Raw genomic sequence first — 55,321 nt, forward strand, 5'->3', positions numbered from 1 at the left:
TTCTGGCACATCGCGCCAAGGGCAACCGACCCGCATCCGATACAAAATGCCTTCGAAAGTATTTCTGTGTTCGGGCTTGTCATATACGCGGCCCGTTTTAAGCATCAATCTGATTAGCTTTGACCAGTACTCGTCTGTTAACATTGTTCTTGGCATGATGGGTTGTCATGGTTAGTTTTTGGCGAAAGTAATTATACCAGCCCATCATGCTGTCTAATAATCCATCACGAAAGATCAACAAGCCCTAGTTTTAAATGATTAGACTGATATTTCACCGAAAAAATACACTCTGTATCCCACCTGTTACTTCCTTCACTGCCTATTTTTTCCTTTGCGGGTCATTTCTTCGTTAGCTGTAATACACCTCGGGCTCGATACGACGTTGCCGCTCTTCATTTTTCTCCGATGATTCTTTAATCAGATCCAATTTTTGCGCTTGCAGTAATTCTAGTTGCTTGGCTTTTTGTTCTTCAGATAGATTTTTATCGGCGGCAACCTTCGCCATTTCTTCATCTATCTTATTAATTTTATCCCTATCGACTCCTGTACGGTTATCTAAAATAGCCTGCATGGCTTTGTCCAACCTGTTGATGCTTTTGTCTGGTTCAGGCGTGCCTGCAATGGCTTGCACATTACCCGTGTAGCCTTGTTTAGCGTTAGGGGCCAGATGGCTATAGGTATCGGCAGTCGTTACCGATGCTGCAGAGGAGAGCGTTACAGTATCTTGGCTTATTGATGACGTTAGATTCGCAGCCGTCATTGAATTTGCACGAGTTCCTAGGCCATTTGTGCTCGGCTCGATTTGCTTGAGTGGCACATTGGCATAACTTTTCGCAAAGGTATTGGTATAACTATTAGGGTTAATTGTGCTCATATCCGACTCCTTTATATATGAATCTGTCCCTTGGTCACTTGCGGTTTAAAATGTTGAGCGGTTAACTAATGGGTGTTGCTGGACGTTTCAATATTATCTGATGACAACTTTGCAATTTGAATTAGCAAGTTATAGGCCAAGTTAGGTTTATTTGTGGTTGATTTATCAGGAGTCACTGTTAAACGATACTTTTAAAAAATATTTATACAAAAACTTGATCCTTGTACAACTATGGTCCGTAATTAAAGACATAGTGATACAAGGAGCCTACTTATGTACAAGTTTAACCCGCAGCGAATTCAGATTGGGATCAGCGCTTGTCTATTGGGGGAGAAAGTTCGTTTTGATGGCGGACATAAAAATTCGACCTATTGTAATCAAGAGATTAAGCAATTTTTCGATTATGTGCCCATCTGTCCTGAAATGGCGATTGGCTTAGGTGCCCCCCGGAAAAGTATCCGACTAGTCCGTGATGGGGAAACCATCTTAGTTCAGAGTGGTGACGGTAGCTTAGATGTGACCGATAAGCTCAATGAATACAGCGAAAACAAGGTTGAAGAGCTCGATTTCCTTGGCGGATACTTGCTTTGCGCTAAGTCGCCAACCTGCGGCATGGAGCGGGTAACAGAGTATAAAATTGGCACTAACAATGGTTCTAAGTCTGGCATTGGTGTATTTGCTCGCAAGTTGATGGAACGATATCCACTATTGCCCGTGGAAGAAGAAGGCCGCTTGCATGACATGGTGCTGCGGGAGAACTTTTTCACCCGCGTTTATGCCTATCACGATTGGCACCTGATGAAACATGAAGGGCTGACTAAGCATAAGTTAGTGAAGTTTCATTCCCGCTATAAATACCTATTAATGGCACACAGCCCGACATGGTATCGCGAGCTTGGGCCGATAGTGGCCAATATTGAGGATCTTGAGCAAAGCGCGACCCGCTACTTTGAAGGCTTTATGACGGCGCTGAAAATTAATGCGACCCGTAAAAATCATACTAGTACGCTGCAGCATATTCAGGGTTACTTTAAAAAGCATTTGAGCAAAGAGCAAAAGATAGAACTGTCTGAAACGATTATGAAATATCGCCAAGGTCTATTGCCGTTATTAGTACCTATCACGCTCATTAACCATTATTTACGCGAATTTCCAACACCTTATATTGAAGAGCAAGTGTACTTAAACCCTCATCCTGAGGCGTTAAAGCTGCGCTATGCCTATTAACGTTTACCTAATCGCATTCAGTTGATTTTAGCTTTTGATTTAGTGAGTTATTACTGAAATATGAAACAAACTATAGAGAACACGGCCCACACAGAACCCAATGGTGAGATATTACTCCCCATCGGTGAAGTGTCGGCCTTAACGGGCGTGAATGCCGTGACCTTAAGGGCATGGCAGCGCCGTTTTGGCTTAGTGATCCCTGCACGTACACCCAAGGGACACAGATTATATACGAGCGAAAATATCCAAGAAATCCATGAGATTAATGCATGGCTAGCTAAAGGTGTTGCGATCAGTAAGGTTAAACCTTTGCTGATGAGTGCTGCTAAATCTTCATTTACAGAAATAGTTCAAACTCAAGCCATTGATTTATGGTGCGAGCAAGTCACTGCGCTCAATACGGCATTATTCGATTTCAATCAGCACAAATTACAGCAGATATTAGATGATGCATTTGGCTTATATCCTTTCCAATTGGTGAAAGAAAAGTTGCTACAACCTTGGCTTAATCAACTCGAGGACTTAGTGAATGAGCGGCTTGATGCCGAGTTAATTATTGCTTGGTTAAAGAGCGAGTTACTTAACCGAGTGGGTGGACGTCATGCCTTTAATGGACAGGCCGTGACGGCGAGAATCGCTGTGGTGAGTCTATCCCGTGGGGTACATACCTCGCTTAATTCCACCCGCACTAACATTTTGTTTTCTCTACTTCTATCGCTCGAGTTAGCGTCGCTGCGGGTATCGGTTATTGATCTTGGCGAGCAAGCCATGGGCAGTTTACCTTTGCTGCGAGGCAGGCTTAACGTCGATGCACTTTTGCTTATTCCCGACTCAAATCATTCGGGTTCTGAACAGACTGAAATGCTGACTGTATTGGAACAAATGACTTTCCCATGCTGGTTTATGGGGCCTTTTGCGCCAACGTTAAGCTTTTTATCTGCTTTTTTGGCGTCTTCGACGACGGACTTGATTGGGAAAATGCCATCTCGTTTAGCGGGGAAGGTGAATAGAAGTCGTAAGCACAGTGGAAAGATGAATACCGTGAATCAAAGCGAGCAGATAAATAGCGAGAAAAACAATGACATTAGCTAACGATTCAATGCAAATAGATTCAATTCCAATAAAAGTGCAGGGCAATAATGCACTGATGTGGTTTCGCCAAGATTTACGCCTTGCCGATAATCAGGCGTTAACCGCAGCCTGTGATTGGGCGCGGGAGAATGGCGTGGCACTTAAGGCGATTTATATCGCTACACCAACCCAGTGGCAGCGCCATGACGTTGCGCCAATTCAGTTGGATTTTATCGAACGTCATATCAATTTACTTGCCCAAGGACTGGCGAGTCTTGGTATTGGATTCGAGTTAATTCAGTTAGATACCTTTGCTGATGTACCTGAGTTTATCGGTCACTATTGTCAGCAACAGGGGATTGGTAGAGTGTTTGCTGGTCGCGAGCCTGAGATTAACGAGCAACTGCGCGACCAGGCCTGTATTCAGGCGGGTATTCCTCTAGTATTAACCGAAGAACACTGTTTGCTTAAGCCGGGTACTGTGCTGAATTTGTCCGGCGACATGTACAAGGTTTTCACTCCTTTTAGCCGTAAGTGGCGAGAAATTGCCGCCCGCCATGCCATTTTGCCGCTTCCTGTTCCGGCGCCACTTGGACCTGTGTTGGCCGAGCCAAAGCCGCTTTTGTTTAACAATGTCACTAAAGTGTCGAGTGAACTTTGGGCTGCGGGAGAAGGGCAGGCAAAGCGTTTGCTCTCGGCATTTATTCAGCAGAAAGTGCAGGATTATAAGCAAGATAGGGATTTCCCCGCCATTGATGGCACTAGTTCAATTTCACCCTATCTGGCCATTGGTGTGGTTAGCCCAAGACAATGCGTTGCCGCGCTGCTGCATCAATTCCCTGAGGTGATTGTCGACGACACTAGCCCTGCTCGTACTTGGTTAAATGAGCTTACTTGGCGTGAGTTTTACCGTCATTTGCTGGTGGCATTTCCCGATTTATCTAAGAATCACAATTTCAATCGTCAAGCCGACCATGTGCTGTGGCGCAATAACCCGCAGGAGTTTGCTGCTTGGTGTGAAGGTCGTACTGGCTATCCGATTGTGGATGCGGCAATGCGCCAGCTCAATCAAACGGGTTGGATGCACAATCGGCTGCGTATGGTGGTGGCGAGTTTCCTGACTAAACATCTGCTGATTGACTGGCGCTGGGGCGAGCGCTATTTCCGCCAAAAACTGATTGATGGTGACTTAGCCGCGAATAATGGCGGCTGGCAGTGGTCTGCGGGTTGTGGCTGCGATGCTCAGCCTTATTTCCGTATTTTTAATCCTATAAGCCAGAGTGAAAAGTTTGATCCAGATGGCAGCTTTATCCGTAAGTATTTACCAGAGCTTGCATCTTGGGGAATTAAGCAATTACATCAACCCAGTACAGCGCAGACACCGTCCTTGTTTGAACCGCCGTTATTCAACACTCAAACGGCTTATCCAAGTGCGATTGTCGAGCACAGTGCAGCAAGAGCAAGGGCATTAACCGTATTAGGCGTATTGAAAAAGGCCACGGCCCAATAAATAGGATCAGGAGCAATAACAAGATGATAAACCAAGCGACTACTGAGACTAATACGCTTGTTGATGATTTTATTCAGCTTTATCAAGCTTTGAATAAAGATAATTTGCATCTGTTAGCTCAGGTTTATGACGACAATATTTGCTTTACCGACCCTATGCATCAAATCACAGGGCTAGCGGCGTTAACTCAGTACTTCGCGAAGTTATATAAGAATGTTAAGCATATTCATTTTGAGATCAAAGAAGTGCAGCAGGATGCGAATCAAGCCGCGCTGTTTTGGCAGATGGAATATAGCCACCCTAAGTTGAATAAAGGCGGACTTATCCGTGTTGATGGCATGAGCCAACTTAAATTCAACGACAAGATTTATTTTCACAGGGATTACTTCGACTTAGGGCAAATGTTGTATGAGCATTTGCCTTGCATGGGCGGGCTTATCCGCTTGCTCAAAGACAGGGCGGCAAAGTAATGGACGCTGTTAAGCCGATGAAAATAAATACAGTGCTGATTACAGGTGCAAGCTCAGGCATTGGGTTGCAACTGGCGCAGGATTATTTGTCCTTAGGTTGGCACGTCATTGCCTGTGGCCGCTCGCTGCAAAGGTTAGAGGCGTTAGCCTTGAATGAACTAGTCGGTGCTACGTTGTTTATCTTCGATATATCCCAGCGCGACCAAGTTCATCAAGCTGGCCAAAATGTAGCTGAGCTATTGGCGAAAACAGATTCTCAGCTCGATTTGGTCATTTTGAATGCGGGCAGTTGTGAATATATTGATGATGCTAAGGCTTTCGATGATGTGTTGTTCGAGCGCGTTATCCATACCAATCTAATTGCAATGGGATATTGCCTCGGGGCATTTTTACCTTTAATGCCTAGGGGTTCACGTATTGGCTTAATGAGTTCTAGTGCTATTTATTTACCTTTCCCTCGCGCTGAAGCTTACGGCGCCTCTAAAGCTGGCGTGCAGTATTTAGCCTCGAGTCTCGCGCTCGATCTTGCCAAGAACGACATAGGCGTGAGCTTGATTTGCCCTGGTTTTGTGGCGACACCATTGACCGCAAAAAATGATTTTTCTATGCCAATGCAAGTGAGTGTACAAACCGCTTCTAAGGCGATACGTAATGGGCTGAAAGGTGGCAAGCGCGAGATCCATTTTCCGCGACGCTTTACTTATCTATTGAAGTTGATGTCGTTTTTACCTGCCTTTGTGTGGCAAAAAATGATTGCAAACGATACTCAAGCCAAGCCGCTAAAGGACAAGAGTTTATGAAAAATATCGCCATCGTCGGCACCGGCATTTCTGGATTAACCTGTGGCCATCTATTAAGTGAGTCGCACAGGGTTACAGTGTTTGAGGCCAATGACTATATCGGCGGCCACACGGCGACAGTCGATGTGGAGCATCAAGGGCAAACCTACGCTATAGACACAGGTTTTATCGTGTTTAATGACAGAACATATCCACGATTTGAACGTTTATTGGCTCGCCTTAATGTCACCATATTACCGACTGAGATGAGTTTTAGCGTGCACAATGCGCTGACTGGGCTTGAATACAACGGCCACAATTTAGGTAGTTTGTTTGCCCAAAAGCGTAACCTCCTGAATCCACGCTTTTGGGCCTTTTTAAAAGAAATTTTGCGCTTCAATAAAGGCTGTAAGGCACTCTATCAACAGGATATTTATCCCGAAGGTAACTTAGGTGATTATTTAGACAATGAACACTTCTCACCATTTTTCGCTGAGCATTACATTTTGCCCATGGGCGCAGCGATTTGGTCTTCGAGCATAGAAGATATGCGCGCGTTTTCGTTGAAGTTTTTTATTCGTTTCTTCCAGCACCATGGTTTATTAAATGTCAGTGATAGACCCCAGTGGTATGTGCTAAAGGGGGGCTCGCGTAGCTATATTCCTGATCTTATTGCGCCCTTTAAAGACAATATCCGCCTTAACTCACCCGTGACAGGTATTGAGCGCCATGGCAATGGGGTGAAGTTACAAGTTCACGGTGAATGGTTGGAATTTGATGAGGTGATTTTAGCCTGTCATAGTGACCAAGCACTGCGGATGTTAAACGATCCTACGCCAACAGAACGCGCCATTTTAGGCGACCTCAGCTACCAGAATAACGATGTGGTGCTGCACATGGATACACGTATTTTACCGAAGCGAAAAGCCGCTTGGGCGAGTTGGAATTATAGGTTAGATGGTAACCTAAAACGTCCAGCGTCAGTGACTTATAACATGAACATACTGCAACAGTTGCCAGCCAATGCGCCGACCTTTTGTGTCACCTTGAATCAGTCAGAGTTGATTGATGAGGCGAAAGTGATACGCCGCTTCAATTATGCCCACCCAGTGTTTAACGAAGCCAGTCTTAAGGCTCAGGGCCGCCGTGAGGAAATATCCGGGCAAAATCATACCCATTTTGCTGGCGCCTATTGGCACAATGGTTTCCATGAAGATGGCGTTCGCAGTGCACTTGATGTGTGTGCCCATTTTGGTGTCAGCCTATGACAGGTTTAAATGTGACAGGTCTAAATATGACAGAGCTCAATAGCGGTATTTATTACGGCACTGTATCCCACAGCCGTTTTACGCCGATTAAACATAGTTTTAGTTATGCCATGGCGCTGTTGGCGATTGATTTAGATGAAGTCGATAAGATCAGTGCCATGGGGCGAGTTTTTGCCAGCCAGCGCCACGCTTTACTGAGATTCAATCCTAAAGACTATTTAACTTCTTTTACGACTACATCCAATGACAGCGGTGAAGTGGCTGTTGTCGATCCAAGCGCAGCTGCACTCAAGAGTCGCGTATTGACTCAAGTGGCAGCGTTAGGCGCAGATAAACTGTGCGATCGAGTTTTGTTTGTGGGTCAGATCCGTCATTTTGGCGTGTATTTTAGCCCAGTAAATTTCTACTTTTGTTATCAAGATCAAACGCCTTTATACATGTTGGCCGAGGTGAGTAACACGCCTTGGGATCAGCGCCATTGCTATTTAGTCGATTTAGCCGCGCCCAAACCTTCTGACAAAGTGTTTCACGTGTCTCCCTTTATGACTCTCGATATGCGTTATCTCTGGCATGTGTCTGCGCCGAGTGAAGACTTAAACATTGGTATTGAAAACAAGTCGATGCAAGAGAATGGCAAAAAACTGTTTAATGCCAATTTAGTGATGAAACGCCAACCGATAACGGCGGCCAATTTACGGACGCTTTTGTTTCGCTTCCCTTTTATGACTCTCAAGATCTTCTTCGGGATTTATTGGCAAGCGCTAAAACTCTTTTTTAAACGTGTGCCCTTTGTGCCGCATCCAGCTCAGATGGAGAAATAACATGGAAAATACGGCTTCGCAAACCTCAGTCACCACAGGGAAACTGCCCGACAGTATTGCGCGTAAAGTCTTGCTTAAGGCGCTGGAAAGTCTCCCACATGGCTGCTTGACCTTGGTTGAGGGCGACAAGAGTTATCGTTTTGGTGAGAGTCATACCGACTTGCACGCCACGCTTGTGGTTAAACACCCGAGTTTTTATCGTCAAATCATGCTTTCAGGCTCCATTGGTGCGGGTGAAGGTTATATTCAAGGCCATTGGACGAGCCCTGATCTCACCAAAGTCGTACAACTGTTTGCCCGTAATTTAGCCTTACTCGATAAGATTGAAGCCAAATTCTCTTGGTTAACTGGCTCGATAAACCGTGTGAAGCATGTGCTGAATCGCAATTCTCAAGAGGGCTCAAAGCGGAATATTCTCGCCCACTATGATTTGGGTAATGCTATGTATGAGCAATTCCTCGACCGTGAAATGTTGTATTCGAGTGCGCTTTATCCCCATGAGGAAGCCAGTTTGCAGGAAGCACAGTTGTTTAAGCTGATGACTATTTGTGAGCGGCTGGATTTACAGCCGGGTCAAACCTTGCTTGAGATTGGTACAGGTTGGGGCGCGCTGGCTATTTATGCGGCTAAGCATTATGGCGTGCACGTGACAACAACAACGATTTCAGATGCGCAATACGCCTATACCAAAGCCCGTGTCGAACGCGAAGGGCTAAGCGATAAAGTGACGCTGCTGACAGAGGACTATCGCAATCTCACTGGGGAATACGACAGGGTTGTTTCTATCGAGATGATTGAAGCGGTAGGGCATGAGTATTTGCCAGGCTTCTTTAAAAAGCTGGAAACATTGTTAAAACCCAATGGGCGCATGCTGCTACAGGCGATAACGATTGCCGATCAACGTTATGACAGCTATCGCAAAAGTGTGGATTTTATTCAGCGTTATATTTTCCCCGGAGGCTGCTTACCTTCAGTTAGCCAAATGGTCGGTCACATTGCCAAACAGACGGACATGGTGGTCTGGTCGCTCAATGATATGGGGCTCGATTACGCTAAAACCTTAAAACATTGGCATGAGAATTTTGATCATGCGATAGGCGAAATCCAAGCTTTAGGTTATGGCGATGATTTTATTCGGATGTGGAAATTTTACCTAAGTTATTGTGAAGGTGGATTTTTAGAACGTACCACAAGCACTGTGCATTTAGTGGCTGTGCGTCCGGACTATCGCATTGCTAGCCATCATCTCCCAAGCAATAGCCCTAATGCGACGTAATTTGTTTTGATTAAGCAGTCACTTTAGTGGAAATAACCATTTTCGTTGGAATGAGCCGCTTTGTTTGCAGCAAGATAAAAGTGAGGCAAAGATGAAGTTCATGTTAGCTAACTCTCGGGTTCCTTTTAAACATCAGGGCTTTATTCTCTATAACGCCTTGAGTTTTCAGGCTGTGTGGTGGTCTAGCGTACTTTGGCTTAACACCTCACTGTTGTTAACTATCCCTTTGTTATTATTTCACTTTATCCTGCTAGCTTCCTTAGGTAAGCACGAGTATCGCAAAGTGGATTTGCTATTGATGCTAAAGGTTGCAGCCTTAGGAATAGGCGTAGATACCGTACTCTCTGTTTTAGGGGTGTTTGAGTTTGCTCTTTTCCCTTGGTGGCTTGGTTGCCTGTGGCTGCATTTTGCTTTGACCCTGAATCATAGTTTGGCCTTTATGCGACCTTTACCGCTGATATTTCAGGCGTTACTCGGGGGCATATTTGGTGGGTTAAGCTATTTGGCTGGCGCACAATTTAATGCTGTGAGTTTGCCCTATGGCAATGTTATTTCTGCTGTGATGTTATTTTTGGTTTGGCTAGTCTTACTGCCATTTTTAATCCAACTTGCTAATCCCTATGGATTTAATCGAAGCACTAAAGCGCGTTCTTTTACTGTATTTGGGCGTTAATTATTGAGTTGTAGGAATTGATCGCGGTTAAGTCATTATGCCGTTTTTAGTTAAGTACCTGTTGTAAGACATCATGCAGTAAAAGGGGGATCCCATGTCGTCAGTTCGTAATCGTAGCCCAAATCTTGGTTTTTCATTTTTGAATTCAAGCTGCTTAAGTCTATTGGCCCTCAGTTTATTGGCCGCACCTTTAAAAGCGTTAGAGGCGAAAACGCCTGATTTTGAAAACATTACTATCGAACTGAATGATGCCGCCGATGTGACGCAGACTTTTCAGGAAGTGGGCCGCGGAGAAATGGATTGGCTGTGGTTTAGTTTGTATAAGGCCAGACTGATGACGGTAAATGGCCGTTATCAACAGGGGCAATATCCTCTGCTGCTAGATATTGAATATTATCGAGATATTGAGTCAGAGGATTTGCTCGAAGCGACAAAAGATCAATGGCAGCATCTAGCGTTTGCCGAAAATGATATCCAACGTTGGTTGGGTTTATTAAATGCGACTTGGCCCGATGTGAAGCAGGGCGACCATTTAAGTTTTAAGGTGATAGATGGACAAACGAGTCAGTTTTTCTTTAATCATCAACCACTCGACATTATCCATGATGCTAATTTTGCTGAGGCATTTTTAGCGATTTGGTTATCGAAAGCCACTAGTCGTCCTAGTTTGCGGGCGCAATTACTCGGAGAAAAACCATGCGATTGTTGAAACGGCTTGTCGGCCGAAAGTTATTTTTAGGTTTAATAATGATAGGGCTGTTGTCGAGTTGTTCATCGGTGGAAGTGACTGATTATAAAGATACTCATCCGACATTGGTTTTGGAGTCATTTTTTAATGGACCATTAAAAGCCTCTGGGGTCGTACAAGATTTTAGTGGCAAAGTAATCCGCAAATTCAATGTCATTATGGAAGCCAGTTGGCAGGGAAGTGAGGGGGTCATTAATGAATGGTTTGTGTATGATGATGGTGAAACTCAAACTCGTGTGTGGCGCATCAAGGCACTAGGGGAAGGGCGATACTCAGGAACTGCAGGTGACATTATCGGGACTGCCGATGGCCAATCTAGCGGCAGTGCGCTACGTTGGAAATACGATATGTTATTGCCTGTGGATGGTGAGGAATATCAAGTTCATTTCGACGATTGGATGTTCTTAGTGAATGATAATACCATTATAAATCAGAGTGATATTATTAAGTTTGGCATCACAGTTGCTAAAGTCACTTTAGTTATTCAAAAATAGTTTCAGCAATTTTTAGTTAAGTTGGCTTACCCCAGCTTGTCTTGGATTAACTCTGTTGATTAAGACTTAAATTGGCTTAAACAGTATAGCTTGGCTAATAACCCCCTTTTTTCTGCATTAAAGTGTGGAAGTCAAACCAAAGTTGCAGCTAGGCATTTTTGCTAGTGGCATAAGCGATATATGGGGGTAAGGTTATTGCAACCCATTGTTTAAATTTAATTAATTTGAGCTTAAGTCTAAATGGATAGGGGTAGTCGATGAATAAACACGTTGTTTTATGGGGAGTATTTTTTAGTCTGTCGTTAACTGCTTGTTCATCTTTTGACTTTAAGTTTGAGGATCATTCTGAGAAACAAGTCGATCCTCATCAACCCGCAAGCGATCCTATGGTGCAAGATAATGAACGTCGTATTCGAGATGCGAGAAAAGACGGGCAGTTAGAATCCGATTTTCTAAAACCTAGGTATCCAGTTAAGTTTAAATAAGAAAATGCCTTAGGAACTCACTGCAACCTCAATACTTAACTATCAATAGCAAGTATTAAGGTTGCTAGGGGAGAGGCGAAGAACTAACCCGCTTGACGACTGTTATCTATCGATTTTTTGTCATAATATTCAAACGGAAACAGATTACGAATCCTTTGCTTTACATTGTCACTCACGTTGGCAGAAATATGTAAGCGTACATCTCCTGATTTTTCAGCCCTAACAGTACAAGTCAGTTTTTCGGTTTTAGCGATTTGGCGGCATTCCCGTTCGAATCGTTCGGGGATCTTGCCCTTATGCTGAGTCATACGGCCATCTTTAAAATGCATTTCAAAAATAGTCAGACCTTTCTTGCCACCAAATATCAGTTTGTAAACGAGAAATATACCAATAGCGACAAAAATGAGTTTGAAAATATCGGCTGTCATAACGCCTCCTATCTTATGTTTATAGAACCAAGATACTCCCGAGTTAGTTGTTTTAACAGTGCGCTAACGCGCAATTTTGAATTGGCAATAAAATGATTCCAGCCTAGACTTAACTGGCTAAGGAAAAGTAACCCCTCAGTTAAGGAAAACGCCATGTACTTATCAAATGCAGATCGTTGGTCATTATTGTGTAAGAAGCAAATCGATGTTATCGAAAAACTTGCTACACATTTCCCCGAGAGAAAAGCACATCTAAGTGAGCTCACTCAAGGGTGGCGCCATGTTCAACATCAAGTTCAAGCAGGTGATAGGCCTATGCCACTCGAGCTCATCAAATAAGCACGATTGAGTCATTTGGAACTAGATAGTTTGTATAAGAACGCAAAGCCACTCAATAATGAGTGGCTTTTTTATGTGGCGAATATAAAACTATCATTTATAGGGGTAAAGGATTAAGTGATTGTCTGTTGCATGAAGTCAATACATTATCTTAACGCTCGATTTGAACGCTTATTGTGCCAGTATTGAGGGCGCTATCGTTATTACTGAGGGAAGTTCGTTGTGTTTTGCTTTGAAACACTTCAAATTTCAGATACAAAAAAGCCACTCATTGAGTGGCTTCATTGTTTATATGGTGCCGGCACCAAGAGTCGAACTCGGGACCTACTGGCGTTATCGAGAGTAAGTCAGTTGCGATTCAATATTGATGACGGGTGTTTTTATTCAAACGACAGATACAAAAAAGCCACTCAGTGAGTGGCTTTTTTGTTTATATGGTGCCGGCACCAAGAGTCGAACTCGGGACCTACTGATTACAAGTCAGTTGCTCTACCAACTGAGCTATGCCGGCTAAATTGTGGTGCCCGAACCCGGAATCGAACCAGGGACACGAGGATTTTCAATCCTCTGCTCTACCGACTGAGCTATTCGGGCAACTAACTAAGCGTTAGTTAACTACTTCAAACTAAGTCGTAAAGACCTTGTTCGTTCGAAGTGCGCGTATAATATAGTGCTCGCTTTGGCTGTGCAAGCCCTTTTTAAATGACTGATTAACTATTAAACAAAAATCGAACATTTATTTGATTCTTCCACTTTTCTCATATTGAGTCGCTGAAAGTTTCAGCACTTTAACGCCAGTAGGTGTTCCTTATGGCTGTTTATCCTAACTTCCTCATTCATTTATCTGCTATTGGGGAGATAAAAATTAAGGTTTAAGCTCATCTATTGCAAGCAAAGGGCAGTGGCACACTTTGGGTATTGTCGAGCTTTGATTGATGGCTGATATTTATGGGATGTAACTAAGCGGAGCAACTAAGAGTAAGCGAGTGGCTTCATTGTTTTATATAGTGCCGGCGGCACCAAGAGTCGAACTCGGGACTTATTGGTATTATTAAGAGTAAGTCAGTTGTGATTGACCACAGACTTTGTTGGTTATTATTCAAATTTCAGATACAAAAAAGCCACTCATTGAGTGGCTTCGTTGCTTTATATGGTGCCGGCACCAAGAGTCGAACTCGGAACCTACTGGTATTATCAAGAGTAAGTCAGTTGCGATTGACCACAGACTTTGTGAGTTATTATTCAAATTTCAGATACAAAAAAACCACTCATTGAGTGGTTTCATTGTTTTATATGGTGCCGGCACCAAGAGTCGAACTCGGGACCTACTGATTACAAGTCAGTTGCTCTACCAACTGAGCTATGCCGGCTTAAATCTTTACTGCAATTTTTAGTACAGAATAATGGTGCCCGAACCCGGAATCGAACCAGGGACACGAGGATTTTCAATCCTCTGCTCTACCGACTGAGCTATTCGGGCAACTAAACTAAGCGTTAGTTAACTACTTTGAACTCGTTGGCTAAGCCGCATCGTTCGAAGTGCGGCTATATTAGCTAGGGTGTTTGACCTCTGCAAGTGCTTTTTCCCGATAAATCACTCGTTCGGCTGTTTAATGCACATCTTGAGTGTTTTTTATCTCTTATTTTGCGAATTCAGCTCAATTTCATTCGTTGGCTGTATTTTTCAAGTCAGAGGGATACTGATGTTTACTATAGCTTTGTGCTCACAGATCATGATTTTTGGCTTACTTTCTAAAATTTAGAAAGATATAAGCGATTTTTACTGATTTTAGTTTTTAAATTTAGATTTATGATAATGAATATTATTTCATGGATAGCATGAAGAAAACGCGAGTACGGAGTCGCAGTATGTTTCGAAATAGTCAGTTTGCTTATGGAATTACCGCCATTGTGACCCATTGGTTGAGTGCGTTCGTCGTGATTGGGTTATTTGCAGTCGGTGTGTGGATGGTGGAGTTAACCTACTACAGTACTTGGTACAAGACTGCGCCGCATCTACATAAAAGTATTGGGATTTTGTTATTGGCGGCGACAATATTTCGTTTGGTATGGCGCTTAGTTAATCCCAAGCCTGTACATGAGGCGAGCCATAAACCGTGGGAAAAGACGGCCGCACATTTGGCGCATTTTATTATTTATATCTTGCTCTTTGTCATCATGACTGCTGGCATTTTAATCTCAACCGCAGATGGCCGTGGTATCTGGGTGTTTGATTGGTTTGAACTACCAGGATTGGGACTTTTGTTTGAAAACCAAGCTGATATTGCGGGTGATATTCACCAATATGCGGCTTACAGTTTGATCGCGCTGGTCGTTATTCACGCCGCGGGCGCATTAAAACATCACTTTATAGATAAAGACACCACTCTACTTAGAATGATTAAATTTAAACGAGGATAATACAATGAAAAAGCAACTGTTAAGCGCACTGATTGGTGTATCTCTATTAGCTCCTGTGGCGGCTTCAGCTGCTGACTATGTGATTGATCATGAAGGCGCTCACGCTTCTATTACATTTAAAGTGAATCACTTAGGTTATAGCTATGTGGTGGGGCGTTTTAATGATTTTAGCGGCGATTTTAGCTACGATGCGGCTAAACCAACTGCGATGAAAGTGAATGTCACAGTGAATACATTAAGTGTCGATTCAAACCATGCTGAGCGTGACAAACATATTCGCGGTGAAGATTTCCTTAATACTGGCAAATTCGCTAACGCGACCTTTGCATCTACTTCGGTGGAAGATAAAGGAAATGGCGATTTAGTGATTAACGGTAACTTAACTTTAAATGGTGTGACTAAAGCATTAGCGATCAAGGCCCATGCTGTGGGTGAAGGTCAGGATCCTTGGGGTGGCTACCGTGCCGGTTTTACGGGCACAACTACCTTTGCGATGAAAGACTTCGGTATCAAGATGGATTTAGGTCCAGCATCTAGCCATGTTGAATTAGATCTAGTGGTTGAAGGCGTGCGTAAGTAACTCTTTATTCTGTCATTTAGATGAACAAAAAGCGCCGAAAGGCGCTTTTTTGTAAGCTTTATACTTAGAGCCGACTAACGACCAGAATTAATCTTGGTCTTTTTCTGGTACAAAACCTTCAATTTCTACTTCTTTACCTTCAAATAGGAAAGAGGTCATTTGTTCTTCAAGAAATTTACGATCATCAACATTCATCATGTTGAGTTTTTTCTCGTTGATCAGCATGGTTTGCTTTTTTTGCCATAGGCCCCAAGCTTCTTTGCTGATGTTATCAAAAATGCGCTTACCTAAATCACCTGGATACAGTTGAAAGTCTAGGCCGTCGGCTTCTTTATTTAAATATACGCAATTGACTGTACGCGCCATGATTATTCCTTACTGACTGCGGATTGAACGAGTGATCCCAAATTGGCTAGCACGCGCTCGGTGGCGGCGGCGAGTCCCACTTTGGAAGGATGACTTATGTTATACCAGAGAGACTGGTTTTGTTCCATGACAGCGCCCACGCTCTCTTTATTGCCGAGGGCTTTATCTAGATTAAGCATCATGGGCTGAATATCTAAATGAAAGTGGCTAAATGTGTGCCTAAAGCTAGTTAACCATTCGAGTTGCTGCGCATCAAACCCTTGCTCTTCAAGATGAGTTTCAAGGGCGGCTTGGGTAGCGAATTCAGGGAAACACCAGAGCCCGCCCCAAATTCCCGCTGGCGGACGTTTAGCTAGAAAGACTTGGTTGTCTTGCATCATCACTAACATCCACGCCGCTTTGGTTGGTATGGTTTTTTTAGGCTTTTTGCCAGGGAAATCGGTTTGTCTGCCAATCAGTTGAGCTTTGCAATCAATCGCTACAGGGCAAGCGGCACAGTTAGGTTTGCTACGAGTGCAAATACTGGCGCCGATATCCATCATGGCTTGATTATATTTCTGAATATCTTGCTGCGGTGTGAAGGCATCCGTCAGTTGCCAAAGTTGCTCTTCAACCGTCTTTTGCCCTGGCCAACCTGCGATAGCCCCATGTCTTGCTAATACACGTTTTACGTTGCCATCGAGAATGGGGTGATGTTGCCCAAGTGACAATGACAATACTGCGCCTGCCGTCGAGCGGCCGATGCCGGGTAGGGCGAGCACTTGTTCAAAATGTGTTGGAAATAATCCCTGATAATCATCGCGGATTATTTTGGCTGCTTTATGCAGATTACGCGCCCTAGCGTAATAGCCAAGACCGGTCCAATGATGTAATACCTCATCGTCTGGCGCGTTAGCAAGTGCTAACACATCGGGGAAACGCGCCATAAATTTAAGATAATAGGGAATAACAGTCGCAACCTGAGTTTGTTGCAGCATGATTTCAGAAACCCATACGCGATATGGGGTTTTATCTTGCTGCCAAGGGAGGGTTTTACGACCGTGATTGTCGTACCAAGAGACGATACGTGTAGCGAAGGAGGCTGTAGATTTCATCGGCGCAGTGTAGCGGCAGTTATCTTCTTAGACAAGCGTCAAAGATAAGTTGGCAAGGGATCTAAAGCTAAAAATCGCTGCTAAATTCGCACTCTTAAATAATCTTGGTATACTTTCGCCCCATTAGTGCTTGCACTGTATGTTGAACTTTGGATAATGCCCTTCTTTTATGATGGTGTTGTCCACTAGACGAGGCAAAAATGAGCGAAGTCACTACCGCTGAATTTAATGAAGAAGGCAAGTATCTGCGCAAGATCAGAAGCTTTGTCCTGAGAGAAGGTCGCCTAACCAAAGGCCAAGCACACGCTATTGAAAGCCAGTGGCCAACAATGGGTTTAGATTACAGCCCAGTGCCATTGGTACTAAGCGACGTTTTTGGTCGTGAAGCTGATACTGTGCTGGAAATTGGCTTTGGCATGGGCGCCTCTTTAGTACAAATGGCTAAAGATGCACCAGAGCAAAATTTCATTGGTATTGAAGTACATAAACCGGGTGTAGGCTCTTGCCTTAGTGATGCCGCCATTGCTGGTGTGACTAATTTACGTGTGTATCATCACGATGCCATGGAAGTATTAGAACATGCGATTGCTGACGGTTCATTAGCCCGAGTGCAATTGTTCTTCCCAGATCCTTGGCATAAAAAACGTCACCATAAACGCCGCATCGTACAAGCTGAATTTGCCGAACTTATTCGTCGCAAGCTAAAAATTGGCGGTGTTTTCCATATGGCCACTGACTGGGAAGAGTACAGCGAGCATATGTTAGAGGTGATGCAAGCCGCTCCGGGTTATCAAAACCAGTCGGCCGACGGCAGTGTGGTACCACGTCCTGACCATCGCCCATTGACAAAGTTTGAAGCCCGCGGCCATAGACTGGGTCACGGTGTATGGGATCTGATGTTTGAGCGTATCGCTTAATCACGAACTCAATTTTAGCTAATTTTAAACACAAAAGGGAAAATCACTATGGCAACTAATCGTAGCCGTCGTTTACGTAAGAAAATGCGCGTTGATGAATTCCAAGAGTTAGGTTTCGATATGGCTTGGACTTTTGATGCATCAGTATCTGAAGCCGATATCGATGCAACTGTAGATAAATTCATCGATGAAGTGATCGAAACCCGTAAATTAGGTTTCCATGGCGGCGGCCACATCGAATGGGAAGGCATTATCGCCACTCAAACGATTGGGAAATGTACCGAAGAAGATATTGCTGCAGTTAAGGCATTCTGGGCGACCCAAAAAGTGTCTCAGGTTGAAGTTAGCGAACTGTACGACATTTGGTGGGGTTAATGCCCGAGTTGGCATTACTTGAGGAAGTGGTCGAGAAAGTTCGACCCTTGCTCGGCCAAGGAAAGGTTGCAAATTATATCCCCGCACTGGCCAGCGTTGATGCTGGCAAATTAGGTATTGCCGTCACGACTGTTGACGGTGAAACTTTAGGTGCGGGCGATTACCTTGAGCCGTTTTCGATTCAAAGTATCTCCAAAGTTTTCAGCTTAACCTTAGCGTTAACTTTATATGAAGAAGCCGAAATCTGGAGCCGTGTTGGCAAAGAACCTTCGGGTCATTCATTCAACTCTTTAGTACAAGTCGAGTTAGAACGTGGCAAGCCGCGCAACCCATTTATCAATGCTGGCGCGTTAGTGATTGCGGACTTATTGCAGAGTCGTTTAGGGGCACCTAAACACAGAATGCTTGAGTTAGTCAGGCAACTAAGCCAAAACGATAAAGTGTGTTTCGATAAACAAGTAGCAGATTCTGAATATCAGCATAGTGCGCGCAATGCGGCTATCGCTTATTTGATGAAGTCGTTTGGTAATTTTCAAGGCGATGTTGATACTGTGCTGCGCACCTATTTTCATTATTGCGCCTTGAAGATGAATTGTGCTGACTTGTCTAAGGCCATGTTGTATTTGGCTAATCGCGGTAAAAGTATCACAGGGACTGAGCTTATCTCTCAAGTGCAAACTCGGCAACTTAACGCTCTGTTGGCAACCTCGGGCTTATACGATGGTGCGGGTGAGTTTGCTTATCGTGTTGGTATGCCAGGTAAAAGTGGCGTCGGCGGCGGTATTATTGCCGTGATCCCTGGAGAACTGTCGATTTGTGTATGGTCGCCAGAACTCGATAATAATGGCAACTCACTTGCGGGCACTGCGATGCTTGAGCATCTAAGTCAGCGTCTCGGTCGTTCTATTTTCTAGTCTTATCTCTCGTTTTTATTAGCACTATCAGACTAAATGTTAGCGAATTTCGCTAATGACCTTTTAGTGCTAAATTTAAAAAATTCAACATAATCATATTTTTATAAAGTTGGCACGTCTCCTGCTATAAGCTATTCAGTAGTTTAGGTTTATCGAATTATTCAGATTAAAGGACGAACAAAAATGAAATTAAATAAGTTATTAACTGGATTTGCATTATCTGGCGTGATTTTAGGAACATCTAGCGTGCAGCTGGCGCAAGCACAAACAGAGCCAAAAATAGATGAACGCTGTGAAGTCGCCTTAAATTATGACGTTATGGTTGAGCCTAAAAAATTAGTCATGAGCGAGAAGGGCACAGAAAAGTATCGTATCGAAGTTGACAAGTTATTTGTGGAAGGTAAGCAAGTTAACTTAACCGACAAGCAGAAAAAATTGGTTACTCAATATGCCGATGAAGTTTCGACTCAAGTGCCAGAAGTGATTGAACTGGTGAATGAGGCAGTATCTCTTGCTTCCAAAGCGGTTGGTATGGCCTTAACACCTTTAATGGGTGATGCCGCTGGTGCAAAATTTGATGAAATGATGGCTGGCGTTCAAAAACGTGTTGACTCAGTGGCTTACAAGAATGGTGATAGCTTCTATTTAGGGGCTACTGAAGACTCGATGCAAAGTACATTTAACGATGAATTCGAGCAGGAAATGGAACAAATTGTCCAGAATTCAATTGGCGCAATTATGATGAACTTAGGTGGCCAAATCATGTCTGGTGGCGGTGAAAATTTTGAAGCCAAGATGGATACCTTCTCCAAAAAAATGGACAATTTAGGCCAAGATATTGAGCAACAAGTTGAGAGCCAATCTAAGGGATTAGAAGCTAAGGCTGACCGTTTGTGCGACCGATTTGAAAATTTGTTAGTGCTTGAAAATCAATTGCGCCAAGAAGTGCCAGAACTAGCACCTTATGTGTTGACACAAAACTCAACCAAGGAACTGCGTGAATAGTTCTTGCAAATAGTTCTTGTAAATATCTCTTGCGAATCGCCCTTAGTTTTAACTGCAATAACTTCTATCTCCTTGTGCATGAGTCAAACTTGAATGCTACGCCCCTAGTCAATTAATCGACTAGGGGCTTTTTTATTGGCTACGGTTTAATCATGGTGACAACCTTTATGGCTAAGTTGATGTGGCTTATAGGCTAGGCTTGCAGCGATTTAGTTCGGAATGTTACAGTCTAGAGACGAATATTTGGTATACTCTTAAAATATAATTAAAAGCTGGCATATCAGTCAGATATAACCCCCTACTTTAGTGGACTTTTTCGGTCTAAATCTCTGCGTTATATCATTTTGATGCGAGATATCAATGCTATGGTTATTTTTAAGCGATGATTACGCTAACCATAGCTGCTCACCGAAAGTTAATATCATTGTCGTAAACAGCTTAAGGCGACTTCCATGTTAGAACTGTTAGAACCTATTGCGATTTTTACTCATGTGGCCAGAGCAGGTAGTTTTAGTGCCGCCGCAAGAAGGCTTGGGATCTCTAAGTCTAAGGTCAGTACACAAGTCGCCGATCTTGAACATAGACTTGGTGTTCAATTAATTCAACGTACCACCCGCAGCTTAAGTTTGACTGAAGCTGGGCATTTGCTGTATCTGCAAGGTGAAGAATTGCTACGTGACGCTGAACAAGCGATAGCCAGCGTGCATAACTTAAATGATGCGACCCGCGGCGTGCTTAAGGTGGGAATTTCCCAATCCTTTGGGGTGATGCATATCATTCCTGCGTTGCCATCTTTTATGGCAAAACACCCTGAGCTTGAGCTACAAGTGAGCTTACTGGACCATAAAGTGGATGTCGTGAGCGAAGGCTTAGACTTACTGTTAACTATGTCTGAGCAATTACCGCTTGGCATGGTTGCTAGACCTCTGATGAAGTGCCAATTCCTGTTAGTTGCTTCGCCTGGCTATATTGCTCAACATGGCGAGCCAACTCGACCTGAGCAGCTAGTTGACCACAACTGTTTGGTCTATCAAGGCGAGTGGCACGAGCACAGCATGTGGCAATTTAAGAAGGGTGATGACTACTGTGAAATTGGCGTATCGGGTAATTTCAGGGTGGATAATGCGCCTGCATTAAAATCTGCTGCAATCAGTGGTCTTGGAGTTGTGTATCTTGCGAGTTATCTGATGGAAGATGAAATTGCCAAAGGGACATTAGTGCCTTTACTGAAGGATTGGCAATTGACCCACCATCTGCCATTGCAGGCGGTTTATCCCCGTCGTAAGCACTTAGCACCTAAGGTTAGTTCTTTTATCGAATTCATCAAAGATCACATAGGAACGCCACCGTATTGGGATGCTCCCTATGTCGAATTATTCAGTAAACGTCAGTAAAATAGGAAACATTGTTCTCAAAAGCAGTCTTATGTGGTTTTAAATTGGGCAGGTACTTTTCTGGTCATTTAAAATCAATACTTTAGGTTGAGTTAATGAGTACATTTGTTGATGGTTTTTTAGGGGTTACTAAAGCACTTTTTTATAACATCCTTGAACTCTGTTCTTAATTGAATACAATGGTAACAGTTGATTCGGAATGATCTGAGTCCTATACGTTTATTGGAAATGACCCCTTTCAATTTTTGTATACAGGTCGGCGTTAATGCAGTTTTGGATCACAGCCAACAGAAGTTTGAGAACTAAAACAATGTTGGCTCTTTAAACCATCATCCTAGTTTTTGGTTTACCTCAGCCTTATCGCTGAGGTAATTTTTTTATTGATGGTTTGCAGCCTTGAACACAAGTTTTGTCTCCCTGTACCCTAAAGTCGCAACTGTGTGTTAAATGATGTGAAGGCAAGTGCTAAAGCATATATTAATGCAACAAATATAGTGACCCACAGTGAGAAGGGTTCTGTTATCTAACGGGATAATGGTACCAATAAAAAAGCCACTTTCGAGTGGCTTTTTTATTGGGCGCAGCTTAAGACTTTCACTTATGTCGCTTTAGTCGTGAAGCAAGTTAACAGTGCTTCACGGCTAAGCATTAAGGCATTAGGCCTGCTTCTTACTGGCTATCCAGAGATCGACTTGTTGCTCTAACACATCCAGTGGTAATGCGCCGTTAGCAAGTACTAGCGTATGGAAGTCGCGGATATCAAATTGACTGCCAAGTTGTTGCTCTGCTTTATGTCTTAGCTCTAGTAGTTTAATCATACCTACTTTATAGGCTGTCGCTTGCGATGGCATAACGATATGGCGTTCAACCATTTTCACCGCATCTGATTTAGCATTTGGCGTATTGTCCACGTAATAGGTTATGCCTTGCTCGCGGGTCCACTTTTTAGCGTGGATACCAGTATCAACGACTAAGCGACAGGCACGCCACAACTCCATTGCTAGGCGACCAAAGTCAGAATAGGGATCGGCGTAGAGTCCCATTTCTTTCGGGAAAGATTCGCTATATAAACCCCAGCCCTCGATATACGCGGTATAGCCACCAAATTTGCGGAACTTAGGAATATTTTGCAGTTCTTGGGAAATGGCTATCTGCATGTGATGACCCGGAATACCTTCGTGGTAGGCCAGTGCCTCCATTTGGTATTTCGGCATGGCTTTCATGTCATATAGGTTTGCATAGTAGCTACCTGGACGAGAACCATCCGGTGCCGGTTGTTCATAGAAGGCTTTACCCGCGGATTTTTCCCTAAAGGCTTCAACCTGCTTCACTACCATGGTGGCCTTAGGTTTTACTTTGAACACTTCATCCAAGCGCGACTTCATATTGTCGATGAACTTAGTCGCCTCAGCTAAATAGGCGGCTTTACCTTCGGCGGTATTGGGGTAGTAGAACTGGGGATCATCACGCATAAAGCTAAAGAATTGCTGCAAATCGCCTTTAAAATTGACCTTCTTCATGATGGCACGCATTTCATTGTGAATACGTTCCACCTCAGAAAGTCCTAAGTCATGGATTTGATCGGCGCTCATGTTTGTCGTGGTCGTTCGTGCCAAGGCATTATTGTAATAGGCGGGGCCGTTAGGGAGTTTCCACGCACCATCGCGGTCATCAGCTTTGGCTGCTAAGGTTTTTATGTAACTGATGAGCTTGTTATAGGCGGGTTCAACTTGAGTAATGAGTGCTTGCTCAGCATGTTTAAGCAGTGCTTGCTTCTCTGTCTCTTGAATCGCTAATGGGTTCACTTTACGGCGAAAATCTGCGAGTAGCGCGCTGTCGTCACCCTTATCAAAAGGCGCACCTTTGATGATGTTTTGGCTGTCTGAAATCACATAGGCGAATACAAACTTAGGCGCGATAATGCCTTTATCTGCGCGAACTTCTAATACTGTCTGTAATTGACTTAAACGTTTGGGCACGCCATTCAAGCGGCTGATATAGGCCTTGGCATCGCTGACATCTGTGATTTGATGTTGGTTAATTAAGAAGGAGGCGATCATAGAGTGGCCACCATACATCTGATTCACAGGGTAATTATGATAGCGCCATTGGTCATCTTCGATGTCATTTTGCAGATTTTGCTTCAGTAACGTGAGGCTAAGATGAGTTTGTGGATCGAGTTTGGTCGCATCAATCTGATTGACCCGCGCCAGTTGTTTTTTTGTGCGATCTAGGGTTTTATCATCGGCGGCATCACCTAGTTCATCCCATTTATCATAGTCTTGCTTGATCCCCATATAGGTCTGCGAAATGGGACTCGCCATGATGTTTTCCATGAAGATGGTTTCGAACAACGCATTGGCTTTGTCTGATTCGGTTTGCACTACTGCATTCATAGGTTCACTTGCACTGTGTAAGGCTGGCGAGCTTGATGCTGCATACGCGGGAATGGTCAGCAGGGCTGAAAGGGTTAGTGCGACTAAGCTGATTTTAGTTTTTATTGGCATGATCAGGCTTCCTAGATTGAGTTGCATCAATTCTAAAGAAGCTGGACAAGAATGTATGGATATTAATGTTAGAAAATGTGTTAGCAGTAATAGTATTAAACTGCACTATTTAAAGCTAACACATTATTTATAGAGCTATTTTAACGGCAGACTTAACAGAATTGTGTCAGTAAATCATTAACAAACATATGACCTTTACTGGTTAATTGCCAATGTTCAGCGGATTCTGTCAGTAAACCGCGCTGTTTGGCTTTTTCCATTCCTTCGGTCAATGTGTCTCTGTGCTGTCCGGTACGCAGTTCAAATTCTTGCTTAGGGATAGGTGTCATCAGACGTAGGCGATTCATTAAATATTCGAGCGCGCGGTCTTCCTCTGCAACTTCAATCGATTCGAAGGTGTAGTTGTGGGCACTCAGATATCCCTTGGGATGTTTAATTTTTACCGTGCGTATGATGCGGTTTTCTTCAGGCAGCGTCACTTTGCCGTGGGCGCCACAGCCTATGCCTAGATAATCCCCAAACTGCCAGTAGTTGAGATTGTGCCTACATTGGTAACCGAGTTTTGCATAGGCAGATATTTCGTATTGCTCATACCCTAATGCGGCCAACTTTTGTTGACCTTGCTCATAGATATGCCAGAGTGCTTCGTCATCGGGCAGCTGTGGCGGTTTTGAGTGGAATAGGGTGTTGGGCTCAATCGTTAACTGGTACCAAGATAGGTGTGGCGGGTTAAGCGCCGCAGCCGTGTCGATATCGGCCATAGCTTCAGCAAAGCTTTGATTGGGCAATCCATGCATTAAATCGAGGTTAAAACTCAAGTATCCCGCTTGGCTGGCTTTTTGAGCGGCGACTTGTGCCTCGTTTTGATCGTGAATACGTCCGAGTAAGTTGAGTTTATCCTTAGAAAAGCTTTGCACCCCGATAGATAAACGAGTGACGCCCGCTGCACGATAGGCACTAAAGTCATCGTGCTCTAAAGTACCAGGATTGGCTTCCATAGTGATTTCGATATTGTCACTAAAGGGAATTAGCGCATTGGCACCATCGAGTATGCGTTTGATTTGTTTAGCATCGAATAAGGATGGCGTGCCGCCACCGATAAAGATGGTATGGATCTGCCGCCCTTGGGCGAGATGTAAATCTTGGCGTAAGTCTTCCAATAGCGCATCAACATAAGCCTCTTGTGGCAGTTCGCCATTTTGGCCATGGGAATTAAAGTCACAATAGGGACACTTTTGTACGCACCAGGGAATATGGATATACAGACTGAGTGGTGGCAGTTCGAGCTTTATCGCAGTAGTCACGGCAGTTGACGACATTATTGTGCATTCCCGCCTGTTAATACGCCTTGGGCTTGCATGGCGGCGATGAGTTGCACTAGAGCTTTACCACGATGACTTAAGGCATTTTTCTCGTTGCTGCTCAGCTCTGCCGCGCTACATTGATAATTTTCAGGGATAAAAATCGGATCGTAACCATGGCCATTAGCGCCGCGTTGGCTAAAGTCGATTTGGCCTTCCCATGAGGCTTGGCAAATAATCGGGGTAGGGTCTTTCGCATGGCGCATATATACCAGTACGCATTGGAATCTTGCCCCGCGAGGTGCTGGCTGGTCTTTTAACGTCTCAAGTAGTTTCAATACGTTGTCTTGATCTTTGGCATTTTCGCCCGCGTAACGTGCTGAATAAATGCCTGGAGCGCCTTGGAGTAAATCCACTTCTAAACCCGAATCATCGGCAATGGCCGCAAGTCCGGTGATTTCGGCGGCATGCCTTGCTTTGATAATGGCATTCTCTACAAAAGTGGTACCCGTTTCTGCTACTTCGCTGACATTAAACTGGCTCTGCGGCAGTACAGTGACACCGTAGCTTGCGAGCATTTGATCGAATTCGGCGAGTTTGCCTTTATTACCGCTGGCGAGGACGATTTGTTGCATGGAATACCTATCATAAATGGGGCGACGTGCGTTGGCACTATGATACCCAAGCTCAATAGTAAAGGACAGGGAAAGGGGTTGGCGCTACAGGAAAGCAACGCCAACAAAGGTATAAAATAGGTTTATTCAACGTAGAATTTTTGCTTGAACTGTAAGTTCGTGTTCAGTTGATTGGCATATTTAATTGCGATATTGAAGTTGATTTCCTGATCATCGCGGTAGGGCACTTCGGCAATGTAATAAATCGCATCACCTTCGCGGATCTCTTTAAACGTTAGATTGATTCGCGCATCTAACAAATTATTAGCAACTCCAGTAATTTCAACGGGTACTGCGGGCTTATTCGCTTCGCTAATATCTAATACGGCAATATTGATGATGCCAGTGTAGTTACTGCGCTTAATGCCATAGGATTTGGCTATGCTAGGCGTTAAAAATGTACTGCCAAGTGCCATGTAATGAATATCAAAATTGCCGACAGTTTCTTTTTGCTCGGCATTTGCAACACCGCAAAGGCTGGCCGTGAGGGCTAATACAGCGAGAAGATTACGGAACATGATGGGATACCTCATATTAGGGAATGTTGGATTATAGGGCCGCTGTGACTATTTTTTCTAATAAATTAATAGCATTCAAAGGATTAATTCGTTTTCAGTTGTACGATTCTTTAACTGAGTGACCTTTCAACTGAATTACCTTTCACTATCTTGCCCCATCAGTTCAGTAATGACACTTGGGATGATCTTAGGGTCAATAATGCGGATTTGTTTATGTCGGCCAAGTTCACCTTTTAATATGTGAATATCGCTCTTTGGCACTTTAAAAGCTTTTGCTAAGTACTTGCTTAAATGGGCATTCGCTTTGCCATCTATCGGGGGCGCAGTGATGGCTACTTTTAGCTCATCACCGTGCAACCCTACAATTTGATCTCGGCTAGCCTTAGGCTGAATGTAGAGATTGAGCAGCAGGTCACCCTGCTGCAAAGTCACTGCACTCATTAGATCACTGCCCAATAAGGGATATATTGAGCAAGTAACATATTGAGGAAATTCATACCAATAATGACCAGCATTACGGATAAATCTAAACCACCAATTGGCGGTATGATACGACGTATTGGCGCTAATACGGGTTCAGTTAACTGACCCATAATCATTACAATTGGATTATAGCCTTGGTTAAACCAGCTTAAGATTGCGCGTATTAATAGCATCCAAAATAGCAGCACCCCTGCTTTTTTGACCACAGATACAATGGCAAACAGCAAAAATAACAGTATGTCTATGCCACCGCCCGCAATGAGGCTAATTAGTAGCAGCTTGGCTATCACAACCAATAATGCGAGGACGAAAGATGCGGTATCAAATCGCCCTAAGGAAGGCAAAATACGGCGCATTGGTGCGATGAGCGGGTGAGTTGCTTTAACAATAAATTGGCTAAAAGGATTGTAAAAATCTGCCCTTGCCAGTTGTAACCAAATCCGCAAAATCACCACCATCAAATAGAGATCGAATAGAGTGGTGATTAAAAAGGTAAATGCATTCATCGAGATTTCTACCTATTAAAGTTCGATATAAAAACGTGTTAGTGGATCAAAATGTTTTAGCCATTTCTTCTGCACGATTAATACAGTTTTCCATGGCTTTTTTTACTAAGCCGCGCATATCCGCAGCTTCAAATGTCGCCAGCGCTTGTGCGGTGGTGCCACCCTTTGAAGTAACATTCTCCCTTAAATTACCTAAGGTCAGTTGTGGGTTTTGCTTTGCCATCATAGCAGCGCCAAGCGCAGCTTGCTGCACTAAACTTCTGGCTTTTGTTTCATCCATTCCCATTTCTTTGCCTGCATCTATCATAGACTCCATTAGCAAAAAGAAATAAGCCGGTGAACTGCCCGATAGTGCAATCACTTGATCTAAATCTGACTCTTCATTTACCCACACTATTTCGCCGCCGCTTGACATCAAACGATCGCAAATGGCTTTCTGATCGGTAGTAATGCTTTGAGGCGCATAGAGGCCAGTCATACCCACACTAATTTGCATCGGCGTATTTGGCATGGCGCGGATAAGTTTGATGTCTTGTGCCAGATAGTCGGTATATCGCTTTGCTTTAATGCCCGCAGCGATAGTGATGACTAACTTATTCGACAGCTCGACTGTCTGTAATGCTTCACAAACTTGTTGCATCAATTGTGGTTTTACCGAAAGTACTATGACATCGGCAGCTTGCGCCGCGGCTAAATTATCCTGAGAAATCAAAATTCCAAAATCGTCTTTTAGTGCATCGAGTTTACCTTGGCTGGGATTAGTCGCTTGGATGAGTTGAGCTGGATAGCCGCTATTGACTAAGCCACTGATGATGCTGCGCGTCATATTGCCGGCACCGATAAAGCAGATTTTCTGTTGATCCATTTGATTCTCTTCAGTGTATTAACCGTTAACTTGTAACATCTTCACCTTAAATTAAGATGATAAAACGGTTAGTCATTTGAATGACTGAGCCTAATTATCGACTCTCGCTAATTGCTCTTAAATCGTTAATGTTCGGTGTTCTTGAATACAGTATTTGGGCATAAAGTGCTAAAAACAAGGTTAAACTGACTTCTAACTAAATGCCTAAAGTGGATTTTACACAGCGTAATTGCGCTCACCAAAAATGGCACTGCCAATACGCACCATAGTTGAACCGCTGCTAATCGCTGTATCTAGGTCATTACTCATCCCCATTGAAAGCGTGTCTACGGCGGGATAATGCGTTTTAAGTTCTTGAAATAGATTGTTTAACATGGAAAACTCTTTAAGCTGTAACTCTGTATCCGCGGTAGCCGTTGGAATTGCCATTAGGCCCCTCAGTGCTAAGTTAGGTAGCTGAGCTATCAGTTCGGCCAGTGGCAGCATTTGAGCCGCATCTATGCCAGATTTTGTGTCTTCAGCACTGATATTAATTTGAATACAGACGTTTAATGGCGTCAATTCGGCCGGACGTTGCTCATTGAGTCGCAGGGCAATTTTGTCGCGTGAGAGGGTATGCATCCAATCGAAATGCTGGGCGACTATGCTGGTTTTATTGGATTGGAGTGGGCCGATAAAATGCCATTCTATGTCCGGGAAATCCCCCTTGAGTGCAGTAATTTTTTCAGCGCCTTCTTGGACGTAGTTTTCGCCAAAGCAACGCTGACCCGCTTGGTAGGCTGCTATAATGTCTTCAATAGGTTTAGTCTTGCTGACGGCAAGTAAGCGAATACTGCTGGGGTGGCGGGCACATTTTTGCGCTGCTTGTGTGATCCTGCGCTGTGCGATTGCGAGTCTGTCTGCTATTGTTGTCATGATGTAATTATCTAGTTGCAAGGATATCCCAAACGATGGAAATCACTGAGTTATTGGCATTTAGTGTAAAACACAAAGCCTCGGATCTACACCTTTCTGCAGGGATATCTCCTATGATCCGTGTTGACGGTGAAGTGAGAAAAATTAACCTGCCCGCGCTCGATCATCAAGGTGTACACAGTTTAGTGTACGACATAATGAATGATAAGCAGCGTAAGGACTACGAAGAACATTTAGAAATCGATTTCTCGTTTGAAGTCCCTAATCTTGCACGCTTTCGTGTTAACGCATTCAATCAATCCCGTGGTGCAGCGGCTGTGTTTCGTACCATTCCAAGTGACATTTTGTCACTTGAGCAATTAGGTGCGCCGGAAATTTTTAAAAAAATTGCCAGTTTCCCTCGCGGATTGGTGCTAGTGACTGGACCTACGGGGTCCGGTAAGAGTACCACACTTGCCGCCATGGTGGATTACGTGAATGAAAATCGACATGATCATATCTTAACCATTGAAGATCCTATCGAATTCGTTCACCAAAATAAGCAATGTTTGATTAACCAACGTGAAGTTCACCGCCATACCCACAGCTTTAATGCGGCGCTTAGAAGTGCACTGCGTGAAGACCCAGACGTGATTTTAGTCGGTGAGATGCGTGACCTTGAGACCATTCGTTTGGCTATGACTGCCGCTGAAACAGGCCACTTAGTGTTTGGTACCTTGCATACGACCTCTGCCGCGAAAACTATTGACCGTGTGGTCGACGTATTCCCCGCCGGTGAAAAAGACATGGTGCGCACTATGTTGTCGGAATCGCTGCAAGCGGTTATTTCGCAAACCCTGATTAAAAAGGTAGGCGGAGGCCGTGTCGCCGCCCATGAAATCATGATGGGCACGCCCGCTATCCGCAATTTAATTCGTGAAGACAAAGTGGCGCAAATGTATTCGGCAATTCAAACAGGTATGGCCCATGGAATGCAGACCTTAGAGCAATGTTTACAGAACTTAGTCAATCGCGGTCTTATCACCCGTGAAGATGCAATGGCGAAAAGTTCGAATAAACAAGCGACATTTTAAGGATTTATGATGGATGTTCGTCCGTTTTTAAAAGTGATAGTGGAACGCAAAGCCTCCGACTTGTTCATCACAGCGGGTTTTCCGCCGAGTGCCAAGATTGACGGTGAATTGCGTCCCTTGGCAGAAAGTGCGTTTACACCAGCACAATCACTGGATTTTGTTGAGTCGTTAATGACAGAGGCTCAGAAGCAAGAGTTTCATTCCACTCGTGAGTGTAACTTCGCTTTTGCGGCAAAGGATTTAGGTCGTTTTCGGGTGAGCGCTTTTTGGCAGCGTGAATCGCCTGGCTGCGTGATGCGCCGTATTGAGACTAAAATCCCTGATGTCGATGATTTAAAATTGCCGCCTATTCTAAAAGATCTGGTGATGAGTAAACGTGGTCTCATCATTATGGTAGGCGGAACGGGAACGGGTAAGTCAACGTCTTTGGCGGCCTTGGTGGGTTATCGCAATGGTCATGCCCGTGGGCATATTTTGACTATTGAAGATCCGGTTGAATTCGTTCACGACCACAGAAAAAGCATAATCACTCAGCGTGAAGTGGGTATAGATACTGAGTCTTTTGATGCGGCGCTAAAAAGCTCCCTTCGCCAAGCTCCCGATGTGATCTTGATTGGTGAAATTCGTACCCAAGAGACGATGGAGTTTGCGCTGTCATTTGCAGAAACGGGTCACCTTTGTATGGCAACCTTGCATGCCAACAACGCCAACCAAGCGTTAGACCGGATTATGCATCTCGTGCCTGAGAGTAAGCATCAACAGTTATTGTTCGATTTATCATTGAATTTACGCGGTATTGTGGCGCAGCAATTGATCCCTAAAGTCGATGGCACAGGGCGTCGCGCCGCGATTGAAGTATTGATTAACACCCCAAGGGTGGCGAGTTTAATTGCGAAGAACGAGCTGCATTTGCTCAAAGAAACCATGGCAAAATCCAACGAGCAGGGCATGCAGACGTTCGATCAGGCCTTGCTGAAACTTTATGTCGATGGCGAGATTAGTTACGCCGATGCGCTGCACCATGCTGATTCACCAAACGATTTACGTTTGATGATTAAATTGCAGAATAAAGAATCCACGGGCTCAGGTTTTATGGAAGGTGTCACCTTAGACATGGACTAACTCGATAGTTAGATTCTGGGTTAGGCAGCTCTTTATGGGCTGCTTTTTGTTGGTGTCGTTAGATTTTCGTTCAGCTCAATCGGTTTTACTTCATCGCTATGCAGTCGTTAACCATAGCTTTTATTTTTTAATTCAATATGATCTTTACCCAGTACGTTTACGTAATGTACCGGTAAAGGAGAAAGCAATGAAAAAATTACCTATGATATTCGCTATGACAGCGAGCTTGATGAGTGTTGGCGCTATGGCGGCCACTTGTCCCGAGTATCTGAACTTTGAAGTACGAAAATTACATTCTGAAGAGACGGTTAATCTGTGTGAATTGACTCAGGGAAAACCAGTGTTGATTGTTAACACGGCCAGTAACTGTGGTTACACCCCGCAGTTTAAAGCGCTCGAAACATTGCATGAAAACTACAAAGATAAAGGCTTAGTGGTCATTGGTTTCCCATCGGATGATTTTTTCCAAGAAGAAAATGATGAGAAAGATACGGCTAAGGTGTGTTACATCAATTACGGTGTCACCTTTACTATGCTGTCGACATCGCCAGTACGTGGTAGTGACGCTAATAGTGTCTTCAAATACTTAGCCGAAAAAACCGGTGCGCCTAAGTGGAATTTTTATAAGTATGTCGTCAGCGGTGATGGTGCGGTTGTGCAACAGTTCAATTCTAAAGTGAAGCCAGATAGTGAAGAGCTTAAGCAAGCGATAGAATCTGTACTTTAATCTTACGAATATTTATTAATTAAGAGGCTGTTTTGGCTAAATTTTCAGGCTTATCCAAAGAAGTTGGACACGGGCAGCGCGGCAAAGTAGGCGTGTTGTTGTTGAATTTAGGTACTCCAGATGAACCCACAGCATCTGCTGTTAGACGTTATCTTGCAGAGTTTTTAGCGGATCCCCGAGTCGTCGAGATCCCTAAGCTAGTGTGGATGTTGATTTTACACGGGATTATTTTGCGGGTACGGCCAGCAAAATCGGCAGCATTATACCAAAAGGTATGGACTGCGGCAGGTTCACCGTTAATGGACATTAGTTTGCGTCAAACCGCAAAGTTAGCGGATAAGCTTAACGCTGATAACCATGATGTTTCTGTGCATTTAGCAATGCGTTATGGCAGTCCATCGGTCGCCAGTACATTGCAAACTATGCATCAAAATGGCATTGATAAAATCGTGGTGTTACCTCTGTATCCCCAATATGCGGCGCCAACTACGGGTTCTGCTTTTGATGCGATCGCGGCTGAGTTGTCCAAGTGGCGCTATATTCCAGCACTGCATTTTATTAATACTTATCATGATAATGCTGATTTTATTAATGCTTTAGCCAATTCGATCACGGCTGATTTTGAAGCACATGGTAAACCGCAAAAATTGGTGTTGTCATACCATGGTATGCCTGAACGTAATTTGCATTTAGGCGATCCTTATTACTGCTTCTGCATGAAAACGACTCGACTGGTTACCGAAAAGCTTGGGTTAGGTAAAGATGAGTTTGTCATGACTTTTCAATCGCGTTTCGGTAAAGCCAAATGGCTACAACCTTATACCGATGCGACTTTGAAAGCGTTGCCGCAACAAGGCGTGCGTGATATTGCTATCGTCTGCCCAGCTTTTAGCGCCGATTGTTTAGAAACGCTGGAAGAAATTGTTGGTGAGAATGGTCATCTCTTTGCCGAGGCGGGTGGTGAGAAGTTCCGCTACATTGCTGCATTAAATGATGATGATGCGCACATTACTATGATGGCAAACTTAGTGAAGCCACATTTTTGATCCGGTAATTTATCGGGTTAAACATCAAACTAAAAGGATAAGGCAACTTATCCTTTTCTTTTTGTTGTGGTTTTATTTATTGTGGCATTACTTGCTGAAGTTATTTTCGAAGTAGCTTTCGATGATAAGGACGGCCGACACCGCATCGACTTGACCTTTGGTCAGCGCCTTAAACCCGCCCAATTCGAATAATCTGGCCTTAGCATCAGTGGTAGTTAATCGCTCATCTTGAGTGGCTATTTTGACTTTGAACTTAGCATTGATGCGATTAGCAAATTTACGTGCCCTGTGGGTCATATCTTGCTCTGTGCCATCCATGTTTAAGGGCAGGCCAACGACGACTAAGTCGGGTTGCCACTCCTTGATTAAGTCGCCTATCTGATCCCAATTTGGGATCCCATCGACGGCTTTAATTGACAACAATGGCGTGGCGCTAGCGGTGATTTCTTGGCCTATAGCCACACCAATGCTCTTAGTGCCAAAATCAAAGCCTAATACGGTTTTCGAATTCATAGTGTGCTGACTTATATTAATAAATATACTTAAGCGTGACCCGCTTGAGCTGAAACTTGCCAAGCATCAAATCCGAGAGCACGGCTGGCCTGTGGCCAACGGTCTTCGTGTTTAATGTCAAACAAGAGCGCATTCGTTGCTGGAATTGTGAGCCAAGAATTATCGGCAAGCTCTTGTTCGAGCTGATCTTTACTCCACCCTGCATAACCTAAGGCGACGAGGAACTTCTCGGGCGATCTGTTGCTTCCAATCGCGGTTAACACATCACGGGAAGTGGTTAGCATTAAACCACAACCCAGATCTGTGCTATTGGCCCAATAGGGCTGAGAGGTATGCAGCACAAAGCCGCGATCTTGGGAGACGGGGCCGCCCATCATGACATTGGTATTAGGCACTAAATCCGCGGAGACTTGCTCTGCTGGCAAATCCATTTGTTCTAATAGCGAATTAACTTCGATACCGAGCGGTTTATTGATCACCAGTCCCATGGCGCCTTTGGTATCATGTTCACAGATATAAATGACTGAGCGTTCAAAAAACGTACCGTGTAGTGAGGGCATGGCAATTAAGAAATGGTTCTGCAAACTCTCCATTAAACTACTCCGTTTGATGTGGCTAAGTTGATCTAGCTTGCTGTTATATTGCTAAGTCGGGCGAGATTAACCGCCAGCTAATTTAACTTTGTAGTTTTGTTTCTCAAGTAATAGCTTTAATTGTTCGCGGTTGTCCGTTTGGACCTCAATAGTGAAATCTTTAACCGTACCACCACAACCACATTGTTTCTTAAGGGTTTGAGCCATTGCTTTTAACGCTGCTTCATCAAGACCTAACCCAGAGATAATCGAAACGCCTTTACCTTTGCGGCCTTTACTGTCTCTATGGATCCTGACTATGCCATCGGATTCCGGAATCGCTTTAGTGGCGGGCTCTGCATTTATACGGCCTTTGTCGGTACTGTACACTAAGGATACATTAGGATCTGCTTTCATTGGTTTCATTCATTGATATTAGAAGGTGATTTATACCGGCTCAGTTTATCAAATTTGCAGAGGTTCTGGGAGGTAAAAAAAGACCACTTGAGGATTCTCCTTAAGTGGCCAATACAAAATGCTAACTCTTTGCAGGGAAGTAAGCATATTTTTGAAAAGTAAGCTTAAAGCTCAGGATTAATTCATTCGCATGAATACCATGGCTATCAGCGCCACAGCGGTGAGTAATGCACTGGGCATAATAAATTTATGTAACTTAGGTAATGCAATTAAGCAGGCTGTTGTAACAAAACCAAATGCGGCGACTGTGGCATAGTTAGTGCCATTAGCAATGGTATCAATAACCAACCAGCCAAGGACTAGGAGGGGTAATATCAGTAAACTGGTAGGCAAATGACGTTTAATTTTGGCGTTATTCGCCTCAAGAGAAATTTTTTCTGGTGCAAGGAAAAAAATGGCAGATGCAACCATAAACGCGCTAATAAACCAGTACATTTCAACACCTCCCTCAAATATTAATTGATAATCATTATCATCTTTGGTTTTGCTGAAGTCAAGCTGAATGAGATGCCGCTTTTTAATCAATTGAGTTGTAGATTAGGCTATTGCTCTGTAAGCTAAATTCATATCTCTGATACTTGTCTTTGTTTGGGTCGAACATCTGAGGAAATTAAGATGAAAAATATTTTTGTAGCATTAGCTGTGTTGGCACTCAGTGCCTGTAGTTCGATGAAGTCAGGTTGGGATTTTGATCCTAGCGCCAATTTTACCCAATATAAAACCTATGCTTGGGTTGCTCAGAAAACGGATTCTGCCGGATATCATCTAGATGGCTTGATGGACCAACGGGTCAGAGAAGCGATGAATAGCCAGTTAGCGAGTAAGGGGATGACATTAGTTGATGCAAAAGATGCTGATGTACTTGTTAATTATCTGACCAAAGTTGATAAGAAGATTAATGTTGATACCTTCAATAGTAATTTTGGCTACAACCCATACTATGGTCCAGGATGGGGTTGGGGCGGCAATATGCAGACCCAAACCACAGTAAGAGAATATGAAGTTGGCACCCTGATTATTGATTTGGTTGATAATAAAACCACTAAACTGATCTGGCGTGGTTCTGTTGCCGATACCATTCGTGACAAAAATACCCCAGAAGAAAGAGTACAGATCATCAATCAAGCTGTGGGCAGTGTAATGGCAAATTATCCACCTAAGCCTGACACTAAGTAGTTCTGATTCAGTTTGAATGAACATTAAGCGGCCTAAGGGCCGCTTTTTTGTGGTTGATTTTTATGCATTTGTCTACGGTATTAGATGATCTGCAGTTATTTATCATCTGATTGGATTTACGTTATTAATACTTATTAAAAATTCTATTTTCATAGATGACAATGTGAAAGTAACATTTTTATAACTGACTATTTTGTATAATATTTATCCTATAAATTAATAATGTAATAGGAGTCTGCATCAGATTATTAATAAGATGATGAATTAATTTTTCTAATGATGAATTCAAAATAAAATCATTATAGAACTGAGAGGTTATCAGGCAGAATCAATTCTTTGAGTTGTTGGTAGTAGCAAAGATGCATGAGACGCAGATTATTGGATTACTTTGGCTGATTGGGATTATTGCCGAGGCGATGACGGGCGCTCTGGCGGCTGGCCGCAAGCAGATGGATTTGTTTGGTGTGGTGATCATTGGCTGCGCAACGGCAATTGGTGGCGGCACACTAAGGGATATGATGCTCGGAAATTACCCCTTAATTTGGGTTGAGCATGTGCATTACCTTATTGCGATTGCATTCGCTTCTTTGCTCACTGTCGCTATCGCCCCTGTGATGCGTTATCTGTCTAAGTTATTTTTGGCTATTGATGCTTTAGGCTTAGCCGTATTCTCCATTGTGGGCGCACAAAAGACGTTAATGCTGGGATTTAGCCCAACAATTGCCGTAGTCATGGGATTGGTCACAGGTGTCTTTGGTGGCGTTATCCGCGATATTCTGTGTAACCAAGTGCCTTTGATTTTTAAGAAAGAACTCTATGCGGTGATTTCACTACTGACGGCAGGCTTGTATATCGTCTTAAAAGCCTATCAGTTAACGGAATGGATTAATCTGGTTATTTGTTTAAGCGTTGGTTTTAGCTTACGGATGTTGGCGCTGCGATATCATTGGTCTATGCCAACCTTTGACTACCAATCCAGTGGCGATCAGCATACACATTAAATCGTAAAACCAAATCGTAGAAATAGAACCGTTAAACAAAAGGGCAGCTAAGGCTGCCCTGTTTTTAGCTGTGAATTACTGCTGGGCTTGAAGGGTTTTCAAGGCTTCAAGGGCAGCATCATAGTTAGGATGCTCTGTGATGTTTGGTACTAACTCTTGGTATTGGAGCTTACCTTCTGCATCTATGATGAAAATGGCTCTAGCCAGCAAGCCGTAATCTTGAATTAACAAACCATACTTTTCACCAAAATCACGCCACACGCTATCTGATAGCACTTTGATTTTATCTACGTTTTCCACTTTACAGAAACGCTTTTGTGCGAAGGGTAAATCGGTACTGATCGTTAGCATTATGACGTCATCGGAAAAATGGCCAACTTCGCTGTTGAAGCGCTTCGTCTGCAGTGCGCAAACACCTGTATCTAGGCTTGGCACGGCACTTATCAGTACCGTTTTACCCTTAAAATCACTTAGCATCACTGGCGTGAAATGCTCATCAACGACTTTAAACCCCGGCGCCATTTGCGACAATTTTGGTCTTTTCCCTTCTAAGGTGACTGTTTTTTCACCCATTAAAACCTGTGTTTTCTCACTGGCGAGTGTATTGGGGCTCATCAGTACTAGGCTATAAATACAGCTTGCGGCTAAAAATGAAACATATTTTTGCATTGGATTTCCTCACACATGAATATCTGTGCCTTCGCTAATATCTGTCCATTAAGGTACGCTAAAATGATGCGTAGAACCATAAAAAAAGGTCGGTAATTACCGACCTTTTTTATCCACTAATTGTTATTTGCTTAGCGGCAATTCTTTGACATGAATATCCATTTGTGGAAATGGAATACCGATATCTGCAGCGTCTAATGCATTTTTTATTTGCTCAAGCAGTTGGAAACGTGCAGTCCAATAATCAGATGTTTTTACCCAAGGACGAACCACGAAATTGATTGAAGAGCTAGCCAATTCAGAAAGTCCAACTGTATATGCTGGATCTTTTAACACATACTGGTTGTTATCTAAAATATCGGTCAATACTTTTTTAGTGAGTGCGATATCGGCGGAATAAGATACGCCAATCACTAAATCGATACGACGACTATCCATCGCTGAGTAGTTAGTGATAGTGCCATTCATGATAGATGAGTTTGGCGCTACGATAACTTTATTATCAGGAGTGCGAAGCTTGGTTGAGAATATGGTTATTTCATCAACAGTGCCGGCGATACCTGCAGCTTCAATATAGTCACCTACGCGGCAAGGGCGGAATAACACCATTAACACACCCGATGCAAAATTAGACAGAGAACCTTGTAGCGCTAAGCCTATTGCTAAACCTGCTGCACCGATAACGGCTACCAGTGATGCGGTTTGTACGCCAATTTGCCCTAACGTAGCAATAACCGCGAAAACAAATACCACTGCCCAAGCGAGGTTCGCGACAAATGAAACGACTGTCGGATCAACTTTACGGCTGTTCAGTAATTTACGAACAAGCTTCTGTGCTACGCCCGCAAAGTATTTACCAACAAAGAAGATGATAATGGCGAATAATGTTTTTAAGCCATAAGTCACAATCAGATCTGGTGCTTGCTTTAATAAACCTTCGAGGTTTTCCATTGAATAACTCCCTAAATATACGCTAACAAAAACTATTTATTATTGACGATAAATTCTACTCGTCGATTTAAACTGCGCCCTTCGCTAGAACGGTTGTCCGCTACAGGTTCAGATATACCTTTACCTATTACGGTAAAGCGATTTGGATTAAAGCCATAATCTTCAACCAAAATACGTTTTACATTTTGAGCCCGTTGAAGTGATAGTTGATAATTAAACTCTGGTGTACCAACGATATCTGTGTGGCCTACTAAGGTTAATTCAGCATCATTTGTTTCTAAGAATGCTTTTACTAAGGCTAAAGTTTTCCATTGAGAAAAGTCAACCTCGGCAATGGCAAATTCAAAATACACCATAGCTGCAGAAATATTATGACAATCTGTGTTTAACTCAGCATTTGAATGACTCATATCGCAAACTGGTGATGCAGTCATTTCCACAGCGGCTTCTTCCACACAACCATTAGCCATAACAGGTGTATTTGGCTCTGTGTTAGGACAGGCATCTTTGATATCTGGCACTCCATCTCGGTCAGTGTCAGACCAAGCAAATACCTGTGATGTTAGGCTTAAACTTAATAGCAAAAGCGCTAGCTGAATCCATCGAGATTGGGAGTTTTTCACTACAAATCACCTATTGAACGATAAGTATTAGTCAAAATTACTAAAGCGATCGCATTGTTGTAGCATGACCATCTTAGTGTGGCATTCTAACGAGTAAGACTCTTTTCGCCAAGCTAAACGCGTACAAGCGTCCATACATCGACAGATAGATATCGGCAAGATCTTGAGTATATTTATGTTTTTATTAGTAGATGTCAGTATGTCGATACTTGCTTCAAGCATGAGCGAGGTTCTACATCGGTAAATTTGTCGACAAGTATGACGATAAACTATACAAAATAAGCCTTTAGCGCTAGAGTCTTGAGCCCATTATGCGCCAACCAAACTTTAAGTTGAGGACAAGATGATAGATTTACGCAGTGATACTGTTACCCAGCCAACAGCAGCCATGCGGTTAGCCATGTCCAGAGCCGAAGTGGGTGATGATGTTTACGGTGATGACCCTACGGTAAATAGTTTGCAGGATATGGCTGCGGAGATGTTTGGCTTTGAAAGTGCATTATTTACCTGTTCGGGTACTCAAGCAAATTTATTGGCTTTGATGGCCCATTGTGATCGTGGTGATGAGTACCTGTGCGGTCAGCAGGCTCACAATTATAAGTTCGAGGGCGGCGGCGCTGCTGTCCTAGGCAGCATTCAACCTCAACCTTTAATTAATCAATTAGATGGCACTATTGCATTAGCTGACATTGAAGCCGCAATTAAGCCTGATGATATCCATTTTGCTCGTACTCGTTTGCTTAGTTTAGAGAATACGATTGGCGGTAAGGTTCTCCCGCAAAGCTATTTGGCGGACGCGCAGGCATTAGCCTTTAATCGCGGATTAAAAATTCATTTAGACGGTGCGCGAGTTGCCAATGCTGCGGTTGCGCAGAATATTGCAATAAGTGATATCACGGCGCACTTTGATTCAGTGTCGATTTGTTTATCCAAAGGATTATGTGCGCCAGTCGGCTCATTACTCTTAGGTGATGAACGCTTGATTAAGAAAGCCATTCGTTGGCGTAAAATGCTTGGTGGTGGCATGCGTCAAGCTGGGATACTTGCCGCTGCGGGTAAGCTTGCTTTAACTGAGCAAGTACAACGGCTTAGTGAAGATCATGACAATGCAGCGTACTTAGCTCGGCAGTTGGCAGAATTCAGTGAGTTCGACGTCAATTTAGCCGCAGTACAAACTAATATGTTATTTGTTACATTAGCATCCCATATTGATGCGAACTTATTGGCTAAACACTGTCGAGCGGAAGGCATCCTGATAAGCCCAGGGCGTACGCTTCGGCTTGTGACTCATAAAGATGTCAGCCGTCAGGACATAGATAAAGTGTTGCGTGTTGTTAAGCAGTACCTCAAAGCCTAAGTGTGGATTGATTTTCAGTTTTACTGAAATGCCCGAGCTTTGTCTTGGGCATTTTTATCGGCAGATATTGCTTAATGTTGAATTATTAAGCAATTAATGAATGATTTGCTAAAACAAGCTTTAGACAACAGGCGAAATGTTTGCGTTTATCTATACTAAAAACAACAAGATTATATCGCTAAGGTAACTTTAGGTTGAAGCCTAATAACAATACTAATAAAGGGGTCGATTATTGGACAAATCGGATCAGTGAATTGGAAATGCCAGCACTGTGTTCGACTGTTAAATCGCTAGAAAAGCTCGCCAAGGATGACGTTTCCTCTCTCGCATTACTCGGGCGTAGCGTGATGCACGATAACGCCTTAACCTCTCGTATTCTTCGAGTTGCTAATAGCGCTATTTACCATAAAGGTAGTAGCCAAATCTCTACTGTCAGCCGAGCGGCTATAGTGCTTGGTTTCGATGCGGTGCGAAATATCTGTATCACAGCCAAGTTACTCTCAAGCTTGTTAGAGAGTAAAAATTTGGCACCTAACGTATATCAAAGATTAATAAAGTTGATGGCTAAAGCATTTCAAGCCGCCATGATTGCACGGATGATGTTGAGCCATTATGACGAAGAAATGCAGGAGGAAGCTTTTATAGCCTCTTTACTGTATCACATAGGTGAGAGTGCTTTTTGGAGTATTGGTGGTGAGTTCACCGAAGAGTTAGATCTAAAACTGCGTGAATGTGCAACGCCAGCAGAGGAGCGAAGTATAACCCGCGAAGCCCTCGGCACTTCTTTTTCACTATTAACTCAAAGTATTGCCCGCAATTGGGGATTGGGAGAACTGTTGGTCCATGCAGTTAATAATCCTGAAGACCAAAGACCTGAAATTCGGTCTATTTTTATTGCGGATAAGCTCTGCGATATTTTATCTCAACCTAATCTTGATAAGCAGGAATTAGGGAAACGTATCACGCAAGCGGCGAGTTTTACTGGACTAGAAGAAAATGAGTTTATGGTGCGGATGCAACGCTGCGCGAATGCGACCCATAAGTTAGCTGAAGTATATGGCGCTAAGGTGTTGCTAGACTATCTACCAGATCCTAAGCGTATGGTCACAGTTAAACCTGTTCCACTTCCCATTCCGTTGGATATGCCTGTCTATCAAGTTAACTTGAATATTCAGTTAGCTAAGCTACGAGAATTAACAGGCTTCGCCATTAATAAAGCCGATTTTAACCAAATCATGCAAACGGTTCTCGAAGGTATACTTGAGGGCGTTGGCGTTGACCGGTGCGGCGTGCTGTTATTGTCGCCAAGCCGTAAACAACTTCAACCTAGGGTGATATTAGGTCGTGATGCAGATGCCATTAAGCAAGAGTTTATTATCGATTTGAGCGATAGGCGGGGATTATTTTACCAAGCGATGGAGCATAAGTTACCGCTTTGGGTAGATGATCCTAGCTCTAAGAAATGGCAAGAGCAGTGTAAAGAATTACAAGCGCAACATGTGTCACGTCAAGGCTTTTTATTGGCGCCATTATTAGTCGATAGTAAAGTGATCGGGTTTTATTATGCGGATAGGGGCCCTTCGGAAAGGGCATTTGAAGACGTGGATTTTCAAAGTTTCATCCACTTCTCCCAATTGGCGAATGTGTGTTTTACTGTGTCCTTGAGATAGTTGTATAGTTTAAGTGATTGTTTTTTTTAGCGATTTAATTTAAAGCTGTATTCTTTCGAAATTGCACTCTTTTAAACCGTATTTTGGGGAGTGCTGCGCTATTGTTTGTTTGCGGCTTTAATCTCGGCAGTTATTTGCTTAGCTACCTCATTAGGAATGGGGAAGCTTAAATGGTATTGCGCTATTTCCCAGTTGCCATTGGTTTTGATTAAAGTGCCTGTTCCTCGACTGACGCCATAGGCTGGACTATTTAATAACTCGTCAAACAATATGACATTGCCGTGTTGGATTAAATGACGCTCAGTTAAATCATAGCGCCAACCTTTTGTGGGGCGGGAGTAACGTTCAAATTCCGCCATTCCCCAGCGCTCACTCGCATCCGTGCCAATAAAAATGCCGTCTTTTCGGTACAGGGCAAAATATTTATCCCAATTGGCATCGCTTGAATATTGGTTGAGTAAATCTAATACGTGAGCCGCCGCTTGTTGATCAGGATTCGAAGTCGTTTGAGCGCTTTGTGTTGGCGAGTCCTGTGCCTGTACGCTTACATTAAGGCCGCCAAGCATTAACGCGCTGAGCAGTAACCCCAAGGTAGCGCGATGAATATTGGAACCTTTAACTGAGAATGCATGAGTGTCTTTGAGCATTTGCGTGCCTCTACTTTTATGGGTTAATGCCAGTTTATCGGATCGAGTTGATAAAAGCGGCTCAGTTCCCGATACAAGTCTGGGTGTTGTTGGTAAAAATCCCCTGGTTTCTCAAAAAAGACTTCGGTGATGACGGCAAAAAACTCAGCGGGATTAGTCGCACCATAATAATTAAATAATGAGGGCATGCCAAAATTTGCACTGTGTTGTAATTGGGTAAATTCCCTACTTAGCACTTCAGACCAAGTGCTGTAGTCGGCAAAATGCTGCAGAATGGGTGCGCCATTGGCTTGGCCATCTTCTTGATCGAGCTGATGGGCAAACTCATGGATTACGACATTATTACCATCATGGGGATCGGCGGCCCCGTCTAAAGTATTTCTCCATGAGAGCACAACTTTACCGTATTCCCATGATTCCCCAGCCAGCACATTGCGTTGTTCCCACACGATACCGCTAGTGTCTTTATGTTGATTATTGACGATAAAGGCATCGGGATAGACCAAAATCTGTTTCAGTTTGGGGTAAAAGTCGGTTTTACGATTGAGTAGCAGTAGACAGGCTTGGGCCGCGATTGTGACTCTTACTTCATCCGTGATCTCAAAATTATCGCAGCCGATAAAGACTTTTTCATCGATGAAAATTTGGATATGCCGTTTGAGTTGCAGTTGTAGATCTGCGGGTAGAGCATGGAAGTAAGGCAGTCTTTTTTTGAGAATGCTGCGCCATTCTTTTGGAAAAGGTTTCATCGTGACTCGTCGACGATGTAAGGTCCTGCGCCAACGACTCGACAGTAGCCAGGTAATTGCGCCAATTCCTAGGATAAGCGTGATAACAATAGCGAGCATACTTCCCTGACTTTATCCTGATTAACTTAGTATTAGCTAATGGGGGTGAAGTCAGCGTAACTCAATCCTCTGGTGAAAAAAGAAACTGAACAGTCGCCGCATTTTATGGTTAGGAATAGCGAACTGGCTGGTTTAGTCGTGTCTCTGTACGATTACGACCTGTTAGTTTGGCGTGATAGAGAGCCTCATCAGCTTGATTAATTAAGCTATTCGTATCCATAGGTTGTGATCGCTCCCAGCAAGTAATACCAGCGCTGATGGTCAGTATGCCGTCATGGGGGGAGTCTTCATGTGGTATATTTAAGTTGATGATTTTATTGCGTAATGCTTCAGCAAAATGATATACCTCCTCGAGATTGCTCGATGGCAGTACTATCATGAACTCCTCTCCGCCATAGCGGGCAAGCATGTAAGTGGGTTGTTTCAAGATCGATTTGGTGGCATTAACGATTTTCTTAAGACATTGATCGCCTGCGACATGACCATACCTGTCGTTAAATTGTTTAAAATTATCAATATCAAACAGAATTATACCTAGGGGCATGTTGTGGTCCCTTGCATACTCTAATTCTTTTTGGAGTTGTAAATCTAAATAGCGGCGATTATAGCAGCCAGTTAATCCGTCGGTTTCGGCCATGCCTTTAACCTGAGCTGCGTAGCTTTTTAATGTCTCTAAGGAGCTCACCATTTGCTGGAGCTCTAAGTTATCAGTGACAGGCATTCTGGCGTCGAGTTTTTCATTGGCAATGGCATTCATTGCATCTCGAGTCGCCATGACAGGCTTGATGATTCCCTTAGTGATAAAGTGCCAACTGGTGAGCCAGATGAAGAAGCAATATAAGATGCCACTGCAGAAAATCAATACGATAAATGCGGTGCTATCGTTTTTAAGTTCGCGGCCTGTTTGCTGAATTTCATTTTCAACTTGGTTAACGAGATCCTGCGTATAGGTCGCAACGATTTGTGCGGCATCTGCTTGGTATTCTAAATGCGCATTGGCGATATGAGTGCTTCTAATCGCTTTGCGAGAAAGTTCAAAGAGGTTGTCTTCACCGACCATGGTCTGTTTTATTTGTGATAACAAATTAAAATATAAGTCTTTATCGCCACCGATACTATCAAGCATAGCCTCCATGCTTAACAGCAGCCGCATAGCATCTCTTTGGGTTTGGTTTAGTTCAACCAGATTGTCGATGATATTCACTTGAGTTAACTGGGTAAATAAGTGTTCTCCTAGATGACTAAATAAAGATAGCTGATAATTGGTATTGATATTTAAAGCAATCTGGTCAACGTTTTTCAGCTTAAGCTGACGTTCGGAGTCTGTATTAATACGCTGAAATTGGGTTTGCATTTCATCGCTAAATCCCGACGCCATTGACGTTAAGTTGGCTTGAATATTGGCTGCCTGTGAATTGGCTTGTAAGGCAGTATCGGTTAACGTGTTGAGTAATGGCAGTTGTTGTAAGTAATACAGTTGAGTATCTAAGGCGTGATTTAATTCTTGCTTATTGACTGTAGAAGTTTCTATTGAGGCCAGTAGTCGTGAGTCATTGATGAGTAATTCCCATTGTGCAGAAAGTTCACCTAACAGGCTAGTTCTTTGTTTTTCATCATAATAGTTATTCAAGCGTGCAGTAATGATTTGTAGTTTTTCACTGTTTTTTGCCAGTTGCAGCGCGGTGGTGACTTTTACCACATCTACCCCGACTAAGTGTTCAATTTCTGATTTGAGTTGCTGTGACAGTAATATGGCGACAACACCATTTAATAGCGCCATGCCCACTATGATATAGAAGGCTGAGGTTATTTTTTGTTTCAAACTTTTCAGTGGTTTAGTGCTTGGCATTATTTTCTTTGTCAATAGCAGGTACCTCTCCATAGGTATTTTGGAGGTGTTTTATCTCTGCACTTAATTTAATGAAAATATCTTCACTGTTAGCGGGTCTGCGGCTTGCGCTAAAACAGGCGTGGCTGAGTTCAGGGTAAATTTGTCCCATGGCAGTACTGGTGAAATGCCCAAAGGATAAGACCTTAGTAGACCAAAACATATTGGCTATGTGGCTTGCCTCAAATGCGCCAGCTATGCCTCTTAAAGATTCATCTTTAAATTCTGGGGCTGTTACTACATCCATACGACAGGGATTACCACCCCCCATAGCATAGGCATGTTGTGCCTCATAGGTGCCCATATATTTGAGCAGCCAATAGGCAGCTTGAGGGTTTTTGCTGTCGTAGCTAACGGCAAAGGCATAAGCGCCATTGTAGGGATAACCGCCAGGCACTTGGCTTACGGCTAGACGCGCGCCGAGAATGTTCTGTTCAACTTTAAAGGATTTATACCACAGATTATTGTAGGCAAAAGGCCACATTGCCGCTTGACCTGTCGCAATAGCATTAGCCGCTTCATTGAAAGCAAACTGCTCGTTAGCGGGAACAGCATAGGGCATTAATTCGCGATATTGCTTGGCCGCTTCAATGGCTTCATGGTTGATGGTAGGCACTTCAAAATGGGAGATCTGTTTCTGGCTGTTATAGACGGGCTGCATCCAAGTGCCACCTAAGCTCCAAATCATGCTAGAGAATTCATCGTTAATATGGGGCTTATCACCCGACATTAGCGCTAGACCGTAAAAGTCATGAGTCAGTATTTTATCCGCCAATATAGTGCCTGCTTTACGAGTGAAGAACTGAGCTTGATCTCGTAACTCTGTTAAGGTTTTTGCTGGTGCGAGTGGATAGCCAAACTGACGCAGAAACTGAGCTTTTTCAGTTTTATTATCAAAGAGATCTGCTCGATAATGATTTCCCATAACATAATTGTTATAGGGAATAGCATGGATTTCACCTTGATAGGACAAGATGTTAAGTAGGGATGGGTAATAGGGTTCTAGGTATTTCTCCATGGCCTTTTCGCCATCGGGATCGTAAAGTTTAGCGAGTTCAATTAAGGGCACTGTATAACCATTGGCAGCCCATTCTTTAGCCCAGCCCGCTTCCATTGTGAGTAAATCGTATTTGCCTGAACCTTGAAGTAAATTCTGGGTCTGTAAGTTAAACATATCCTCTAATTCAGTACTGACCACTTGCACTTTTACGCCGGTTTTTGCGGTGAATTTAGGTAACATTTCTTGAGTTAAATAGTCGGTCCAAAATCCTTTTTCAGCGACCAAAGTAATGGGGGTTTTGTTTGTTAGCGGCGGGATTTGTGCCAATGAAAATTCTGCGTAACAGGGCATCATTATCGCTGCGGTTAAACAAAGAAAAATAAATCTGATCTGGTTTAACAAAAATAACACCTTAATGTTACGTATTGACTCTGAGTTAATATCATTAATTCAGTATTATGTATATTTAAGGATAGGTGGGATCAGAACTTATGCCGCGATTTTATGATGGTTTTTATTGTGTTTTTTACTTTTTGAGTAAAAAGCCGGTAACTCGATCTTAGCTAAGTTACCGGAAAAGGGTGGGAGTAGTGCGAATCGTTAACGGTTTTGGCGTTGTTGTTCTCGTAATTGCCTCAAGGCAATAGGTAGGTCGAAGTGTTGCTCAATCAAGAGTCGGAGCAGCTTTGATTTGGGTATACTGCTTTCTTCTGCCAGTGTAGCAAGATGGGTTATAGCCGCTTCACTGAGGGAAAATGTTGCTTTGCGATAGTGTGTTTTAGTTTCTACTTTTGTCGGGAATAATACGTTTGTTTCTAGGCTTTGTTTGTGCAAGCTCAACACATTGGAATGGCTCTGGGCCATGTCAGTTGTGATGTGATTTGCCTGTGAGCCTGTGTTTTTTGTGACAGTTGCATCTGCTTTATGATCTAGATTACTTTTTATCTTATTCAGACTTTGTCCCATTGCGTACAAGTTTGCCGCTTCAATAAACTCATCTAACGAAAGCGAGTGCTGTAAGCTGCTAGATGACATAGCGTTTTTCTTGAGATCGCTGAGTCCCATTTTGCCCCCTTTGTTGAGTAGTCGTGTGAGTGGATTGAGTTTGATGGGTCAAATAATGATGCATTTGACTCACCCCCTGAGCGTGTATCGCGGGATGTAGGAGATTGGCTAAGCTGGTAGCACAATCGACTTGGAATAGTTCGCAGGCGATAGTTCGAATTTCTTCGGCTGCTTTTCCTATGGGCTCGATTTCAATTACCGATAATCCTGATTCTTCACTGTCATCATAAACATTGCGGCAATATGTTATCGCGTCAAGAACATGGATATCATAGGTTTTACAGACTTCTTTGGCCTCCAAAATTCGGTTAGCTTGATTGGGTAGACTTGGACATTGGGTGATCACAAAAGAAGCCCGTAACTTGGGATTAATCATCTTACACGTCGCGACGATATCGTCCATGTGACATACGGTTTTTAAATCGCGGCGCTTAGGTCTTAAGGGCATTAAAATGTAAGCGGCGACTGACATGGTTGCTCGTAGTGCTAGGTTATCTTGCCCACCGCAGTCGACGAGAACGACATCATAGTGTTGCTCAAGACTGAGTAAGTCATTACGGATCTTACCGTAAAGTTGCACGCAATTGATGCTGGCAAGTTGCGGATTGTTGTTTCTTGCATGGATCCAATCAGAGGTAGTGCGCTGGGGATCGCAGTCCACCATAATGACCGAGGCGCTACATTCTGTAGTTAGAAATACAGCTATATTTTGGGCCAAGCAACTTTTACCGCTGCCGCCTTTTTCTCCACCGATTAAGACTATCATGACGCATTCCTTAATTCTTTTGATGACCCTTGTGCAGCGAGTTGATGTGTTTGGAGCTATCCGCATTGATGTCCGAAATCGAATGTAAACCTAATGTTAATCTCGGTCAATTGGCTGATTTTTGACGTTTTTTAATTAAATTGTCGTAGGCGTTTTTCTGTCAGTATCTGGTCATATGCCGTTAATTTGACAAAAAAAATGAGACGAGGGATTTATAAAAATGTTTTTTTATCTTATTGGTTTTACATTGTTTTATCTGTTATCCGTCAGCTAAAAGGGTTGTTTGTGGTGATCGGTAACTGTGCATAGGACTTAGGGTGTAGTTTTTTATTTCTTCCTTGGTACAAATGTTAATTTTATATTTCTAAATGTTATTAACTGATCTGAGTAAATTATCAGCTTCTCAGTCGAAAGTGGTCTTGTTTGGTGAGGCACTTGTCATCAAACTGCCAAATGCTGGCTTTATCATCTCTATAGACTGACGTCTAAATCGCTTGAAATTTCAACCATGGAGAAGGGATGCCAAATGGATATCAAAACTATTATGCCTATTAAGTTTGAACTCGTTGAAACTGCACCGTTATTTCATGAACTACTTAATCTGCGGGCCACAGTTGGCCTCCCTTCTATTGGCGTTGAACTTGCGGATGTACAGGCATTGTTCTGGGTCTCTATTCGATTAAGTGACAAGACTGAATTGGAACATGCCGGCGCTGGGGCCGCTAAGTCTAATCTATTGGCAACGGCGTGTGTTTATGGCAACAAGCCCGGGCATTTGATGATTGAAGATTTTATTGTCTTACCCGAATACCAATCCTATGGGCTAGCAAAGATAATACTTGAGCGGGTGATGGCCTTTGTTGATGACCATGCGAGTGCGGGAACTTGTGTCAGTATGACCGCCCATGGTGAGCATGAGCGCTTATGTAGTGAATATGGTTTTCAGTATGCTCCCTGCGCTAATTTAGGGCCTAATTTGTTAAAAATTATCGCTTGATATTCATGTGAGAATGCCTTTTAGGTGTTAGCTAGCGCGTATTTAAGCCCTTGGGTATATAGTCACTTTTGCGTAGTTAACGGCGACATTCGTTCGCTTATGTTGTAGCATCCGTAGGATTATCGTGACGTTCTGTATGAGATAACAACCTATGGATCAGCAACTCCTTATTGATGCTGTTAATCAAAAAATGCCCTTTGGTAAGTACGCTGGACGTAAGTTGCTCGAACTACCCGAACCTTATCTGGTGTGGTTCCATAAGCAAGGTTTTCCTCAGGGGAAACTTGGTGAGCAATTAGCCCTAATGTACGAAATCAAACTTAATGGCTTAGAAGGCATGCTAAAACCGCTGTTGAAATGAGTTCCCTTCTTTTAAGAAAAATACTGCTTTTGCGATAAGTGTTGTATTTCGTGATAGAGATTAGCGATTTATTGTTTTTAGCATGCTTTAATGCAGCATATTAGCAAAACAAAAGGAACGCAGGCATGATGGCAAAATGGGTAAAATTAGCGGCAGTAGCGACTTTAGCGTTAGGCATGTCAAGTGCTTGGGCTCAGGGTGTCACCCACGAAGGTACTGTTGTTGATACGATGAACGGTGGCGGTTACACCTACGTACAGATTAAAGAAGCTGATACCACTTTTTGGGCCGCGGGTCCTCAAACTGAAGTGAGCAAAGGCGATAAAGTGGCTGTGGTTGAGCAAATGTGGATGAACGAATTCACCAGCAAAACCTTGAACCGCACCTTTGATAAACTGTTATTTGTTGGCCAAATCGATAAGAAATAGTCAGCAGTATCGAGTGCGCTAACCTGAGCGCCTCTGTAATTCAACGGCTTCGATACTTTCGAGGCCGTTTTTGTTTTTAGCGTTCAATGCCGCTAAATCTGAGTTTGTGACTATCTCGATGGGGACAAAGGCGGCAAAATAGCGGCTATTTTTCTAGCTGTTATTACTCAGCAGGGGATCACTCAAGTGATGGCGTTTGAACAGTTCGAGATCCAGCCTTATCAGTCATGTTATGCACGGGAAGTGAGTGAGTTATTTCATCTTTGCGTGCACAGCATTACCCATGTTCGTTATTCGCAGGCGCAGCTTATGGCTTGGTCTGCGGCGCCAAGATCGGCTAAACATTGGCATTTACGGTTAAGCCGCTCGAAGGCGTGGGTGGTTTTAGCCATAGATGAAGCGACTGCTTCTTCAGTTTGTTGCGGTTTTATCAATGTCGAAACCCATTTCCCCCGCCAAGGTTACTTAGATAGTTTATATATACATCCAGATTATCAAGGGCAGGGATTAGGTGAGCGCGCTTATCTTGTTTTAGAAGCTTGGGCTAAGGCACAAGGCTATGTGCGCTTGAGCTTGGACGCATCTTATCTCTCTAAAGGGTTGTTTACTCGGATGGGATTTATTCAAATACAGCGCAGTTATCAGCAAAAACTTGGGCAAGTGATCCCCGGTTTCTATATGGAAAAGAATATAGGAAAGAATATTTAACGCGCGTTTACTATGGTTTCAGCTAGAAAGTAATGTAAGGTATTCCACAGTAAAACATTAGCTTAACGCCATTTAGTGACATTATTTAACTAAATCAGCACTGTTTAGCTTAAATTAGAATTCGGTTAATCTAAGTCAATTAATGATTCAAGATGGAGGGCAGAGAATGAAGATTCGACTATTTACGCCATCGGATGTCTCGCAGTTGGCGGCAATCTTTGAGGCGAGTGTAATGCAAGGCTCTGGCGAGTTTTACTCGTTTGCCGAGCGCTCTGCTTGGGCTTATATCGAAGGTGAGATCTGCAGTGAGAACTATTGGCTTGAACGCTTACAGGGAACCACTATTTGGGTTGCCGAAACCGATAATATGCTGGTGGGTTTTATCAATCTTAAGATAGGCGCCGACAGCGATGTTGAAGCCGCTGCTGAAGTGGAATGTTTGTTTGTTCATCCAGAATATGCCCGTTCTGGGGTGGCTACCTCTTTGTATTTTGCGTTGTTTGAGGAAGTTAAAATCTTAGCGCTGAAACGATTAACGGTTGAAGCGTCCTATCTCGCGCGGCCTTTTTTTGAGAAACAGGGATTTCGCAGTATTCGTCGTAATGAACATAAGCGTTTTTTGAATGCGGCGGATAAAGCACAGGGCCAAGCTCAAGTGTTGGTTAACTTCAGCATGACGCTCGCCCTCTAACTCAGCTTATCAAGGTGCTGATTTGGTTAGCTAAACGAGGCCGTCAGCACTGCTTTATAACATCGCCTTATAACATCGCCATAGAAGCGCCAATAAAAAAACACTGCCAAAGATGACTTGTGGCAGTGCTTCTCGGTGAGTGCTTATCAAGCTGGCATCTAATCACTTATTCAATCGTTTGCTTGGTAGTTTGCGAATAACGAATAACCAATAACCAATAACTAATAAATAGTGAAGCCGCATTATTGAATCGCTTTGTTAAATCATTTGTATTACGCGTTAGGCGACAAGTCGAACACTAATGCGGTAACTGGGCCGCTTGTTGCAGTAAAGTCGACACTCGCGAGTTGTGTCAGATGTGCGCCGTCCCCAGCCGTGAGTGTTGTGCCATTGATATCCAACGTACCTTCAATTAATTGAATATATAGATGACGATTTGCTTGAGCGGCGTTTCTACTCATCGTTACTTTTTCGCCTTCACTCAACACTAAACGATATAGGGTCGCATCTTGTTGCACTTTGAGCGTGCCATTTTCACCGTTTGGTGTCACCACGGCCGTCAGTGGTGAGCTTTGCTCAAATGCCTTTTGCTGATAACCCGCATCTATGCCTAAAGTATCTGGGCGGATCCAAATCTGTAAAAAGTGCAGCGGCTCGGTTTTAGAGGCATTAAACTCGCTGTGATAAATGCCTTTACCTGCGGACATCAATTGAAACTCTCCTGCGGGTAAGGTTTTGATATTGCCGAAGCTATCCTTGTGAGCGATAGTACCGGATATCACGTAACTGATGATCTCCATGTCTTTATGACCATGGGTATCAAAACCTGCGCCGGGTGCCACTCTGTCATCGTTGATGACTCTTAGGGATGATATCCCCATGTGCTCTGGGTCATAGTAGCTAGAGAAAGAGAAGGTATGTTGACTCTTTAGCCAGCCTAAGTCTGCTTGACCGCGATCTTGTGCTTTTCTTAATGTGATCATCTTGCTTTCCCCTTTATTTGATGCGGTTAGCGAATACGTTATCGACAGCGAATTTGCCAGCACCTGATACCGTCAATGAGACTGTGGCTGCTAATAGGGCGAGACCAAATTCGTAACCGTTATTGGCAAGGAACAGACCGTTGCCTATATGTACCGAGAAAATCGCCACAACCATAGTGAATGACAAGACGAGGGCCGTTGGGCGAGTCAGCAGGCCGAGTAATAGGAATAGGCCGCCGAAGAATTCACTTGAACCTGCCATCAATGCCATTAAGTAACCTGGCGTCAAACCTATGGATGCCATCCATTGTCCGGTGCCTTCTAAGCCGTAACCGCCAAACCAGCCAAACAGTTTTTGTGAACCATGGGCGATTAAGATGATCCCGATAGGAATGCGCAGTGCCAGTGGGGCAAAACTCGGGGCTGATTTCAGTGTTTTTGTGATCAGTGCTTTCATGGGATATTCCTCATTTCAAATTATTTAACGAATAGTTAAGTGTATTGTTCACTCAGTCTTAAGTCAGTTTGGCTGCAGTTCCGCAGAACCTCTCCATTGCTAAGCAGTGTAGACTTGACCTTTGGCAAAGAAAATCGGAACATTTTCAATGTCTACTTCAAATAATTTGAATGTGAGGTTTATATGTTGCCATCTATTAGTCTCGATGGATTAATCGTGCTCGATGCTATTGATAAGAAAGGCAGTTTTTCCGCTGCTGCCGAGTCTTTGTTTCGGGTGCCGTCGGCACTGACCTACACAGTGCAGAAACTGGAAAGCGATTTAGGTACAAAATTATTTGAACGTAAGGGCCAGCGCGCCGAGCTGACCTTAGTCGGTCAACTTGTGCTGCGCCAAGGCAGAGAAATCCTTGCGGCAACATCAAGGCTCGAAGAGGCGGTGCGTCAACTTGAGACAGGCTGGGAGTCTTCATTGACCTTAGCCATAGATACAGTGGTGCCGGATTTACCCCTGCTGCAGTTGATTGGTGAGTTTACTGAGCTGGGTAAGCAAGTGACTGTGAATATCAGCGAAGAGTCCTTAGGTGGCGGGTGGGATGCGCTCTATTCTGGCCGTGCCGATATCGCCATCGGCGTAACAGGGGAGTTGCCCAAAGGCCAATATCATGTGGTTGAAATTGGGGAGTTGGAGTTTGTATTTGCTTTAAATCCTGCGCACCCATTGGCGCAACATGCAGGTCCAATTCCGACCGAGGCATTGCTGCAATTTCCTTCTATTGTGGTAGCAGACAGTTCGACCGCCCTAGCACAGCGATCAAGTGGTTTATTTGATAGTCGCCAAGTGATCCGTGTGCCGAACATGCAGACCAAAATTAAGGCGCAGCAATTGGGATTAGGTGTGGGTTACATTCCAAAGCACTTGATCTTAGATGCGTTGGCGGCGGGAAGCCTAGTGGCTTGTCATGTGGAAATGCCGCGCCCAACTCAAGCTGTGTTTATGGCATGGCGTAAATATGCTGAAGGCAAGGCGCAGGATTGGTTTACTGCGCGTTTACCGCAATGTAATTGGCAATTTTAAGCTCAGGTTTGGTTAGTGCTTTGTAAGCAGCCACTCACTTTGTTCCTCACAGCATTAATGCTTACGCCATGAGGAGCATAGCGCCTAACCGATACGTTGGCTGTGACTGGTGTAATGCACATGCTGTGACAATAAATCAGACAGATTCGGTGAGCGATTCAAGAATCGAATAAAGGCCTGTGGCAAAGTCAGTGACTCCATCGACTCCTGCCAGCGGGCTTGCAGCAATGGAGAATAACCTTCTTTACCAGCGGCGGTATAAGATGTTGAAACTCCTACGTAAAGTGACTCAGGTTCAACGGGATACCATAGTGATTGGCTGTCTTGCTGCATCATCTCTAGTCTGAATAAACGCTCACCCAGTGGGCGTCGCCCATCGTAGTAATACCGTAGGCCGTAAGTGTAGGGGAAACTACCCGCACCTGTGCCACGGACACTGTTGTTGGTTGCCGCGTTAATCGCCGATTCGAGCGCTTGATAGAGAAACTGACCTTGAATTTCATACTTAACTAATGGTAATTCGAAGGGGAGTAATTGCCCCATCACATCGGCTAGTGTCAATTGTCCTTGGGCCACCGACTGGCGCACACCGCCGGCATTATGCAGAGCAAAGTTCACCCTAGGGTCGACCAGTTTGGCTTCTTGGAACATGCTGCGACTCACCCAAGGTGCTATTTCACTGCCGTGGGGCAGGGCTTTAGAGGGTAAGCGGGTATGGACTAAGTTCTTCGGCACCAGTGCTAACACTTTGTTTTCCATCTCTGCGATAGCCGGTTTGTAGATATCTCGGATCACGCCATCGATATCGGCATCGGCATCATCCCAAAAGATATTCGGATGCTGATTAAGCTGCTGGCGCACAGCTTGGTAATCTTGGTTATCGACGGCCGTGTTAGCACTTAAGATAAAGTGTTGATCTAGCATGAAGTAGTTGCCGCCCTTTAAATTCAGCACTTTCCCATCAGCGTCAAACGTTATCTCGGCTAAGCCGACGACTTCGGCATACTTACCCGCATGCACTATGGGCGTGTTATTGATGACTTCACCGTAGGGCAGGTTGCTCAAACCTAGGGCGCGAAAATCCCCCTGTAGCGTATGCGTGTGGCCGCCGACGATAAGGCTAATACCAT

The 55,321-nt window shown here is 43.7% G+C and carries 63 protein-coding genes and 4 tRNA genes (1 of these 67 cut by a window edge); 34 read left to right on the plus strand and 33 right to left on the minus strand.

The features are described from left to right. On the minus strand, positions 1-156 hold a 156-nt coding region (locus L5M17_RS17770; RefSeq protein ID WP_263148747.1), incomplete at its 3' end, for a transposase. A 193-nt stretch (positions 157-349) separates the two neighbouring features. Further along, positions 350-874, minus strand: a complete 525-nt coding sequence (locus L5M17_RS17775; protein WP_263148718.1) for a hypothetical protein — start codon at positions 872-874, stop codon at positions 350-352. 273 nt (positions 875-1,147) lie between these two features. Here L5M17_RS17775 and L5M17_RS17780 point away from each other — a divergent pair, with 273 nt between their 5' ends. The 12 genes from L5M17_RS17780 (at position 1,148) to L5M17_RS17835 (ending at position 11,696) form a co-directional block, all read left to right on the plus strand. Then, a complete protein-coding gene (locus L5M17_RS17780; RefSeq protein WP_173243591.1) occupies positions 1,148-2,101 on the plus strand; it encodes a YbgA family protein in 954 nt (317 codons plus the stop codon). 60 nt (positions 2,102-2,161) lie between these two features. Further along, on the plus strand, positions 2,162-3,193 hold the full coding sequence (locus L5M17_RS17785) for a MerR family transcriptional regulator (protein ID WP_168823024.1): 1,032 nt from the start codon (positions 2,162-2,164) through the stop codon (positions 3,191-3,193). Next, on the plus strand, positions 3,180-4,682 hold the full coding sequence (gene phrB, locus L5M17_RS17790; protein WP_263148719.1) for a deoxyribodipyrimidine photo-lyase: 1,503 nt from the start codon (positions 3,180-3,182) through the stop codon (positions 4,680-4,682). The genes L5M17_RS17785 and phrB overlap by 14 nt, the downstream gene beginning before the upstream one ends. A gap of 23 nt (positions 4,683-4,705) precedes the next feature. Beyond that, positions 4,706-5,152, plus strand: a complete 447-nt coding sequence (locus L5M17_RS17795; protein WP_263148720.1) for a nuclear transport factor 2 family protein — start codon at positions 4,706-4,708, stop codon at positions 5,150-5,152. After that, complete coding sequence (locus L5M17_RS17800) at positions 5,152-5,952, plus strand: SDR family NAD(P)-dependent oxidoreductase (protein WP_028761305.1); 801 nt, start codon at positions 5,152-5,154, stop codon at positions 5,950-5,952. Before L5M17_RS17795 ends, L5M17_RS17800 begins: the two co-directional genes overlap by 1 nt. Beyond that, complete coding sequence (locus L5M17_RS17805) at positions 5,949-7,199, plus strand: NAD(P)/FAD-dependent oxidoreductase (RefSeq protein WP_263148721.1); 1,251 nt, start codon at positions 5,949-5,951, stop codon at positions 7,197-7,199. Before L5M17_RS17800 ends, L5M17_RS17805 begins: the two co-directional genes overlap by 4 nt. Beyond that, the gene (locus L5M17_RS17810; protein ID WP_173497573.1) at positions 7,196-8,020 is read left to right on the plus strand and encodes a DUF1365 domain-containing protein; all 825 of its coding nucleotides are present in this window, start codon (positions 7,196-7,198) and stop codon (positions 8,018-8,020) included. Before L5M17_RS17805 ends, L5M17_RS17810 begins: the two co-directional genes overlap by 4 nt. 1 nt (position 8,021) lies before the next feature. After that, entirely contained in the window at positions 8,022-9,296 is a 1,275-nt protein-coding gene (locus tag L5M17_RS17815; protein WP_263148722.1) for an SAM-dependent methyltransferase, read from the plus strand. A 91-nt stretch (positions 9,297-9,387) separates the two neighbouring features. After that, positions 9,388-9,969, plus strand: coding sequence for a DUF2878 domain-containing protein (locus L5M17_RS17820; protein WP_263148723.1), 582 nt, complete (start codon positions 9,388-9,390; stop codon positions 9,967-9,969). Between the two features lie 94 nt (positions 9,970-10,063). Further along, positions 10,064-10,678, plus strand: coding sequence for a chalcone isomerase family protein (locus tag L5M17_RS17825; RefSeq protein WP_263148724.1), 615 nt, complete (start codon positions 10,064-10,066; stop codon positions 10,676-10,678). Next, positions 10,666-11,211: a DUF3833 domain-containing protein gene (locus tag L5M17_RS17830; RefSeq protein ID WP_105251860.1), complete on the plus strand. Its 546-nt coding sequence runs from the start codon at positions 10,666-10,668 to the stop codon at positions 11,209-11,211. The genes L5M17_RS17825 and L5M17_RS17830 overlap by 13 nt, the downstream gene beginning before the upstream one ends. A gap of 257 nt (positions 11,212-11,468) precedes the next feature. Beyond that, entirely contained in the window at positions 11,469-11,696 is a 228-nt protein-coding gene (locus L5M17_RS17835; protein WP_131523646.1) for a hypothetical protein, read from the plus strand. Positions 11,697-11,779: 83 nt separating this feature from the next. Here the strand turns inward: L5M17_RS17835 and L5M17_RS17840 are convergent, their stop codons facing one another. Continuing rightward, complete coding sequence (locus L5M17_RS17840; RefSeq protein WP_105251862.1) at positions 11,780-12,124, minus strand: DUF3634 family protein; 345 nt, start codon at positions 12,122-12,124, stop codon at positions 11,780-11,782. Positions 12,125-12,277: 153 nt separating this feature from the next. On the opposite strand from L5M17_RS17840, the gene L5M17_RS17845 reads away from it, so the two are divergent. Continuing rightward, positions 12,278-12,463 (plus strand): hypothetical protein, encoded by a 186-nt coding sequence (locus tag L5M17_RS17845; RefSeq protein ID WP_105251863.1) that lies wholly within the window; start codon positions 12,278-12,280, stop codon positions 12,461-12,463. 435 nt (positions 12,464-12,898) lie between these two features. Here the strand turns inward: L5M17_RS17845 and L5M17_RS17850 are convergent. The 4 genes from L5M17_RS17850 to L5M17_RS17865 form a co-directional block, all read right to left on the minus strand. Next, a tRNA-Thr gene (locus L5M17_RS17850) sits at positions 12,899-12,974 on the minus strand. Between the two features lie 7 nt (positions 12,975-12,981). Next, positions 12,982-13,057, minus strand: a tRNA-Phe gene (locus tag L5M17_RS17855). A gap of 700 nt (positions 13,058-13,757) precedes the next feature. Next, positions 13,758-13,833: transfer RNA gene (locus L5M17_RS17860), tRNA-Thr, on the minus strand. 34 nt (positions 13,834-13,867) lie between these two features. Then, positions 13,868-13,943: transfer RNA gene (locus tag L5M17_RS17865), tRNA-Phe, on the minus strand. 389 nt (positions 13,944-14,332) lie between these two features. On the opposite strand from L5M17_RS17865, the gene L5M17_RS17870 reads away from it, so the two are divergent. Both L5M17_RS17870 and L5M17_RS17875 read left to right on the plus strand, forming a co-directional pair. After that, a complete protein-coding gene (locus L5M17_RS17870) occupies positions 14,333-14,884 on the plus strand; it encodes a cytochrome b (protein ID WP_263148725.1) in 552 nt (183 codons plus the stop codon). A 4-nt stretch (positions 14,885-14,888) separates the two neighbouring features. After that, positions 14,889-15,464 (plus strand): YceI family protein, encoded by a 576-nt coding sequence (locus tag L5M17_RS17875; RefSeq protein WP_263148726.1) that lies wholly within the window; start codon positions 14,889-14,891, stop codon positions 15,462-15,464. A gap of 87 nt (positions 15,465-15,551) precedes the next feature. On the opposite strand, the gene L5M17_RS17880 is transcribed toward L5M17_RS17875, so the two are convergent. Both L5M17_RS17880 and mutY read right to left on the minus strand, forming a co-directional pair. Then, positions 15,552-15,830, minus strand: a complete 279-nt coding sequence (locus L5M17_RS17880; protein ID WP_006082532.1) for an oxidative damage protection protein — start codon at positions 15,828-15,830, stop codon at positions 15,552-15,554. 2 nt (positions 15,831-15,832) lie between these two features. Continuing rightward, positions 15,833-16,924, minus strand: a complete 1,092-nt coding sequence (gene mutY / locus L5M17_RS17885) for an A/G-specific adenine glycosylase (RefSeq protein ID WP_263148727.1) — start codon at positions 16,922-16,924, stop codon at positions 15,833-15,835. Positions 16,925-17,124: 200 nt separating this feature from the next. On the opposite strand from mutY, the gene trmB reads away from it, so the two are divergent. From trmB to L5M17_RS17910, 5 genes are all read left to right on the plus strand, one after another. Then, positions 17,125-17,841: a tRNA (guanosine(46)-N7)-methyltransferase TrmB gene (gene trmB, locus L5M17_RS17890; RefSeq protein ID WP_105251866.1), complete on the plus strand. Its 717-nt coding sequence runs from the start codon at positions 17,125-17,127 to the stop codon at positions 17,839-17,841. A 48-nt stretch (positions 17,842-17,889) separates the two neighbouring features. Further along, entirely contained in the window at positions 17,890-18,216 is a 327-nt protein-coding gene (locus L5M17_RS17895) for a YggL family protein (RefSeq protein WP_028761293.1), read from the plus strand. Continuing rightward, the gene (gene glsB, locus L5M17_RS17900; RefSeq protein WP_113939414.1) at positions 18,216-19,130 is read left to right on the plus strand and encodes a glutaminase B; all 915 of its coding nucleotides are present in this window, start codon (positions 18,216-18,218) and stop codon (positions 19,128-19,130) included. Before L5M17_RS17895 ends, glsB begins: the two co-directional genes overlap by 1 nt. Before the next feature lie 183 nt (positions 19,131-19,313). After that, positions 19,314-20,135, plus strand: a complete 822-nt coding sequence (locus L5M17_RS17905) for a YggN family protein (RefSeq protein ID WP_219233935.1) — start codon at positions 19,314-19,316, stop codon at positions 20,133-20,135. A 452-nt stretch (positions 20,136-20,587) separates the two neighbouring features. Next, positions 20,588-21,529 carry a LysR family transcriptional regulator gene (locus L5M17_RS17910; protein ID WP_006082526.1) on the plus strand — a complete coding sequence of 314 codons (942 nt, stop codon included), beginning with the start codon at positions 20,588-20,590 and terminating at the stop codon, positions 21,527-21,529. A gap of 656 nt (positions 21,530-22,185) precedes the next feature. Here L5M17_RS17910 and L5M17_RS17915 read toward each other — a convergent pair. From L5M17_RS17915 to L5M17_RS17950, 8 genes are all read right to left on the minus strand, one after another. Next, positions 22,186-24,036, minus strand: coding sequence for a DUF885 domain-containing protein (locus L5M17_RS17915; RefSeq protein ID WP_263148728.1), 1,851 nt, complete (start codon positions 24,034-24,036; stop codon positions 22,186-22,188). A 152-nt stretch (positions 24,037-24,188) separates the two neighbouring features. Then, positions 24,189-25,355: a radical SAM family heme chaperone HemW gene (gene hemW, locus L5M17_RS17920; RefSeq protein WP_263148729.1), complete on the minus strand. Its 1,167-nt coding sequence runs from the start codon at positions 25,353-25,355 to the stop codon at positions 24,189-24,191. Then, a complete protein-coding gene (gene rdgB / locus L5M17_RS17925) occupies positions 25,355-25,972 on the minus strand; it encodes an RdgB/HAM1 family non-canonical purine NTP pyrophosphatase (protein WP_131523655.1) in 618 nt (205 codons plus the stop codon). The genes hemW and rdgB overlap by 1 nt, the downstream gene beginning before the upstream one ends. 122 nt (positions 25,973-26,094) lie before the next feature. Next, positions 26,095-26,529 (minus strand): DUF4426 domain-containing protein, encoded by a 435-nt coding sequence (locus L5M17_RS17930; RefSeq protein WP_263148730.1) that lies wholly within the window; start codon positions 26,527-26,529, stop codon positions 26,095-26,097. A 135-nt stretch (positions 26,530-26,664) separates the two neighbouring features. After that, positions 26,665-26,970 (minus strand): DUF167 family protein YggU, encoded by a 306-nt coding sequence (yggU, locus tag L5M17_RS17935; RefSeq protein ID WP_168824592.1) that lies wholly within the window; start codon positions 26,968-26,970, stop codon positions 26,665-26,667. Next, positions 26,970-27,518, minus strand: coding sequence for a YggT family protein (locus L5M17_RS17940; protein WP_263148731.1), 549 nt, complete (start codon positions 27,516-27,518; stop codon positions 26,970-26,972). The genes yggU and L5M17_RS17940 overlap by 1 nt, the downstream gene beginning before the upstream one ends. Before the next feature lie 46 nt (positions 27,519-27,564). After that, positions 27,565-28,383: a pyrroline-5-carboxylate reductase gene (proC, locus tag L5M17_RS17945; RefSeq protein WP_263148732.1), complete on the minus strand. Its 819-nt coding sequence runs from the start codon at positions 28,381-28,383 to the stop codon at positions 27,565-27,567. 216 nt (positions 28,384-28,599) lie between these two features. Then, positions 28,600-29,298 carry a YggS family pyridoxal phosphate-dependent enzyme gene (locus tag L5M17_RS17950; RefSeq protein ID WP_212600718.1) on the minus strand — a complete coding sequence of 233 codons (699 nt, stop codon included), beginning with the start codon at positions 29,296-29,298 and terminating at the stop codon, positions 28,600-28,602. A 35-nt stretch (positions 29,299-29,333) separates the two neighbouring features. On the opposite strand from L5M17_RS17950, the gene L5M17_RS17955 reads away from it, so the two are divergent. From L5M17_RS17955 to hemH, 4 genes are all read left to right on the plus strand, one after another. Beyond that, complete coding sequence (locus L5M17_RS17955; protein ID WP_006082517.1) at positions 29,334-30,371, plus strand: type IV pilus twitching motility protein PilT; 1,038 nt, start codon at positions 29,334-29,336, stop codon at positions 30,369-30,371. Between the two features lie 9 nt (positions 30,372-30,380). Continuing rightward, positions 30,381-31,493, plus strand: coding sequence for a PilT/PilU family type 4a pilus ATPase (locus tag L5M17_RS17960; RefSeq protein WP_028761282.1), 1,113 nt, complete (start codon positions 30,381-30,383; stop codon positions 31,491-31,493). A 187-nt stretch (positions 31,494-31,680) separates the two neighbouring features. Then, a complete protein-coding gene (locus L5M17_RS17965) occupies positions 31,681-32,220 on the plus strand; it encodes a glutathione peroxidase (protein WP_263148733.1) in 540 nt (179 codons plus the stop codon). Positions 32,221-32,252: 32 nt separating this feature from the next. After that, positions 32,253-33,266 carry a ferrochelatase gene (gene hemH / locus L5M17_RS17970; RefSeq protein ID WP_263148734.1) on the plus strand — a complete coding sequence of 338 codons (1,014 nt, stop codon included), beginning with the start codon at positions 32,253-32,255 and terminating at the stop codon, positions 33,264-33,266. An 87-nt stretch (positions 33,267-33,353) separates the two neighbouring features. Here hemH and ruvX read toward each other — a convergent pair whose 3' ends face one another. The 4 genes from ruvX to L5M17_RS17990 form a co-directional block, all read right to left on the minus strand. After that, a complete protein-coding gene (ruvX, locus tag L5M17_RS17975; RefSeq protein WP_006082513.1) occupies positions 33,354-33,779 on the minus strand; it encodes a Holliday junction resolvase RuvX in 426 nt (141 codons plus the stop codon). A 29-nt stretch (positions 33,780-33,808) separates the two neighbouring features. After that, positions 33,809-34,372, minus strand: a complete 564-nt coding sequence (locus L5M17_RS17980; RefSeq protein ID WP_263148735.1) for a YqgE/AlgH family protein — start codon at positions 34,370-34,372, stop codon at positions 33,809-33,811. A gap of 66 nt (positions 34,373-34,438) precedes the next feature. Then, on the minus strand, positions 34,439-34,768 hold the full coding sequence (gene yciH, locus L5M17_RS17985; protein WP_028761277.1) for a stress response translation initiation inhibitor YciH: 330 nt from the start codon (positions 34,766-34,768) through the stop codon (positions 34,439-34,441). Positions 34,769-34,945: 177 nt separating this feature from the next. Further along, positions 34,946-35,263 (minus strand): hypothetical protein, encoded by a 318-nt coding sequence (locus tag L5M17_RS17990; RefSeq protein ID WP_105253083.1) that lies wholly within the window; start codon positions 35,261-35,263, stop codon positions 34,946-34,948. Positions 35,264-35,443: 180 nt separating this feature from the next. Between L5M17_RS17990 and L5M17_RS17995 the strand changes: the two genes are divergently transcribed. Both L5M17_RS17995 and L5M17_RS18000 read left to right on the plus strand, forming a co-directional pair. Next, positions 35,444-36,004 (plus strand): DUF4136 domain-containing protein, encoded by a 561-nt coding sequence (locus tag L5M17_RS17995; protein WP_263148736.1) that lies wholly within the window; start codon positions 35,444-35,446, stop codon positions 36,002-36,004. Positions 36,005-36,363: 359 nt separating this feature from the next. Further along, positions 36,364-37,005, plus strand: coding sequence for a trimeric intracellular cation channel family protein (locus L5M17_RS18000; RefSeq protein WP_028761275.1), 642 nt, complete (start codon positions 36,364-36,366; stop codon positions 37,003-37,005). Between the two features lie 75 nt (positions 37,006-37,080). On the opposite strand, the gene tpx is transcribed toward L5M17_RS18000, so the two are convergent. The 3 genes from tpx to L5M17_RS18015 all read right to left on the minus strand — a co-directional run bounded on the left by tpx (position 37,081) and on the right by L5M17_RS18015 (position 39,248). After that, a complete protein-coding gene (gene tpx, locus L5M17_RS18005) occupies positions 37,081-37,674 on the minus strand; it encodes a thiol peroxidase (protein ID WP_105251878.1) in 594 nt (197 codons plus the stop codon). 123 nt (positions 37,675-37,797) lie between these two features. After that, positions 37,798-38,625 (minus strand): mechanosensitive ion channel family protein, encoded by an 828-nt coding sequence (locus tag L5M17_RS18010; protein ID WP_028761273.1) that lies wholly within the window; start codon positions 38,623-38,625, stop codon positions 37,798-37,800. Between the two features lie 32 nt (positions 38,626-38,657). Then, positions 38,658-39,248 carry an OmpA family protein gene (locus L5M17_RS18015; RefSeq protein WP_113939425.1) on the minus strand — a complete coding sequence of 197 codons (591 nt, stop codon included), beginning with the start codon at positions 39,246-39,248 and terminating at the stop codon, positions 38,658-38,660. Positions 39,249-39,591: 343 nt separating this feature from the next. Between L5M17_RS18015 and ltaE the strand changes: the two genes are divergently transcribed. Together ltaE and L5M17_RS18025 are read left to right on the plus strand one after the other, a co-directional pair. Continuing rightward, the gene (gene ltaE / locus L5M17_RS18020) at positions 39,592-40,605 is read left to right on the plus strand and encodes a low-specificity L-threonine aldolase (protein WP_263148737.1); all 1,014 of its coding nucleotides are present in this window, start codon (positions 39,592-39,594) and stop codon (positions 40,603-40,605) included. Between the two features lie 194 nt (positions 40,606-40,799). Further along, positions 40,800-42,275 (plus strand): HDOD domain-containing protein, encoded by a 1,476-nt coding sequence (locus tag L5M17_RS18025; protein WP_113939427.1) that lies wholly within the window; start codon positions 40,800-40,802, stop codon positions 42,273-42,275. A gap of 98 nt (positions 42,276-42,373) precedes the next feature. Here the strand turns inward: L5M17_RS18025 and L5M17_RS18030 are convergent, their stop codons facing one another. The 6 genes from L5M17_RS18030 to L5M17_RS18055 form a co-directional block, all read right to left on the minus strand. Further along, positions 42,374-42,922, minus strand: a complete 549-nt coding sequence (locus L5M17_RS18030) for a nuclear transport factor 2 family protein (RefSeq protein WP_219253460.1) — start codon at positions 42,920-42,922, stop codon at positions 42,374-42,376. Between the two features lie 23 nt (positions 42,923-42,945). After that, the gene (locus L5M17_RS18035; RefSeq protein ID WP_263148738.1) at positions 42,946-43,770 is read right to left on the minus strand and encodes a zinc-dependent peptidase; all 825 of its coding nucleotides are present in this window, start codon (positions 43,768-43,770) and stop codon (positions 42,946-42,948) included. Positions 43,771-43,879: 109 nt separating this feature from the next. Continuing rightward, positions 43,880-45,619, minus strand: coding sequence for a GGDEF domain-containing protein (locus L5M17_RS18040; protein WP_263148748.1), 1,740 nt, complete (start codon positions 45,617-45,619; stop codon positions 43,880-43,882). Then, positions 45,606-47,009 carry an ABC transporter substrate-binding protein gene (locus L5M17_RS18045; RefSeq protein WP_263148749.1) on the minus strand — a complete coding sequence of 468 codons (1,404 nt, stop codon included), beginning with the start codon at positions 47,007-47,009 and terminating at the stop codon, positions 45,606-45,608. Before L5M17_RS18045 ends, L5M17_RS18040 begins: the two co-directional genes overlap by 14 nt. Before the next feature lie 249 nt (positions 47,010-47,258). After that, positions 47,259-47,723 carry a CopG family transcriptional regulator gene (locus L5M17_RS18050; RefSeq protein WP_263148739.1) on the minus strand — a complete coding sequence of 155 codons (465 nt, stop codon included), beginning with the start codon at positions 47,721-47,723 and terminating at the stop codon, positions 47,259-47,261. Further along, positions 47,683-48,489 carry a division plane positioning ATPase MipZ gene (locus L5M17_RS18055; protein ID WP_263148740.1) on the minus strand — a complete coding sequence of 269 codons (807 nt, stop codon included), beginning with the start codon at positions 48,487-48,489 and terminating at the stop codon, positions 47,683-47,685. Before L5M17_RS18055 ends, L5M17_RS18050 begins: the two co-directional genes overlap by 41 nt. Before the next feature lie 526 nt (positions 48,490-49,015). Between L5M17_RS18055 and L5M17_RS18060 the strand changes: the two genes are divergently transcribed. The 5 genes from L5M17_RS18060 to L5M17_RS18080 all read left to right on the plus strand — a co-directional run bounded on the left by L5M17_RS18060 (position 49,016) and on the right by L5M17_RS18080 (position 51,674). Further along, the gene (locus L5M17_RS18060) at positions 49,016-49,486 is read left to right on the plus strand and encodes a GNAT family N-acetyltransferase (protein ID WP_105251887.1); all 471 of its coding nucleotides are present in this window, start codon (positions 49,016-49,018) and stop codon (positions 49,484-49,486) included. Positions 49,487-49,637: 151 nt separating this feature from the next. Further along, positions 49,638-49,847, plus strand: a complete 210-nt coding sequence (locus L5M17_RS18065; protein ID WP_006082494.1) for a DUF3820 family protein — start codon at positions 49,638-49,640, stop codon at positions 49,845-49,847. Positions 49,848-49,972: 125 nt separating this feature from the next. Then, positions 49,973-50,275, plus strand: a complete 303-nt coding sequence (locus tag L5M17_RS18070) for a hypothetical protein (protein WP_006082493.1) — start codon at positions 49,973-49,975, stop codon at positions 50,273-50,275. Positions 50,276-50,461: 186 nt separating this feature from the next. Then, complete coding sequence (locus L5M17_RS18075) at positions 50,462-50,983, plus strand: GNAT family N-acetyltransferase (RefSeq protein ID WP_113939433.1); 522 nt, start codon at positions 50,462-50,464, stop codon at positions 50,981-50,983. 166 nt (positions 50,984-51,149) lie between these two features. Next, a complete protein-coding gene (locus L5M17_RS18080; protein ID WP_263148741.1) occupies positions 51,150-51,674 on the plus strand; it encodes a GNAT family N-acetyltransferase in 525 nt (174 codons plus the stop codon). 272 nt (positions 51,675-51,946) lie between these two features. Here L5M17_RS18080 and L5M17_RS18085 read toward each other — a convergent pair whose 3' ends face one another. Both L5M17_RS18085 and L5M17_RS18090 read right to left on the minus strand, forming a co-directional pair. Continuing rightward, the gene (locus tag L5M17_RS18085; protein ID WP_219250964.1) at positions 51,947-52,657 is read right to left on the minus strand and encodes a pirin family protein; all 711 of its coding nucleotides are present in this window, start codon (positions 52,655-52,657) and stop codon (positions 51,947-51,949) included. A 13-nt stretch (positions 52,658-52,670) separates the two neighbouring features. Continuing rightward, positions 52,671-53,114 carry a DoxX family protein gene (locus tag L5M17_RS18090; protein ID WP_263148742.1) on the minus strand — a complete coding sequence of 148 codons (444 nt, stop codon included), beginning with the start codon at positions 53,112-53,114 and terminating at the stop codon, positions 52,671-52,673. Between the two features lie 183 nt (positions 53,115-53,297). On the opposite strand from L5M17_RS18090, the gene L5M17_RS18095 reads away from it, so the two are divergent. After that, positions 53,298-54,191, plus strand: coding sequence for a LysR substrate-binding domain-containing protein (locus tag L5M17_RS18095; protein ID WP_028761259.1), 894 nt, complete (start codon positions 53,298-53,300; stop codon positions 54,189-54,191). Positions 54,192-54,275: 84 nt separating this feature from the next. On the opposite strand, the gene L5M17_RS18100 is transcribed toward L5M17_RS18095, so the two are convergent. Continuing rightward, on the minus strand, positions 54,276-55,321 hold the 3' portion of the coding sequence (locus L5M17_RS18100; RefSeq protein ID WP_131523672.1) for a bifunctional metallophosphatase/5'-nucleotidase. The gene runs 700 nt beyond the window's last position; 1,046 of the gene's 1,746 nt are visible here — the last part of the coding sequence; its start codon lies off the right edge, out of view; the stop codon is at positions 54,276-54,278.

It is taken from the genome of Shewanella sp. SW24 (assembly GCF_025653395.1).
GTDB classification, from domain to species: domain Bacteria; phylum Pseudomonadota; class Gammaproteobacteria; order Enterobacterales; family Shewanellaceae; genus Shewanella; species Shewanella oncorhynchi.

What these genes read in the sequence shown, in the direction of transcription:
- L5M17_RS17775 (WP_263148718.1), bottom strand. Translation starts at nt 874, where the DNA reads ATGAGCACAATTAACCCTAATAGTTATACCAATACCTTTGCGAAAAGT.
- L5M17_RS17780 (WP_173243591.1), top strand. Translation starts at nt 1,148, where the DNA reads ATGTACAAGTTTAACCCGCAGCGAATTCAGATTGGGATCAGCGCTTGT.
- L5M17_RS17785 (WP_168823024.1), top strand. Translation starts at nt 2,162, where the DNA reads ATGAAACAAACTATAGAGAACACGGCCCACACAGAACCCAATGGTGAG.
- phrB (WP_263148719.1), top strand. Translation starts at nt 3,180, where the DNA reads ATGACATTAGCTAACGATTCAATGCAAATAGATTCAATTCCAATAAAA.
- L5M17_RS17795 (WP_263148720.1), top strand. Translation starts at nt 4,706, where the DNA reads ATGATAAACCAAGCGACTACTGAGACTAATACGCTTGTTGATGATTTT.
- L5M17_RS17800 (WP_028761305.1), top strand. Translation starts at nt 5,152, where the DNA reads ATGGACGCTGTTAAGCCGATGAAAATAAATACAGTGCTGATTACAGGT.
- L5M17_RS17805 (WP_263148721.1), top strand. Translation starts at nt 5,949, where the DNA reads ATGAAAAATATCGCCATCGTCGGCACCGGCATTTCTGGATTAACCTGT.
- L5M17_RS17810 (WP_173497573.1), top strand. Translation starts at nt 7,196, where the DNA reads ATGACAGGTTTAAATGTGACAGGTCTAAATATGACAGAGCTCAATAGC.
- L5M17_RS17815 (WP_263148722.1), top strand. Translation starts at nt 8,022, where the DNA reads ATGGAAAATACGGCTTCGCAAACCTCAGTCACCACAGGGAAACTGCCC.
- L5M17_RS17820 (WP_263148723.1), top strand. Translation starts at nt 9,388, where the DNA reads ATGAAGTTCATGTTAGCTAACTCTCGGGTTCCTTTTAAACATCAGGGC.
- L5M17_RS17825 (WP_263148724.1), top strand. Translation starts at nt 10,064, where the DNA reads ATGTCGTCAGTTCGTAATCGTAGCCCAAATCTTGGTTTTTCATTTTTG.
- L5M17_RS17830 (WP_105251860.1), top strand. Translation starts at nt 10,666, where the DNA reads ATGCGATTGTTGAAACGGCTTGTCGGCCGAAAGTTATTTTTAGGTTTA.
- L5M17_RS17835 (WP_131523646.1), top strand. Translation starts at nt 11,469, where the DNA reads ATGAATAAACACGTTGTTTTATGGGGAGTATTTTTTAGTCTGTCGTTA.
- L5M17_RS17840 (WP_105251862.1), bottom strand. Translation starts at nt 12,124, where the DNA reads ATGACAGCCGATATTTTCAAACTCATTTTTGTCGCTATTGGTATATTT.
- L5M17_RS17845 (WP_105251863.1), top strand. Translation starts at nt 12,278, where the DNA reads ATGTACTTATCAAATGCAGATCGTTGGTCATTATTGTGTAAGAAGCAA.
- L5M17_RS17870 (WP_263148725.1), top strand. Translation starts at nt 14,333, where the DNA reads ATGTTTCGAAATAGTCAGTTTGCTTATGGAATTACCGCCATTGTGACC.
- L5M17_RS17875 (WP_263148726.1), top strand. Translation starts at nt 14,889, where the DNA reads ATGAAAAAGCAACTGTTAAGCGCACTGATTGGTGTATCTCTATTAGCT.
- L5M17_RS17880 (WP_006082532.1), bottom strand. Translation starts at nt 15,830, where the DNA reads ATGGCGCGTACAGTCAATTGCGTATATTTAAATAAAGAAGCCGACGGC.
- mutY (WP_263148727.1), bottom strand. Translation starts at nt 16,924, where the DNA reads ATGAAATCTACAGCCTCCTTCGCTACACGTATCGTCTCTTGGTACGAC.
- trmB (WP_105251866.1), top strand. Translation starts at nt 17,125, where the DNA reads ATGAGCGAAGTCACTACCGCTGAATTTAATGAAGAAGGCAAGTATCTG.
- L5M17_RS17895 (WP_028761293.1), top strand. Translation starts at nt 17,890, where the DNA reads ATGGCAACTAATCGTAGCCGTCGTTTACGTAAGAAAATGCGCGTTGAT.
- glsB (WP_113939414.1), top strand. Translation starts at nt 18,216, where the DNA reads ATGCCCGAGTTGGCATTACTTGAGGAAGTGGTCGAGAAAGTTCGACCC.
- L5M17_RS17905 (WP_219233935.1), top strand. Translation starts at nt 19,314, where the DNA reads ATGAAATTAAATAAGTTATTAACTGGATTTGCATTATCTGGCGTGATT.
- L5M17_RS17910 (WP_006082526.1), top strand. Translation starts at nt 20,588, where the DNA reads ATGTTAGAACTGTTAGAACCTATTGCGATTTTTACTCATGTGGCCAGA.
- L5M17_RS17915 (WP_263148728.1), bottom strand. Translation starts at nt 24,036, where the DNA reads ATGCCAATAAAAACTAAAATCAGCTTAGTCGCACTAACCCTTTCAGCC.
- hemW (WP_263148729.1), bottom strand. Translation starts at nt 25,355, where the DNA reads ATGTCGTCAACTGCCGTGACTACTGCGATAAAGCTCGAACTGCCACCA.
- rdgB (WP_131523655.1), bottom strand. Translation starts at nt 25,972, where the DNA reads ATGCAACAAATCGTCCTCGCCAGCGGTAATAAAGGCAAACTCGCCGAA.
- L5M17_RS17930 (WP_263148730.1), bottom strand. Translation starts at nt 26,529, where the DNA reads ATGTTCCGTAATCTTCTCGCTGTATTAGCCCTCACGGCCAGCCTTTGC.
- yggU (WP_168824592.1), bottom strand. Translation starts at nt 26,970, where the DNA reads ATGAGTGCAGTGACTTTGCAGCAGGGTGACCTGCTGCTCAATCTCTAC.
- L5M17_RS17940 (WP_263148731.1), bottom strand. Translation starts at nt 27,518, where the DNA reads ATGAATGCATTTACCTTTTTAATCACCACTCTATTCGATCTCTATTTG.
- proC (WP_263148732.1), bottom strand. Translation starts at nt 28,383, where the DNA reads ATGGATCAACAGAAAATCTGCTTTATCGGTGCCGGCAATATGACGCGC.
- L5M17_RS17950 (WP_212600718.1), bottom strand. Translation starts at nt 29,298, where the DNA reads ATGACAACAATAGCAGACAGACTCGCAATCGCACAGCGCAGGATCACA.
- L5M17_RS17955 (WP_006082517.1), top strand. Translation starts at nt 29,334, where the DNA reads ATGGAAATCACTGAGTTATTGGCATTTAGTGTAAAACACAAAGCCTCG.
- L5M17_RS17960 (WP_028761282.1), top strand. Translation starts at nt 30,381, where the DNA reads ATGGATGTTCGTCCGTTTTTAAAAGTGATAGTGGAACGCAAAGCCTCC.
- L5M17_RS17965 (WP_263148733.1), top strand. Translation starts at nt 31,681, where the DNA reads ATGAAAAAATTACCTATGATATTCGCTATGACAGCGAGCTTGATGAGT.
- ruvX (WP_006082513.1), bottom strand. Translation starts at nt 33,779, where the DNA reads ATGAATTCGAAAACCGTATTAGGCTTTGATTTTGGCACTAAGAGCATT.
- L5M17_RS17980 (WP_263148735.1), bottom strand. Translation starts at nt 34,372, where the DNA reads ATGGAGAGTTTGCAGAACCATTTCTTAATTGCCATGCCCTCACTACAC.
- yciH (WP_028761277.1), bottom strand. Translation starts at nt 34,768, where the DNA reads ATGAAAGCAGATCCTAATGTATCCTTAGTGTACAGTACCGACAAAGGC.
- L5M17_RS17990 (WP_105253083.1), bottom strand. Translation starts at nt 35,263, where the DNA reads ATGTACTGGTTTATTAGCGCGTTTATGGTTGCATCTGCCATTTTTTTC.
- L5M17_RS17995 (WP_263148736.1), top strand. Translation starts at nt 35,444, where the DNA reads ATGAAAAATATTTTTGTAGCATTAGCTGTGTTGGCACTCAGTGCCTGT.
- L5M17_RS18000 (WP_028761275.1), top strand. Translation starts at nt 36,364, where the DNA reads ATGCATGAGACGCAGATTATTGGATTACTTTGGCTGATTGGGATTATT.
- tpx (WP_105251878.1), bottom strand. Translation starts at nt 37,674, where the DNA reads ATGCAAAAATATGTTTCATTTTTAGCCGCAAGCTGTATTTATAGCCTA.
- L5M17_RS18010 (WP_028761273.1), bottom strand. Translation starts at nt 38,625, where the DNA reads ATGGAAAACCTCGAAGGTTTATTAAAGCAAGCACCAGATCTGATTGTG.
- ltaE (WP_263148737.1), top strand. Translation starts at nt 39,592, where the DNA reads ATGATAGATTTACGCAGTGATACTGTTACCCAGCCAACAGCAGCCATG.
- L5M17_RS18030 (WP_219253460.1), bottom strand. Translation starts at nt 42,922, where the DNA reads ATGCTCAAAGACACTCATGCATTCTCAGTTAAAGGTTCCAATATTCAT.
- L5M17_RS18035 (WP_263148738.1), bottom strand. Translation starts at nt 43,770, where the DNA reads ATGCTCGCTATTGTTATCACGCTTATCCTAGGAATTGGCGCAATTACC.
- L5M17_RS18040 (WP_263148748.1), bottom strand. Translation starts at nt 45,619, where the DNA reads ATGCCAAGCACTAAACCACTGAAAAGTTTGAAACAAAAAATAACCTCA.
- L5M17_RS18045 (WP_263148749.1), bottom strand. Translation starts at nt 47,009, where the DNA reads ATGCCCTGTTACGCAGAATTTTCATTGGCACAAATCCCGCCGCTAACA.
- L5M17_RS18050 (WP_263148739.1), bottom strand. Translation starts at nt 47,723, where the DNA reads ATGGGACTCAGCGATCTCAAGAAAAACGCTATGTCATCTAGCAGCTTA.
- L5M17_RS18055 (WP_263148740.1), bottom strand. Translation starts at nt 48,489, where the DNA reads ATGATAGTCTTAATCGGTGGAGAAAAAGGCGGCAGCGGTAAAAGTTGC.
- L5M17_RS18060 (WP_105251887.1), top strand. Translation starts at nt 49,016, where the DNA reads ATGGATATCAAAACTATTATGCCTATTAAGTTTGAACTCGTTGAAACT.
- L5M17_RS18065 (WP_006082494.1), top strand. Translation starts at nt 49,638, where the DNA reads ATGGATCAGCAACTCCTTATTGATGCTGTTAATCAAAAAATGCCCTTT.
- L5M17_RS18070 (WP_006082493.1), top strand. Translation starts at nt 49,973, where the DNA reads ATGATGGCAAAATGGGTAAAATTAGCGGCAGTAGCGACTTTAGCGTTA.
- L5M17_RS18080 (WP_263148741.1), top strand. Translation starts at nt 51,150, where the DNA reads ATGAAGATTCGACTATTTACGCCATCGGATGTCTCGCAGTTGGCGGCA.
- L5M17_RS18085 (WP_219250964.1), bottom strand. Translation starts at nt 52,657, where the DNA reads ATGATCACATTAAGAAAAGCACAAGATCGCGGTCAAGCAGACTTAGGC.
- L5M17_RS18090 (WP_263148742.1), bottom strand. Translation starts at nt 53,114, where the DNA reads ATGAAAGCACTGATCACAAAAACACTGAAATCAGCCCCGAGTTTTGCC.
- L5M17_RS18095 (WP_028761259.1), top strand. Translation starts at nt 53,298, where the DNA reads ATGTTGCCATCTATTAGTCTCGATGGATTAATCGTGCTCGATGCTATT.